The organism is Candidatus Accumulibacter similis, assembly GCA_013347225.1.
In the GTDB taxonomy this organism is placed as follows: Bacteria; Pseudomonadota; Gammaproteobacteria; order Burkholderiales; family Rhodocyclaceae; genus Accumulibacter; species Accumulibacter similis.
The window spans coordinates 4943338-5001008 of sequence record CP054595.1 but is presented as its reverse complement, the minus strand read 5'-3'; the positions used below and the strand labels follow the sequence as shown (position 1 = coordinate 5001008).

Annotated in this window: 50 protein-coding genes, 1 tRNA gene and 1 pseudogene (1 of these 52 running past the window's edge); 16 read left to right on the top strand and 36 right to left on the bottom strand. The window is 64.8% G+C overall.

Translation table 11 applies throughout. The features are described 5' to 3' along the window. Nucleotides 1-115, top strand: a pseudogene (locus HT579_22055) (HAMP domain-containing histidine kinase) (it extends 1943 nt beyond the left edge of the window). 36 nt (nt 116-151) lie between these two features. Here HT579_22055 and HT579_22050 read toward each other — a convergent pair. Both HT579_22050 and HT579_22045 read right to left on the bottom strand, forming a co-directional pair. Then, nucleotides 152-1348, bottom strand: coding sequence for an IS4 family transposase (locus HT579_22050; protein ID QKS31763.1), 1197 nt, complete (start codon nt 1346-1348; stop codon nt 152-154). 254 nt (nt 1349-1602) lie between these two features. Beyond that, nucleotides 1603-2463 carry a hypothetical protein gene (locus tag HT579_22045; protein QKS31370.1) on the bottom strand — a complete coding sequence of 287 codons (861 nt, stop codon included), beginning with the start codon at nt 2461-2463 and terminating at the stop codon, nt 1603-1605. Between the two features lie 855 nt (nt 2464-3318). Between HT579_22045 and HT579_22040 the strand changes: the two genes are divergently transcribed. Genes HT579_22040 through HT579_22030 form a run of 3 tightly spaced genes read left to right on the top strand, consistent with a single transcriptional unit; the run spans nt 3319 to nt 5515 of the window. Next, on the top strand, nt 3319-3756 hold the full coding sequence (locus tag HT579_22040) for a DUF2924 domain-containing protein (protein ID QKS31369.1): 438 nt from the start codon (nt 3319-3321) through the stop codon (nt 3754-3756). Next, nucleotides 3753-5099 (top strand): recombinase family protein, encoded by a 1347-nt coding sequence (locus HT579_22035; GenBank protein QKS31368.1) that lies wholly within the window; start codon nt 3753-3755, stop codon nt 5097-5099. The genes HT579_22040 and HT579_22035 overlap by 4 nt, the downstream gene beginning before the upstream one ends. Continuing rightward, nucleotides 5096-5515, top strand: coding sequence for a hypothetical protein (locus tag HT579_22030; GenBank protein QKS31367.1), 420 nt, complete (start codon nt 5096-5098; stop codon nt 5513-5515). Before HT579_22035 ends, HT579_22030 begins: the two co-directional genes overlap by 4 nt. 222 nt (nt 5516-5737) lie before the next feature. On the opposite strand, the gene HT579_22025 is transcribed toward HT579_22030, so the two are convergent. The 5 genes from HT579_22025 to HT579_22005 all read right to left on the bottom strand — a co-directional run bounded on the left by HT579_22025 (nt 5738) and on the right by HT579_22005 (nt 10914). Beyond that, nucleotides 5738-5908 (bottom strand): hypothetical protein, encoded by a 171-nt coding sequence (locus tag HT579_22025; GenBank protein QKS31366.1) that lies wholly within the window; start codon nt 5906-5908, stop codon nt 5738-5740. Between the two features lie 87 nt (nt 5909-5995). Then, the gene (locus HT579_22020; GenBank protein ID QKS31365.1) at nt 5996-7012 is read right to left on the bottom strand and encodes an adenylosuccinate synthetase; all 1017 of its coding nucleotides are present in this window, start codon (nt 7010-7012) and stop codon (nt 5996-5998) included. Continuing rightward, on the bottom strand, nt 7009-8127 hold the full coding sequence (locus tag HT579_22015; GenBank protein ID QKS31364.1) for a toll/interleukin-1 receptor domain-containing protein: 1119 nt from the start codon (nt 8125-8127) through the stop codon (nt 7009-7011). Before HT579_22015 ends, HT579_22020 begins: the two co-directional genes overlap by 4 nt. Before the next feature lie 284 nt (nt 8128-8411). After that, nucleotides 8412-8726: a hypothetical protein gene (locus HT579_22010; protein QKS31363.1), complete on the bottom strand. Its 315-nt coding sequence runs from the start codon at nt 8724-8726 to the stop codon at nt 8412-8414. Between the two features lie 103 nt (nt 8727-8829). Next, a complete protein-coding gene (locus tag HT579_22005; GenBank protein QKS31362.1) occupies nt 8830-10914 on the bottom strand; it encodes a recombinase family protein in 2085 nt (694 codons plus the stop codon). 601 nt (nt 10915-11515) lie between these two features. Here HT579_22005 and HT579_22000 point away from each other — a divergent pair. After that, nucleotides 11516-11659 carry a hypothetical protein gene (locus HT579_22000; GenBank protein QKS31361.1) on the top strand — a complete coding sequence of 48 codons (144 nt, stop codon included), beginning with the start codon at nt 11516-11518 and terminating at the stop codon, nt 11657-11659. A gap of 973 nt (nt 11660-12632) precedes the next feature. Here the strand turns inward: HT579_22000 and HT579_21995 are convergent. The 8 genes from HT579_21995 to HT579_21960 all read right to left on the bottom strand — a co-directional run bounded on the left by HT579_21995 (nt 12633) and on the right by HT579_21960 (nt 26102). Continuing rightward, a complete protein-coding gene (locus HT579_21995) occupies nt 12633-13853 on the bottom strand; it encodes a PLP-dependent transferase (GenBank protein QKS31360.1) in 1221 nt (406 codons plus the stop codon). A gap of 162 nt (nt 13854-14015) precedes the next feature. Further along, nucleotides 14016-15155 carry an SGNH/GDSL hydrolase family protein gene (locus HT579_21990; GenBank protein QKS31762.1) on the bottom strand — a complete coding sequence of 380 codons (1140 nt, stop codon included), beginning with the start codon at nt 15153-15155 and terminating at the stop codon, nt 14016-14018. A 185-nt stretch (nt 15156-15340) separates the two neighbouring features. After that, a complete protein-coding gene (pbpC, locus tag HT579_21985) occupies nt 15341-17641 on the bottom strand; it encodes a penicillin-binding protein 1C (GenBank protein ID QKS31359.1) in 2301 nt (766 codons plus the stop codon). After that, nucleotides 17638-22755, bottom strand: a complete 5118-nt coding sequence (locus HT579_21980; GenBank protein ID QKS31761.1) for an alpha-2-macroglobulin family protein — start codon at nt 22753-22755, stop codon at nt 17638-17640. The genes pbpC and HT579_21980 overlap by 4 nt, the downstream gene beginning before the upstream one ends. A gap of 167 nt (nt 22756-22922) precedes the next feature. Further along, complete coding sequence (locus HT579_21975; GenBank protein QKS31358.1) at nt 22923-23741, bottom strand: symmetrical bis(5'-nucleosyl)-tetraphosphatase; 819 nt, start codon at nt 23739-23741, stop codon at nt 22923-22925. 9 nt (nt 23742-23750) lie between these two features. Continuing rightward, the gene (gene galE / locus HT579_21970; GenBank protein QKS31357.1) at nt 23751-24755 is read right to left on the bottom strand and encodes a UDP-glucose 4-epimerase GalE; all 1005 of its coding nucleotides are present in this window, start codon (nt 24753-24755) and stop codon (nt 23751-23753) included. Between the two features lie 215 nt (nt 24756-24970). Next, nucleotides 24971-25276, bottom strand: a complete 306-nt coding sequence (locus tag HT579_21965) for an H-NS histone family protein (GenBank protein QKS31356.1) — start codon at nt 25274-25276, stop codon at nt 24971-24973. A 346-nt stretch (nt 25277-25622) separates the two neighbouring features. Continuing rightward, nucleotides 25623-26102 (bottom strand): flavin reductase family protein, encoded by a 480-nt coding sequence (locus HT579_21960; protein QKS31760.1) that lies wholly within the window; start codon nt 26100-26102, stop codon nt 25623-25625. 429 nt (nt 26103-26531) lie between these two features. On the opposite strand from HT579_21960, the gene mutY reads away from it, so the two are divergent. Further along, nucleotides 26532-27611, top strand: a complete 1080-nt coding sequence (gene mutY, locus HT579_21955) for an A/G-specific adenine glycosylase (GenBank protein ID QKS31759.1) — start codon at nt 26532-26534, stop codon at nt 27609-27611. Nucleotides 27612-27673: 62 nt separating this feature from the next. On the opposite strand, the gene HT579_21950 is transcribed toward mutY, so the two are convergent. From HT579_21950 to HT579_21920, 7 genes are all read right to left on the bottom strand, one after another. Continuing rightward, nucleotides 27674-31873 (bottom strand): PAS domain S-box protein, encoded by a 4200-nt coding sequence (locus HT579_21950; GenBank protein ID QKS31355.1) that lies wholly within the window; start codon nt 31871-31873, stop codon nt 27674-27676. A gap of 51 nt (nt 31874-31924) precedes the next feature. Beyond that, nucleotides 31925-33076, bottom strand: coding sequence for an MFS transporter (locus tag HT579_21945; GenBank protein QKS31758.1), 1152 nt, complete (start codon nt 33074-33076; stop codon nt 31925-31927). Between the two features lie 89 nt (nt 33077-33165). Then, the gene (locus tag HT579_21940; protein QKS31354.1) at nt 33166-33783 is read right to left on the bottom strand and encodes a UbiX family flavin prenyltransferase; all 618 of its coding nucleotides are present in this window, start codon (nt 33781-33783) and stop codon (nt 33166-33168) included. Continuing rightward, the gene (locus HT579_21935) at nt 33776-34324 is read right to left on the bottom strand and encodes a Gx transporter family protein (GenBank protein ID QKS31353.1); all 549 of its coding nucleotides are present in this window, start codon (nt 34322-34324) and stop codon (nt 33776-33778) included. Before HT579_21935 ends, HT579_21940 begins: the two co-directional genes overlap by 8 nt. 59 nt (nt 34325-34383) lie before the next feature. Continuing rightward, nucleotides 34384-34911 carry a DUF3124 domain-containing protein gene (locus tag HT579_21930; protein ID QKS31352.1) on the bottom strand — a complete coding sequence of 176 codons (528 nt, stop codon included), beginning with the start codon at nt 34909-34911 and terminating at the stop codon, nt 34384-34386. 129 nt (nt 34912-35040) lie between these two features. Beyond that, complete coding sequence (locus HT579_21925; protein ID QKS31351.1) at nt 35041-35724, bottom strand: fumarylacetoacetate hydrolase family protein; 684 nt, start codon at nt 35722-35724, stop codon at nt 35041-35043. Nucleotides 35725-35742: 18 nt separating this feature from the next. Beyond that, nucleotides 35743-36489, bottom strand: a complete 747-nt coding sequence (locus tag HT579_21920) for a Nif3-like dinuclear metal center hexameric protein (GenBank protein ID QKS31350.1) — start codon at nt 36487-36489, stop codon at nt 35743-35745. 23 nt (nt 36490-36512) lie between these two features. Here HT579_21920 and HT579_21915 point away from each other — a divergent pair, with 23 nt between their 5' ends. Beyond that, nucleotides 36513-37685, top strand: coding sequence for a trypsin-like peptidase domain-containing protein (locus HT579_21915; GenBank protein QKS31349.1), 1173 nt, complete (start codon nt 36513-36515; stop codon nt 37683-37685). A gap of 9 nt (nt 37686-37694) precedes the next feature. Next, nucleotides 37695-38504: a class II glutamine amidotransferase gene (locus HT579_21910; protein ID QKS31348.1), complete on the top strand. Its 810-nt coding sequence runs from the start codon at nt 37695-37697 to the stop codon at nt 38502-38504. A gap of 39 nt (nt 38505-38543) precedes the next feature. Here HT579_21910 and tatC read toward each other — a convergent pair whose 3' ends face one another. From tatC to hisB, 10 genes are all read right to left on the bottom strand, one after another. Then, a complete protein-coding gene (gene tatC / locus HT579_21905; protein ID QKS31347.1) occupies nt 38544-39410 on the bottom strand; it encodes a twin-arginine translocase subunit TatC in 867 nt (288 codons plus the stop codon). 7 nt (nt 39411-39417) lie between these two features. After that, nucleotides 39418-39834, bottom strand: coding sequence for a twin-arginine translocase subunit TatB (tatB, locus tag HT579_21900; protein QKS31346.1), 417 nt, complete (start codon nt 39832-39834; stop codon nt 39418-39420). Nucleotides 39835-39941: 107 nt separating this feature from the next. Further along, the gene (gene tatA / locus HT579_21895) at nt 39942-40187 is read right to left on the bottom strand and encodes a Sec-independent protein translocase subunit TatA (GenBank protein ID QKS31345.1); all 246 of its coding nucleotides are present in this window, start codon (nt 40185-40187) and stop codon (nt 39942-39944) included. An 85-nt stretch (nt 40188-40272) separates the two neighbouring features. Beyond that, nucleotides 40273-40623 carry a histidine triad nucleotide-binding protein gene (locus HT579_21890; GenBank protein QKS31344.1) on the bottom strand — a complete coding sequence of 117 codons (351 nt, stop codon included), beginning with the start codon at nt 40621-40623 and terminating at the stop codon, nt 40273-40275. Nucleotides 40624-40626: 3 nt separating this feature from the next. Then, complete coding sequence (locus tag HT579_21885; protein ID QKS31343.1) at nt 40627-40947, bottom strand: phosphoribosyl-ATP diphosphatase; 321 nt, start codon at nt 40945-40947, stop codon at nt 40627-40629. Then, on the bottom strand, nt 40944-41348 hold the full coding sequence (gene hisI, locus HT579_21880; GenBank protein QKS31342.1) for a phosphoribosyl-AMP cyclohydrolase: 405 nt from the start codon (nt 41346-41348) through the stop codon (nt 40944-40946). The genes HT579_21885 and hisI overlap by 4 nt, the downstream gene beginning before the upstream one ends. Further along, nucleotides 41345-42106 (bottom strand): imidazole glycerol phosphate synthase subunit HisF, encoded by a 762-nt coding sequence (gene hisF / locus HT579_21875; GenBank protein ID QKS31341.1) that lies wholly within the window; start codon nt 42104-42106, stop codon nt 41345-41347. Before hisF ends, hisI begins: the two co-directional genes overlap by 4 nt. Before the next feature lie 43 nt (nt 42107-42149). Then, the gene (hisA, locus tag HT579_21870; GenBank protein QKS31340.1) at nt 42150-42893 is read right to left on the bottom strand and encodes a 1-(5-phosphoribosyl)-5-[(5-phosphoribosylamino)methylideneamino]imidazole-4-carboxamide isomerase; all 744 of its coding nucleotides are present in this window, start codon (nt 42891-42893) and stop codon (nt 42150-42152) included. 48 nt (nt 42894-42941) lie between these two features. Beyond that, the gene (gene hisH / locus HT579_21865) at nt 42942-43601 is read right to left on the bottom strand and encodes an imidazole glycerol phosphate synthase subunit HisH (protein ID QKS31339.1); all 660 of its coding nucleotides are present in this window, start codon (nt 43599-43601) and stop codon (nt 42942-42944) included. Then, nucleotides 43601-44188 carry an imidazoleglycerol-phosphate dehydratase HisB gene (hisB, locus tag HT579_21860; GenBank protein QKS31338.1) on the bottom strand — a complete coding sequence of 196 codons (588 nt, stop codon included), beginning with the start codon at nt 44186-44188 and terminating at the stop codon, nt 43601-43603. Before hisB ends, hisH begins: the two co-directional genes overlap by 1 nt. A gap of 152 nt (nt 44189-44340) precedes the next feature. Here hisB and HT579_21855 point away from each other — a divergent pair, with 152 nt between their 5' ends. From HT579_21855 to tcdA, 6 genes are all read left to right on the top strand, one after another. Then, nucleotides 44341-45423, top strand: coding sequence for a histidinol-phosphate transaminase (locus HT579_21855; protein ID QKS31337.1), 1083 nt, complete (start codon nt 44341-44343; stop codon nt 45421-45423). 586 nt (nt 45424-46009) lie between these two features. Next, entirely contained in the window at nt 46010-46222 is a 213-nt protein-coding gene (locus tag HT579_21850) for a 30S ribosomal protein S21 (GenBank protein ID QKS31336.1), read from the top strand. Between the two features lie 459 nt (nt 46223-46681). Further along, on the top strand, nt 46682-48421 hold the full coding sequence (locus HT579_21845; GenBank protein ID QKS31335.1) for a DNA primase: 1740 nt from the start codon (nt 46682-46684) through the stop codon (nt 48419-48421). A 51-nt stretch (nt 48422-48472) separates the two neighbouring features. Further along, entirely contained in the window at nt 48473-50416 is a 1944-nt protein-coding gene (gene rpoD / locus HT579_21840) for an RNA polymerase sigma factor RpoD (protein QKS31334.1), read from the top strand. A 160-nt stretch (nt 50417-50576) separates the two neighbouring features. After that, the gene (locus tag HT579_21835; GenBank protein QKS31333.1) at nt 50577-51686 is read left to right on the top strand and encodes an Hpt domain-containing protein; all 1110 of its coding nucleotides are present in this window, start codon (nt 50577-50579) and stop codon (nt 51684-51686) included. Further along, complete coding sequence (tcdA, locus tag HT579_21830) at nt 51683-52480, top strand: tRNA cyclic N6-threonylcarbamoyladenosine(37) synthase TcdA (GenBank protein ID QKS31332.1); 798 nt, start codon at nt 51683-51685, stop codon at nt 52478-52480. Before HT579_21835 ends, tcdA begins: the two co-directional genes overlap by 4 nt. Before the next feature lie 31 nt (nt 52481-52511). Here the strand turns inward: tcdA and HT579_21825 are convergent, their stop codons facing one another. Beyond that, nucleotides 52512-54296 (bottom strand): diguanylate cyclase, encoded by a 1785-nt coding sequence (locus HT579_21825; GenBank protein QKS31757.1) that lies wholly within the window; start codon nt 54294-54296, stop codon nt 52512-52514. A gap of 272 nt (nt 54297-54568) precedes the next feature. Here HT579_21825 and HT579_21820 point away from each other — a divergent pair, with 272 nt between their 5' ends. Further along, complete coding sequence (locus tag HT579_21820; protein QKS31331.1) at nt 54569-55054, top strand: hemerythrin family protein; 486 nt, start codon at nt 54569-54571, stop codon at nt 55052-55054. Between the two features lie 297 nt (nt 55055-55351). Beyond that, nucleotides 55352-55425: transfer RNA gene (locus HT579_21815), tRNA-Thr, on the top strand. Between the two features lie 271 nt (nt 55426-55696). On the opposite strand, the gene HT579_21810 is transcribed toward HT579_21815, so the two are convergent. From HT579_21810 to HT579_21800, 3 genes are all read right to left on the bottom strand, one after another. Continuing rightward, nucleotides 55697-56944, bottom strand: a complete 1248-nt coding sequence (locus HT579_21810; GenBank protein QKS31330.1) for a phage major capsid protein — start codon at nt 56942-56944, stop codon at nt 55697-55699. After that, on the bottom strand, nt 56941-57171 hold the full coding sequence (locus tag HT579_21805; GenBank protein ID QKS31329.1) for a hypothetical protein: 231 nt from the start codon (nt 57169-57171) through the stop codon (nt 56941-56943). Before HT579_21805 ends, HT579_21810 begins: the two co-directional genes overlap by 4 nt. A 68-nt stretch (nt 57172-57239) precedes the next feature. Next, a complete protein-coding gene (locus HT579_21800; protein QKS31328.1) occupies nt 57240-57632 on the bottom strand; it encodes a hypothetical protein in 393 nt (130 codons plus the stop codon). Nucleotides 57633-57671 lie beyond the last annotated feature (39 nt).

Sequence of the window (57671 nt, the reverse complement as noted above, 5' to 3'; positions counted from 1 at the left end):
CAACCGCGGCCAGGGTCTTTTCGTTGCCAAGACGTACATGGCGAAGATGGGCGGCACGATCACCGCCAGCAACGTCGAGGATGGCGTGAGTCTCGTGCTGACGCTGCAGCGGGTGCGAAGTCAATCCTCGAAAGTTAGCCTATTGTCATTGTTACTTGTAAGCGTGGGAGAGGTGCGGTTTCGGCTGCGGTTTTCGAGGTTGGGAGCGATTGGGGACGAACTTCTGGAGGTTCAACGCGATCTCCTGGAGGATGGGCTTGAGGCGGCGAGTGGTGGCGGTTGCAGCCAGGAGCCAACGGCCGATCTGTCGTTTGATCTTGTCGAGTTCCAAGGTGCGGTTGATCTTGTAGGACGAACCGGGATCGAGGAGGGCATCGGTGGCGACATAGGCGGCCAGTGCATTGAGGTTGTCGAAGACCGCCTTGGCGCCGAAATCCTGGCGCGCCGCATGCCAAGACAAGCCGGAAGTATGCTCCAGTTGCAGCCGGTGCTTGATCCGTTTGAACGCCTCTTCGATTCGCCAACGGCCGTGGTACAGCTCGGCAAACGCGGCGGCCGGAAAGGTCACGGGATCGAGGAGCGATGTCATCACCACATGCACCCGTCCGTTCGGTGTCGCTACCCGCACCAAGCGAACCGTGGTCGGCGTGGCCGGGCATTCATAGTCCTTGGCATCACGGGCATTGGGCGCGCGCAAGACGACGACCTGCTCGCTTCGACCGGACTGCAGGAACTCGCGTACCACCTTGAATCCTCGCGACAAATCGCAGCGGATGCAGAAGGGGATGTGACGTGCCGTCAGCGCCGACACCAGCCAACGACAGGGAAAGCCGCGGTCCATCACGAGCACATCGTCGGAGCGCAGACAATCGATCGCCTCGAAGAACATCTGACGCTCATCGGACAAAGGCTCATGCAGGCGGAAGTTCAGAAACAGCTCGATGCCCGGCAGGTAGAGGCCGAAAGCCACGCCCGTGACGATCGACCGGACGTTGTCCTTCATCATCGTCAGGCGAACCGCGCTGCCATCCGCCGCGACCACCCGTAAACCTCTCCAGCGCGGGAGCGGCAAGTGTTCCTCCACCAGTTCCATGAGGTGCTGATTGACCTCGCCGAACACCAGCGCGTTGATCTTGTAACGTGCCTGGTAGAAGGCTTGAGCGGTGACCTCGCGAACCGAGTCGGCGCGATTGCGCAGGTTGGCGAAGAACTGATCGAGTTCCGACTGGACGGCGGCGTGAACGCTGGAGAGCAGAAAACTGAGGACCGTTGGCAGGGTGAGGGTTCGGCAGCGGGTGAAGTGTTTGGCGTCGAGGCGAGCCACTTGCAGTAACTCTTGTGAAAACAGATACTTGGAGAGTCTGCCAAGTATATTGGCATATTCAGGCCGTCATGCGATTCTCCTTTATAAACAATTGGTTACAGAGCTATTTTGCCGCAGGACTACGGCCGACACAAGGCTTCGCGCGAAATATGCGGATATGCTAACTTGTGAGGATTGACTGCGGACCCGCACGGTGGGGGGTGTGGGCGCCGGGGGAGACAAACCTCCGCCTACCCGATTGGGCGTCGATTCCGCGCGTTGGTAAAGTGTCAGCGCCATTATTGCTCCCAAAACGGTAATTCGAATGCCTTCAGGCGATGCTCACGTAGTATGTCGCTCGTCACCTGTCGAATCTCATCTGCTATTGCGCTGACTGTAATTGAGAGGACGGGGGCACTATCGACGCCAGTTGAATAGGCGTACTCCGTTCTGAATTTCAGTAGGCCGGCCAAAGCAAGACTGTCCAATGAATCACGTATGATTTCAAATGTTGATTGCCGTAGTTCGCAAGTGAACTCGGAATTCTCTGGCGGTAGGAATTCAAGTTCATTCCACAGGAAGTAGGTGTGGTCGCGGAGATCCAGCAACATGCCTGCAATGTCTGCGCCAGCGACAGCTACTTGAGGTGAGGAATCGTCCAATTCATTGGCGAAAGTGGCTTGTGTATTGGGGGTGCCCGCAAGCTCGGACATAACAAGCGCTATGTGCCTTGCAACGTCCCGAGTGAACGCCCACGGTCCCCGGTACGACCAAACAAGGCCTTCCTTGCTGATAGTGGTACGGAACCTCTTGAGCTCATCGGACGGAAGACTACTGTGAAAGTACAGCAGTACAGGTTTGTGTGCTTGCTGAAAGAGGTGAATCTCCTCAGCTGTACCGGACTCGGCAATGACGGTAGGTGTGCCGAGTCGTGCCCGAAAGACCGCGATCAGCGCGTCGCAGGAGCTCAAGATCTGCCGATTAATGATTTCCTGGGGCCGACTGCCCATTTCGGGGCGCGCATGCGTCTCCCACAAGACTGGCTCAAGATACATGTCTCGTGCTTGACCATACGCGACGTTCCAGTCAGAGACGACATCGCGAACGATCTGACGTTCCTTCCGGCAGTCCCCTGGGGAGGCCACGAACAGCTTATACAATGTGACAAGTTTCGGCATCGAGGGTAGGTGGATGGTGGATGTCTTCGACGCCCAATAGCGTTGATCTGCCGCGCCGAAAGCGTCCGGCCTAACTGCTGGCGGATCCGCGGCAGATAGACCTCGTTCGACTGGAATGCCTCGACGGCGCTACATATGGGGATTGTAAGCGTCCCGCGCCCCGGGTCAAGCCGCGGGCAAGGGTCAGACGAGATGGGGCAAGCGCTTCACGAGCATCTTCCTGGTACTTACGGGTGTGGCAGGAACGAACAGGGAGTACTAGTAGGGCGAACGCGGCACAGAAGGGTGACTTCGGCGCGGGTGACGCACCACCTCCTGGCGGCCGGCCAGAGCCGCCGTTGTGCGCACTGGAAAGCCTTTCCCCAACACTGAGTCGTTCTCAAGGCGGCCCTCGAACGAATGCGCGCTGCGAGGTCACTTGGCAGAATTGCCGCCGTCGGAACCAATCTTCCTGTGTGGCAATGCGTGCAGAGCGCCCACTCGGCGCAGCCGATGCGCTGCAGGACGTGCTCTGCCGTCGCCGTGATCACCGGACCGATTTTTTATCTGAATCTCCGCTCACTTACTCACACTTACTCCAAAACACGCAGCGCCGAAAACTTCGTGGTCATATCATCCTTGACGGTCTGGACCACCCGAATGGAGAACGAAGATGACCGTCGAACCCACTCTACCCGAATCGATGTCGCCACGCGAGCGCGCCGCCGAGATCGCTCACCTTCTTGCCGCCGCGGTCGCGCGGCTACACGCCAAGCAGCCCGTTCCGAGCGAAGTTTCGCTTGGCTTTTCGGCGCCCAAGCGCGTTCATAGGACTCCCTCATTGCCGGGAGTACCACGATGACATCGCCTTCTGTTGCCGCGCAGCTCGCGGCACTACCCCAGATGCCCCTCGATCGCCTGTGGGCGCTGTGGGATCAGCACTTTCCCCGCCGGCCGCTGCGCGTCACCCGGCGTTACCTGGAAAGCCGCCTCGCCTATCGCCTCCAGGAAGCCGCCTACGGCGGCCTGCCGAAAGCGATCAAGGAACAACTCGCCGACTGCGGCGAGCGCCTGTCGAAGATCAAGGTCGGCCGCGGCGCCGAGGTCCGCCTGATGCCGGGCACCACCCTGATCCGCGAATGGGACGAGCGCGAGTACCGCGTCACCGTCACCGCCGACGGCCAGTACGAATTGAACGGCCAACACTACAAGAGCCTGTCCGCCACGGCCAAGGCGATCACCGGCACCCACTGGTCGGGACCGGCGTTCTTCGGATTGAAGAGGGAGCGGCGATGAACACCGTGGCCCCGAAACGCTGCGCGGTCTATTGTCGCGTGTCGACCGACGAACGGCTGCACCAGTCGTTCAACTCCATCGATGCCCAGAAGGAAGCCGGTCTGGCCTCGGTCGCCAGCCAGCGGGCGGAAGGGTGGATCCCCGTCCCGGATGACTACATCGATCCCGGCTTCTCCGGCGGCAATCTGGAGCGGCCCGGATTGAAGCGCCTGCTCGCGGACATCCAGGCCGGCAAGATCGACATCGTCGTCGTCTACAAGATTGACCGCCTGACTCGGAGCCTGACCGACTTCTCCCGGCTGATCGAAGTCTTCGAGCGCCACCAGGTGTCGTTCGTCGCCGTCACCCAGCAGTTCAACACCACCACCTCGATGGGCCGGCTGATGCTGAACGTCCTGCTGTCCTTCGCGCAATTCGAACGTGAGGTCACCGGCGAGCGCATCCGTGACAAGATCGCCGCCAGCAAGGCGAAGGGGATGTGGATGGGCGGGCCGTTACCCCTGGGATACGACGTGCAGAACCGGCTGCTCGTCGTCCATGAAGTCGAGGCCAGACTGGTCAGGCGCATCTTCAAGGATTTCACGCGTTGTCGATCGACCACCGAGATGGTTCGGGAACTCAGCGCTGAGGGCCAGACCACCAAGTCGGGGCGGCCTCTGACCAAGCAGGCGCTCTACAAGCTGATGCACAACCGGATCTATCTGGGCGAGATCCTGCACAAGGGCACGTACTATCCCGGCCAGCACCAGGCCATCGTTGATCGGGATCTCTGGGACGCTGTCCACGCGATCCTCGCCGAGAACAATCGCCAGCGGGCGGTGGAGACGCGCCAGCGCCGACAGCCACCGTCATTGCTCCTCGGTCTGTTCTACACGCAGGACGGCGAGCGCTTCCAGCCTGCCTTCACGCGCAAGGCCAACGGAACGATGTATCGCTACTACGTGCCGATCCGCAAGGTGCGCTTCGGCGCGAGGTCGACGGGCGCCGGCAGGCTGCCGGCGGAACCGATCGAGCAGTTGGTGCTGTCCCACGTCCATGCGGCGCTGCGGACGCCGGAGGTGATCCAGGCGGTGTGCAACCGCATCGCCGCGGAAAAGCTCAAAGTGACCGAGCCGGAGGTGGTGCTGGCGCTTCGCCAGCTCGGCGCCGTCTGGGAGCAGCTCTTCCCGGTCGAGCGCCAGCGCATCGTCCAGTTGCTGATCGAACGCGTCACGCTGCTCGACAACGGCATTGAGATCGGCTGGCGGGAGGCAGGCTGGTCGCAGCTCGTCGGCGAACTCCGGCCCGACACGATCGGCGCCGAGTTGCGCGAACTCGCGGAATCGGAGGAGGCCCTGGCATGACGCGGATCACTCAGATTGGCGACGCCATCCAGCGCCGGGAACCGAAGCTCACCACGGTCATCCCGGTTCACATCAAGCGCCACGGTGGCCGGAAGGTGGTGATCCCGGCGCCGGAGACCCCGGAAGCGCAAGCGCCCGAGCACCACGAACCGATCCTCAATGCGCTGGCACGGGCTTACCACTGGCAGCGCCTGCTCGACGAAGGCCGGGTCAGCAGCGGGGTGGAGATCGCGCGGCAGGAGGGTCTGAATCAGTCTTCGGTCAACGAACTGCTTCGCCTGACGCTGCTCTCGCCACAGATCGTCCGGGCGCTTCTCGCGGGCCGGCAGCCGAAGACGCTGACGCTGCGGTGGCTGAAGAACCACGAGCTGCCGGCGGATTGGGAGGGGCAGCGGGAGCTTTCTTGGCGGGTTTGACGGGTAGGGTGGTGTCGCGATAGTCTCAGCCGGTTAGGCCAAGCCATGCCGCCCGCCCCAAGTGCTAGGGCGGGGTGGCGGACTACAGTTGTGGACGCGGTTCCATGCGGCCATCTATGATCACGACTCCGAGATTGAACTGGTCCCATGGTACGAAGTCAACGAGCCCGCCCGTTGATAGAGTCGGACGAGATTGCGCCGGGCATCCTGAATGGTGAAACGTCAGTTTGCTGGCAGAGTGTTGGCATCGCGCTCGCGGATATTGGCATCGACATGGCGTCGCAGCGCTTCTTCGTCACGAATACGCTGTGACAGGCACATGTTCCCCTTGTTCAGCATCGAGTTCATGTGTTCCCCTTCTTCCGCCGTGAGTGTCTCGCGATACTTGCTCACCGGCACCCCTTCTCCTGAGAGTCAATCAAAGCTTACTGAATACACGACCTGCTTCACGTACTTATTTCCATGATGCAAATCGACCGACTACTGACGCAGGTCGACGGTATCGAAAGTTCCGGGACCAGTGGAGATCAATCCAACCCGAAGTTCGAACGAATCCTCAATGAAATCGATGAAACGCCGAGCTCGGCCAGGAAGTTCATCTAGCTTCGTCACACCGCGAGCCCGCACGTCTAGATAGTCGACGAAGGTGAGACACGCGAACGTAGGTCGATTGAGTAAGATAAATCGCTCAGTAAGGAGCTTAGAGAAACGCGCAACGCGCCGTACGGTGCCGTCCAGAGTACCCCGTTCTACGATCGGGTTAGTGGCGCCAGCCAGCCGTGAGATTGACTTCCAGCTAGTTTCTCCCGCGCCAAGATCGCTCTCGCCATCAGTAGTGCGGATCGGGAACGTTCGAAAGACACCGTAAACATCGCGAACGCAATCCCGCGGCAGGGCTCCTTCGGACAGCAGTGCAGCCACACTGATGTCTCTGCTTGTGCTGCGAGGATACCAATCTTGATAAAAGCCGAGTCCGAAACCCTGTGTGCCTTCCAGCAGAAAATTCTCTCGACTCAAACGAGGAGCTAACCATCTTGCAACGTCGACGACAGTCCCGTGAGGCAAGGGCACGTCACGGACGCATGTTAAGTTTCGTAGAGCACGATCTGCGATGGCAAGGGAAGTGCCCTGCCCAGTCGTCGGAGTGCGAAGGATAGCATTCCTTCGGATGTGATCGGGGGTGATGATTCCCGCGAGACGGTCGATCGACAGTCTGTGCGCAATCCCCAGATCTCCAGCATCCCGGATTTCGTCCGTTAGGACGTCAGGCCGAAGATGCGAGCCCGGGCCAATGACAAGCTCCAGAGACCGATTCACCGACGCACTGGGGATGTGGCGAAACACGTAGCGCCGATTGTCCTGGATCACGGTGTGGGCGGCATTCGGCCCACCAGTACGGATTGCTCCGGTGTAGTCGCCGACTACACCGAGGTAGGCGCAGATCTTTCCCTTTCCTTCGCTACCGAACTGTGCACCAATGACGACGTCTACGCTCACTTCGCTAACGCCTGTTGTTTGACTCGTTCTTCGCGAATCAACTCGCGAATACAACCGTGATCGAGAGCGTTTGTTCGTCGGATCACGGTCAGCACCGCGTTGTCTTCATCTTGATGCACCAGTGTTGGAAACTCGGCCTTCACACAGTCTGCTATGATTTGCCTCCGCTCGCTCTCATCCAGATCAAGTTGACGTGCTAGCTGCCCTGCCTCGATCCCAAAACGCTTGTGCGCTTCGCTGTAGTACGATGCTACCTGACCTTCGAATGCTTCTGCAAACCCCCGATGACATACTTGCAGGCCATAGGGCCGACTCGCACCTGTTTCCACGGACGTGACAAGATAGGTTACCTTTCCGATCTGCTCGTTAATGTCGTCGGACACGAACAACTGCATCATCCGAGCCCGAAAGAGGGTAGGATCAGGCACGTTCAGGTATCTAATGTAGCAGTGCGGTGCGTTCGAGGCGGTTTCTAACAGGAACCGTAGCCAGGACTGGGGTGCCCCGGTCACGATTTGATAGCGTTCATACCGTCGATCCTGATCGTAGATGATGCGTCGCACGGACGCCAAGAATCGCTCCGTCTGCTCCGCTGTGTAGTATGTATTGTCCGATATGTCATAACCCATTGATACGCTGAACAGGGACCTGCTACGCTCGTGTATTCTAATAAAGTACTGCATCCTATCGACAGGCTCCTTCAAGTTCTTCACGATTGGTTCGGAACTGAATGGGTCAAGTGCTTCAAGGTGCGCCTTGACGCTTCTCAGCACAGCAGGCTTTTGCGCCGTGTATAGGTCACCTTTGAATTGCTCAGGAAGGGCCTCCGGTTTCACATTGGGGTCGGCCAGGTATACGACAACCGGCTTTCCAAGTCCCCAGAACGCGCCGAGTTCAGCGGCACACCAGTTCGACTTGAGAGACCCTTCTGTAGCGATAAATACGCATACAGAACAATCGCGTATCGCGGCGCGCAGTTTGTCCCGGAGGGACAAGCCCGCCGGCATGGTCTCGGGGTCCCAAACTGGGATGCCCCGTGCCTCAAGTGCAGCCCACAGGTCGTCGAACTTGTCGCGGTCTTCTTTCTGGAAACTATGACTAAGGAACACTTTCATCTGAGACCCTCTCAGGTGTTTGGACTAGACTCGGGGTCACAGAGAGCCGTCAGACCCCCGATTATTCTTGCCGACGACAACCGGTCGTCTGGCGTTTTCCACCATTGTAGAGGGGGAACCCTCTCGTTGCCTATCTGGATGGCCCCCGATGCCGTAGTTTCAATTCGCAGGGCTCCCCAACTGACTAACTCGACGTCGGCCGGCCTCTTGATCGCCGGCTTGCATGTCAAAGCACGGTCATCCTCCCGACCCCTCCGCTGCCATCCTCACAACTTAGCATTTTGTCATGTTCGCTTGTAAGCATGGGAGCGGTGTGGTTTAGGCTGGGGTTTTCGAGGTCGCGAGCGATTGGGGACGAACTTCTGAAGGTTCAAGGCGAGCTCTTCAAGGAGCGGCTTGAGGCGACGAGGGGTCGCGGTGGCGGCGAGCAACCAGCGGCCGATGTGCCGCTTGATCTTGTCGATCGCCAGGGTTCGGTTGATCTTGTAAGACGAATCCGGGTCGATGAGCGCCTCCGTGGCGACATAGGCGGCGAGCGCATTGAGGTTGTCAAAGACCGCCTTGGCCCCGAAATCCTGACGCGCGGCGTGCCAGGACAAGCCCGAGGTATGCTCCAGGCCAAGCCGGCTCTTGATCCTTTTGAATGCCTCCTCGATCTACCAACCATACAACCTCCGTAAGAGTGAGTAGCTGGGCGGAAGACTACGTCGGGTTGGCGGCGGAGTGGGACTTTGCTCGCCAGGACCGTAGCAGAGCCAGTTGCTCGGGGTCGGCTTGAACCAGCCAGATCGGATGTCCGTGGCCGACTGCTTGGCGGGCTGTCAGTTTGCCTTGCTTGAGCCAGGAGTACAACGTGACGGTCGGCATCGCCAACTCATTGGCCAACTCCTGCAAGGTCCTTTCCCCCGGGCCCCGGGAGACGCTGCTGGCCGGCGACGCAAGAACGGATCGTCTGCCTTGGCGCGCCAGCAAGCCGTTCACCATTGCTGCGGTAAAGGTGGCACGACGTTTGGCGGGTCGCCAGCTCTCCGCGTTCAGTTGCGCGGCAATGCCGTTGGCGGTATGGCCCTGCGCATCGAGGGCAACGGCGCGCGCAACCAACTGTGGGTAATAGCTCAGTTGCTCCAGTTTGGCGACCGGTCGGATCAGGTTGAACCGGGTGCCCGTTCCGCCCTGCCAGTGGATTTGCACCTCGACCCGCTCACTTTCGCCCTGGACGGTGACCACCACCCGTTCTAACAACTCGCGGACAATGGCCTGCCGATCCTCGGAAGCCGTGGTTGGTGCGTGCCAGATGATGGGGATATCGTTGGCCAAAGCGCGGATTTGTCCGCACTCCTGCGCCGATAAAGCGGTCGGTTGGCGAACCAGGAACTCTGCATACTCGGCTTGCAAGCTTTTTTCTTCGCACAACGCGCTTTCCCACTGTTTCTCGAGGGTTCGCGCGACCAGGCGGTTCTCCGGCTCGACCGCGTGGTATTGGCGAGCGGCTCGCTCCACTTGGTGGTGTGCTCGCTCCAAGCGCTGCGCCCAATGGTGATGCGTGCGCTGACGCTCGGCTTCAAGATCCTGCGCGACTTGCAGGCTGACGTCCAGCGCCGCAGGCTCCAGCGCCCTCAGCACCCACTGGCCGACCCCGTGGTCCAACGGCCGTCCGCTGAGGGACTGGCAACGCGGCTCGCCGTACTCCACCGCAGCACGGTTGCAGACATACCGCAATCCCTTGCCGTTTTGCGTGTACTGCGTGGCCATCCGTAGACCACAGCGTCCACATACCAACAGCCCTGACAGCAGAGACTCTCCTGCGCGGACCGGACCCAAGGCGTTCGGTCGGTTGGCGGCCAGTTGCTCGACGTTGCGGGTGAATTGCTCCCAGCCGATGTACGCCGCCAGACGGTCGCGCAACAGCACCTGGTAGTCCTCGGGTTTGGCCACCGTGCGTCCCGTGCCGGGACGCCCCGGTTGCTGTCGCCGCGGGTCGGTGGCGCGCCGACCATACACGTAAGCGCCCGCGTAGATCGGGTGGTGCAGCAGGTTGCTCAGCGTTGCCCGGTTGGGTCGGCGCCACTCCAATTCCCCTCGCTGCGGACCGTTCACGATGCGGTGCGGCAACCGAATCTGGTACTGCACGAGATACTGCAGCACGCCGTTCAGGGTTCCCAAGCGCTCGAACTGCTCGAAAATGAGCCCAATCACGCCTTGCGCCTGCTCGTCCGGATCCTTGCTGATCTCGCCGGACAATCTGCGCACATAGCCCATCGGCAAGGGCGTCGCCAGTTCCCCTCGCTCGGCCTTCGCGCGTCTGCCTGCCAGCATCCGCTGCTTGAGGACATGCAATTCCGCTTCCGACATGGTGCCCTTCAGCCCCAATAGCAGCCGATCATTGTAATTCCGCGGATCATACACCCCGTCCGGATCGCCGATTAAGCTGCCGAACACGGCACAGACTTCGAGCAATTGGTGCCAGTCCCGGCAGGACCGCGCTAACCGCGACATCTCGATGCCGAGGATGATTCCCACTTGCTCCAGGCTCACCGCTGCCACCAAACGCTGAAAACCGGGGCGGCCCTCGGCGCTCGCCGCCGATTTCCCCAGGTCCTCGTCAATCACCTTCACCTGCGCAGGCGACCATCCCAAGCTCAACGCCCGATCGACGAGACCATACTGCAGTCGCGTCGATTCCTGGTGGCGCGCGACTTGCTGCAGGGTGGATTGACGGACGTATACGACGGCCCAGCGTTCGCGGTGATGGCTCTGCACCTTGCCGCTGGCCAGCACGAAGGTCATCGCGGCTCTCCTCGGTCGGCATCGGCGTCTCGAGTTGGCGGCAGATCAAATGACCGAGCCGAGCGACCAAACGACGTCGATGTTCTGCCGGCAGCTGCAGCCACACCGACCGTTCGCTTTGCCCGGAGCGCATGAACTCACGGACCGCCTTGAATCCTTGCGACAAATCGCAACGAATACAAAAGGGGATCGCGCGTGCCGTCAGTGCGGACACCAGCCACCGACAGGGAAAGCCCCGGTCCAGCAGCAGTACATCGTCGGAGCGCAGGTTCTCGATCGCCTCGAAGAGCATCTGGCGCTCATTCGACAACGGCTCATGCAGGCGGAAGTCGAGAAAGACTTCAATCCCCGGCAGGTACAAGCCGAAAGCCACCCCCGGGAGAATCGACCGCACGCCCTTCTTCGTCAATGTCAGGCGAACCGCGCTGCCATCGGCGGCGACCAGTCGCAAGCCCTGCCAGCGCGGGATCGGCAAATGTTCCTCGACGAGGCGGATCAGTTCCTGATTCAGGTCACCAAACACCAGCGCGCTGATCCGGTAGCGTGCCTGATAGAACGCTTGCGCCGTCACCACGCGCACCGAGTTGGCGCGATTGCGCAGATGGGCAAAGAACTGATCGAGTTCGGACTGGACGGCGCCCTGAACGCCGGAGAGGAGGAAGCTCACGACCGTGGGCAGTGTCAGGATGCGCTGGCGGGTGAAGTGTTTGGAACTGATCCGCGCCGCTTCGAGAAAGGTGCGTGAAAACAGATGCTTGGATAGGCGGTTCAGTATATTAGCATATTCAGGCTGTCATAGGATAGTCCTTTATAAACAATCAGTTACAGCGCGATTATGCAAGAGACGTGCGTCCACCGCAAGGCGAACGCCCGCGCGGCTTTGGAACCCCTTGGGGTTATGCGAAAGTGCTAAGTTCTGAGGATGGCCCTCCGCTGCCCCTCACGCCCCCATTGCGCCAAAAAACTGATCGAGTTCGCTTTTTCGCTTGGGTGGCGATGCAATTTCGCAACTGCTGGTCAAAAAACCCAATAAAAACAACGGCACCATCCTTTGGCTACCCAAAGGTCAAACGGAGAAAAGAGAGGAATCAGGGCCGATTCGGGTGCCAAAACCGGCCAGTGGGGTGGTGAGGAGCCAAAGCATCCTGGAAAAAATGTCGCGAAAACATGCGGTTATGGCGACAAAAAGCCCCGACCGAGAACGGTCGGGGCTTCGTGTCTGGTGGGCCCGCAGGGACTTGAACCCTGGACCAAAGGATTATGCTTGCCACCACGGCTTTCGCCGCCTCTTGCGAGTTCGTGGTCTGGACTATACCTTCCCTTTACGGGCTGGCCGTCTAGTCTCTACACCTTCCCCGCGCTGCCGGGGCTTGGCTCGGTATCGGCTTGTCCCGGGGGAGTTAGCTTTCACCGAATTTGACCAGTTCTACCCGTCGCCAGAATGCTTCTGGCGACGGGCAACCCATCGCGAACGACCGCCCCTTGCAACAAGTGCCGGCCATTCTCGCCGAGTCCTCTGCTCTAACCAACTGAGCTACAGGCCCGGGTCGTATTCTACAGGCTTCCCGGGCAAGCGCGGCGACCGCGGTCGCGCTTGTGCATCCCGGGGCGAACTGACTGCCCGACGGATACTTGCTCTCGCAGCGGTTGCCGGCGGTGGCGACGGGGCGGCGGCGTCATCCACGCAACGACGCGAATCCTGTCCGGGTGTCGGGTCCTCACCGAGTGGGACGGCTGCCGGGCGCGATCTGTGCCTCGGCAAGACAGTTCAGGACGCGATCCGTGGTCTGGACGATGTCTGCGTCGAGACCGATGGAGAAACGGATCAGCCCGTCACTCAGACCAGCTGCCTGCCGTTCGGAAAGCGGGATCTCCGACGAGGTGCTGTGCCCGGGTGTGGTGAAGAGCGTCTTGAAGTAGCCGAGGCTGACTGCGAGGTAGCCGACCTTCTCCCGTTGCATCAGCGTCATCAGCCGATTCGCGGCCGCATGGTTGCCGGCGTCGAAGGTCATCATCCCGCCCCAGCCGTACCCCGGGTTGATCAGCCGTGCCAGCAATTCGTGCTGCGGGTGCGTGCCGAGCCCAGGGTAGTGCACCGTATAGCCACGGGCAGCCAGACTGGTCGCCAGGTGGAGCGCGTTGCTGCCATGCTGGCGCAGGCGGATGTGCAGGCTGTGCAGATTTTTCAGAATGCTCGCTGCGCGCGTGCTGTCGAGTACCGGACCGAGGAGCATGCTGGGTCCCGAGTTGATGTCGTTGAGCCGGCCGATGAACTCGCGCGTCGAGACGACGCAGCCCGCGACACAGTCGCTGGTGCCGTTGATGAACTTCGTCAGGCTGTGTACGACGATGTCCGCGCCATGACGCAATGGCGACAGGATCATCGGTGTGAAGGTGTTGTCGACCACCAGCCGGGCACCGGCAGCGTGCGCGATGGTAGCGAGCCGCGGCAGATCGCTCACCTCCAGAAGCGGGTTGCTGAGCGATTCACAATAGATGACCCGCGTGCGCGGCGTCATCGCCGCGCGCACTGCGTCTGGGTTGCAGAGATCGACGAAGCGGGTATGCACGCCGAAGCGTGGCAGCAGGTTCTTCAGCAAGGCGTAGGTGCCGCCGTAGATGCTGCGGCCGCAGACGATCTCGTCGCCGGTGCCACAAAGGGTCATCAGCGTCGTGCTGATCGCGCCCATCCCGGAAGCCATGACCTGTGCCGCTTCGCCGTCTTCCATCCGCTCCAGGGCACTCGCCAGGTACTTGTTGGTCGGGTTGAAATGGCGCGAGTAGAGGAAGCAGCCCTCGATCTCGTGCTCGAACAGTTCCTCCATCCGCTCCGGGCTGAGGAAGGTGTAGGTCGACGAGTCGGTGATCGACGGGTTCACGTCGCCGAACTCGCCGAAGACCAGATAGTCCTGCACTCGTGACGCTGGATCGAAACTCATGTCGAGCACCCCTCCAATCTCTCTACGGCGAAGAACATCTGGCGCCGCCAGCCAGCACACCGAGGCTGCGGCAGTCCACCGGTAGTCGGCCGTGGGCGCTTCCTGCGCCCACGGCCGAATCCGTGGCGGGAAACCGGCCGCGGCTACCCGCCGGCCGGCTGTTCACCAGCGCCGCAACGGTACTCGGGCAAGCGCCGGACGGCGATCCCGGCCGACGAGCAGTGCCAGCGCCAGCGCCACGAGGAGGAGAGAACCGGGCTCCGGAACGGCAGTTGCCACGGCGAGTTGTCCCAGCAGGTGATGAACCCTCGCCGACGGATGCATATCGTCGGCAAAGGCGGAGACGCTGCAGTTGATGTCGACCGAGCCCGGGAAGAAGAACACTCCCGGCGCGACCGGGCCAATGCACGGCTGCGTCACGTTGGTGATTCCATAGACACCGCCGCCATTGCCGACGGCATCATGGTGGATGGCGTTGCTGAGGCCGAAAAAGTCGAGCGTCCGGATGTCGAGGTCGATACCCACCTGTGCCAGGAAGAAGGCATCGAGTGCAGCCACGTCTGCCGCCAGGGCGGCGTTGAATTGCAGCGTCACGTCGGTCGACGCGGCCTCGTTGCCGAGCCTCGCTGCCTCGGGCGTCAGCCCGAGATCGGGCAAACTGGAGACGAGAAAGTGGCGTGCACCGGCCTGGGCGAGCAGGCCGATCGCGTTGCTGATGTTCTGCGCCGTAGCCTGTGCTGCTGCCTTGCGGGCGGCGTCGTCGCCCGGCGTCGCCCCCGGGTTGGCAGTGCGCGCGTCGCGCAGGTCGTTGGCGCCGGCGAGGACGACATACAGGGCGCCCGGATTGGCAGCGCGAGTCAGACCCGTTGCTGGATTGAACACACTGCCGTTCCAGGCGATCAATTGACCAGTGAGACCGGTGGTCGCCCCGGCGGATCCACCCAGGTCGGTGCGCGCATCACCGAAGGAGAAATTCTGCCCACCTGGGGCCCCGATCGGTATCACGCCGATGGCAGGACCGGCGAAGAGGAGGTTGCTCGGAGCGGCGCTGCCGGCGAAACCAAGCCCCTGTGCCAGGGTTTCCGTCCACACCGGACCGTTCGAAAAGCGCCCCGGAGCAGCCGGGAAACTCGGGAAGGGCGGCGGTGAGAACGCCGTGCTCAGCGAGAGGACGTTGCCGGTGTCGGAGAGGCTGTCGCCAAAGAACACCAGGTCGCTGTACATGCTCGCCTGCGCGCTGCCAAGCAGTGCGCCAAAGGCGAGCAGGGATGTGGCGAATCGTTGCCGTAGTTTGTGCAGCATCTTGTCTTCCTCCTCGGTGTGCGGCGCCGGCAGACGTGCAGCTCAGGCATGCACGTCATGGGTCCGGCCCGGAAAATCGTCCTGTCGTCGGACTGCACCGGAGCGAGCGCCCGGTCCATCGCCGTCGAGTCTAGGAAAGCCGACCTGCGCAGTCAACCCAAATAATCGCGCTCTCCGCAGCCGTGCTAGCGGACACTGATCTCGATCCGATCATGCTGCCCGGCGTGGTCCATGACCGTGACCTGGAACGAGCCCGGCTGCGCAAAGCTCCATGTCAATGGCTGCCCTGCCGGCACGCGGCCGATCTGGCGGCCGTTGAGCAGCCAGATCAGTTCATGCTCACCGCCGCGAGCCTCGAGCCGCAGCGTCGCTGGTGGTCCTTCGCCGGCGCTGCGTATGGTTTCGCCATCGCTCAGGCCGACGATTCTCAGGCCGTTGCCGCTGCCGCCGTCGCTCGCGCTGCAGGCGGTCGTCCATGGTGGTGGCAGCGCGCGCTTGCGCAGGCCGTGGTCCAGCCAGGGTTCGAGCGCCGCCGGCCAGCGCGCCATCTCGACTGCCTGCATGCTGCCGCTGGCGCAGCCCGGGCGCACCCGTTGCCCGGTCGCCGGGTCGCGGTAGTCGGTATGGCGGGCCGGCCCCGTTCGCAGTCTGTCTGGGAAGGTGGGCGGAGCGGTATCGTTGAGGATCCAGGCGGTTCGACGCTGATGACAGAGCGCCGTCGGGGTGCCCTCGCTGCGCGTACCCAGCGGCCAGCAGATGCCCGCGCTGTTGACCGATGGCGGTGGGATGCGGGCGGCCGGCGGCGAATCGTCGATCACGGCAAAGATATCGACCAGCAGCGGGGCAGCTATGTTGGCGCCAAAGAATCCGGGGTTCGGCGTTCCGTCAGGGCGGCCGACCCAGACGCCGGCGGTGTGGCGATCGCTGACGCCGACCGCCCAGGCATCGCGAAAACCGAAGCTGGTACCGGTCTTCCAGGCGATCCCACGGCGGCTGCCGATGCCGCCATCGACCATTCGTGCCACCGGCCCACCGGATTCGAGGATGTCGCGAATGATGAAGGCAGCCCCATCGCTGAGCATGCGCGTCTCGACCAGCGGCGATCCGGCAAGATAGCGCGGTCGGCCGCTGACGCCGGCGCGCGCCAGTGCGCTGTAGGCACCGACCAGGCCTTCCAGGTTGACCGCGGCGCCACCAAGGATCACGCTGAGGTTGGCGGTCGCTCCCGGCGGCAGTTCCAGCCTGAGTCCGCCGCGCCGCAACTGCGAGACGAAGCGCTGTGGTCCAAGTCGTTCGAGCACCTCGACGGCTGGCACGTTGAGCGATCGCTGCAGCGCCTCGCTGACGCCGACCGGGCCACTGAAGCTGGCCTGGAAGTTGCCCGGCTGGTAGCCGGCGAAGGACTGCGGCACGTCGGCCAGCAGGGATTCCGAGTGGATCAGCCCTTCATCCAGCGCCAGCCCGTAGAGGAAGGGTTTCAACGCCGAACCCGGCGAGCGCGCCGCCTGCACCATGTCGACGTGTGCGAAGCGCTCGCTGTCGCTGAAATCCGCCGAACCGGCATAGGCGCGAACCTCGAGCGTCTCGTTGTCGATCACCAGCGCCGCCATCGATACCCGTGGCGGCAGGATGCCCAGCCGGGTGGCGAGGATTTGCTCCACCATCTGCTGCATGGCGGCGTCGACCGTGCTCTCGATGCGCGCCGCGTGCGGCTGCAAGCGCCGCAGCCGCTCGGCCAGGAGCGGCGCCAGCAGGGGTTCGCGCACGGGCTGCGCGATCACCGGTTCCTGGCGCGCGTCAGCAATCGCGCTGGCACTCCAGCGGCCCGCCATGCGCGCCAGAACCTTGTCGCGGGCGAGCCGGGCGCGCTCGGGGTGGCGATCGGGCCGCAGCAGCGACGGCGCCTGCGGCAGCGCGGCGAGGAGCGCCGCCTCGGACTCGCTCAGCCGCTGCGCCGGTTTGCCGAGGTAGGCGCGGCTGGCCGCCTCGACTCCTTCGAGGACTCCGCCCATCGGCGCCAGGCGGAGATAGATTTCGAGGATCTCGCGCTTCGAGCAGCGCAATTCGATCTGCAGGGCACGTACCATCTGGCGCAGCTTGCCGGCCGGCGTCCGCGGTGTCGGTTCGAGCAGACGCGCCACCTGCATGGTCAGCGTCGAACCACCGGAGACGATGCGGCCGTTCTGGAGCCAGAGCACGCCGGCACGCAGGAGTGCCCATGGATTGACGCCCGGGTGCCACCAGAACGCCCGGTCTTCGAAGCCGATCAGCGCTTCGATGTAGCGCGGCGACACTTCATCGAAGCGGACCGGATGCCGCCAGATGTGCTCGCGGTCCGGGAACGCGCGCAGCGGCGTGCCGTCGCGCGCCAGGACGACCTGCGCCTGTGGGGCCTTGTGGCCTTGCAGTGGCGGCGGGAAGAGCTGGTCGGCAAGCAGCAGCAGGGTCAGCAGAGCCGCCAACCACCACCTGGGCCGGTGGCTCATTGTCTGCCGCTGCCGCCATCCGTTCCACTGTCGCTGGCGATCAGCAGCACCTCGTCGCCGCCGGCAAGACCATGGATCTGCGGCTGGTACATGTCTTCCGCATAGGTGGGCGGCACCACGAAACGACCCGGCGTGACGGCGCGGACGCGGTAGAAGAACTGCATCTTGCCGGCGAGCCGCGCGGCGACGACGAAGCGGTCATCGCGAAACTCGACATGCCTGATGTCGCCGTTCTGCATGGCCTGCCGCGGATCGATGCCATCGATGCTGATGGCCGACTGCTCACCCTGTACCAGGTTGGCATTCTCGATCTCGAGGCCGGCCGGAACGTGGTCGACGATCAGACCGTTGGCGTAGCGCCCGCTGCTGCTGACCTGCAGGCGGACGATCGCGCTCTCGCCGACGCGCAGGATCCGCTTGCCGAGCGGCTGGCCGTCGGCGGTGAACCAGTCGCGCTGCAGGTCGAAGGCATCGCGCCGTGCCGCCGGCAGTCGTGCCGGGTTGCCCGTCAGGTTGAGTTCGACGAACAGCCGCTCCTTGTGCGTGTTTCTGATGCTCACCCCGCCGGCAACCTCGGCTGCCGACAGCGACTGGAACTGCGTTCCGCGACCGCCGATCGCCTGCGCCTTGCCTGCCGAAAGCACTTCCGCAGACCATTCACCGGCGGTGGGGCCGGTGAACTCCCGACCGAGGAGAAAGAGCGCGAGTTGCTCCTGCGTGCTGAAATGGCGCCGCTGTTCGACGGCAGCGGCGACCTGGCGCAACAGGTCCTCGCGGCCATCGGCCTTGACCTGGTGGCGGTCGAGCAGGACGTGGATCAGCGCCCAGTCGCGCAGGTTGCTGCCGTAGTCGCCCCACCAGGCGCCAGCCGGTCCGCCACGCGGCTTGTGGATTCCGGCATCGATCGCGATCACGGCACGCGCTTCGTCACCCATCAGCCGCAAGGCGAGCCCGAGTTGCACCAGCGCCAGCCCCGAGTGGGCGGCTGCGCGCGATTCGTGCAGCTGCCGCAGCGTCGCCAGCGGTGCCCTGCCGTGGCGGGCGAGGACGTAGGCGCCGTAGGAGAGGACCGCGAAGCGTCCGGGGCCGGCGTAGCGATGGTCGTTCCAGATCGCGTTCTGATTGTAGGTGACGGCTCCCGTCGGCAGGCTCGCGACACCTTCCTGCAGCCCCTTGAGGAGAAAATCCAGCGCCCGCTTCTCGACTTCGGGCGGCACGTTGAAACCCTGTTCGCGGGCATCCAGCAGGAAGTTGGCGACATAGGCCGTCAGCCAGTACTGGTACTCGGCGACGTTGCCCCACAGGCTGAAGCCGCCGTTCGGCGCCTGCATGCCGGCGAGGCGGGCGATCGCCTTGTCGAGCAGCTCGGCGCGTTGGGTCGTGGTGTAGGCCTTGAGCGCGAATTGCCTCGCCGTCGCTTCGTCAACGAAGACGTGTGGGTAGGCGCTGCTCGTCGTCTGCTCGGCGCAGCCGTAGGGGTAGCTCAGCAGCCCACGCACGGCGCTGCGCACGTCGATCGGTGCCTTGTTGGAGATGGCCAGGGTGGCGTTCACGCTCGGCCGCAGCAGGCCGCCCAGCTCAGCCTCGCGCAGCTGGACGCTGTCACCGGGGGCGATCGTCAACCGCCTGACGACCGACTGGCGAGGCGTCGGCGGCTGCACGAGGAGCGGGAACGTGCGCTCGATCCGCCGCAACGGAGCGTCGACGCGCACCTTCACTTCGCTCGGACCGAGCGCGCTGCCGGCCTCGACCGGGATCTGCAGGATGCGCTTCTGCTGGTCCTTGAGCGAGAACCGCTGTTCGCCGTTCCTGATCAGCAGACCGTCGCGACTGCTCAGCGCGACCCCGATCTCCTGCTCCCTGCCGGCAAGGTTCTGGACTTCGAGAGCCAGCACGGCGCTGTCGCCGGTCGACAGAAAGCGCGGCGTCGCGAGCTCGACCACGAGTGGCGCAGCAACGGTGACCTCCGCCTCCTGCATGCCGAAGCGGTCGCCGGTGGCGACCACGGCCATCAGGCGCAGGCTGCCGTTGAAGTCGGGGACCGGCAGGGAGACCTCGGCTTCGCCCTTGTCGTCGAGCACGACCGGCCCGCTGAAGAGATCGACCAGCCGCAGCTTCTTCGGCAGGCTGCGCGTTGCCTTCGGTGCCGCGTCACCGCCGAACTTCAGCCTGCCTTTCCGCCCATCCATCTTTTCGATCAGTCGCCCATACACGTCGTGGGCGTCGGCTCCGTAGCGCAGCTTGGCGAAGAAGAAGGCAAAGGGGTCCGGGCTGACGTAGCGTGTGATGTTGAGGATGCCGACGTCTACCGCCGCCAGGGTCAGCAGCGCCTGCTGGCCGCCCGCCTCGGGCACCTTGACTCGGACCTTGAGGGGCTGTTCGGGCTCCATCTTCGTCGGTGCCTCGAGCGCCACCGCGAGCCGGCGGTTGCTGCGCTCGAGAGGCAGGTAGAGCAGCCCGAGGGCGCGCGCCGGCGTCACCTTGTCGCCGCTGCCGGGACGCAGGACCATCACCGAAACGTACAGGTCATGCCGCTGCCAGTCCTTGTCGATCGGGATGTCGATTGTCCGGCCGTCGGCGCCGACCGACAGGCGCCGCACCCACAGCGCCCGGTCGCCCTCGACGGTGACCAGCGCCTGCCCGGCATGCGGCGGAACGATCGTCAGCCGTGCCGTCTCGCCAAGCGAGTAGGCGGGCTTGTCCAACTTGAGCGCGACCCGGTCCGGGCGCACCCCCTGCGCTTCGTCGTCCTTCGCGGCCCAGCCGGCGTAGAAGCGGAAGCGCATCGTCTGACGGGTTGCGGGATCAAGGATCTCGACGCGGTAGCGGCCGTACTTGACCGGCAGGCTGAGCTTGCCACGGCCACCGGCCGGCACGGTCACCTGTGTCGTAGCGACCAGTTCGTCGGTTTCGGTGAAGCCCGAGTTCCAGCCACGCTGATCGTCGAAGCGCCAGTAGTAGTTGCGGTTCTCGCGGAACAGGCGTACCGGCAGCGCCGCTCCGGCCTTCAGGTTGCCATCGGCGTCCGCCCGGACGACCTCGAAATCGGCGGCCGATGACTCGCGCGCATAGGCCCCGACGAACAGCGGCCGCACTCCGACCAGCACCGTTGCGGGCCACCAGATACGTTCGACACTGCGCACCACCGGCCGGCCACCGCTTTCCAGCAGGCTCAGCGTCGTGCGCACGACGAACGGCGAGCGTCGTTTGCCAACCGCCTCCAGGTCGACGCCGAGTGCCGCCCGACCCTGTTCGTCGAGGCGCTGTTCCGGCAGTTCGCTGCGTGTCCTGACATTGTCTTCGTCGGCGTCCCCAAAGACGAAGCCGGGCAGCTTCTGTGGCAACGGGTTGCGACTGCGCTCGCTGGTGGCGACGCCGAGCAGGCGGTTGCCGGCCGCCGGGGTACCGTAGAGGTAGCGGCCGCTGACTTCGATCCGCCACTCCTGTTCGCCCGCCAGCCGCTCGCTGCCCGTCGACAGCTCGAGCCGCATTCTTTCCGGCAGGAACTCCTCAACGGCGAACGGCATGCTGGTCGCTGCGAGCCTCGCTGCCGGATCGGCACGCAACTCGAGAAGCCACGAACCGGTAGCGGCGTCGCCCGGCAATTCGATCGTTCGCCGGTAGTAACCCACAATACCGCTCTCCGGGTGCCAGGTCGCGGTCCACTGCGGCTTGCCATCTGGGCGGCGCAGGATCGCCTGGATGGGCTGCGCCGGCACCGGCCGACCATCTGCGTCGCGTGCAATCACCGAAATCTCGAAGCGCTCGCCGGGCCGGTAGAGGTTCCGACCAGCATAGGCGAACAGGCGAACCGGCGAGTACGGCATGCCGGCGACGTCGAATTCGGCGAGATCGAGGGCCGGCTCCTTGAGGGTGATCAGCGACATCTGCTCGCCCTTGCGCGCCAGCAGCACACGGGCAGCCGCCGGCTTCTCGGCGAAGGCGGCGCGGCCGTCGCGGTCGCTCTGCGCGCTGGCGAGCGTCCTGCCCTGACGGTCGATCCAGCTCACCTCGACACCAGCGAGCGCCTGCCCATCGCGCAACGAGCTGACATAGGCGTCGGCGCCGCGGTTGGGATACTGTCGCAGGTGCAGACCCAGATCGCTGATGTAGAAGTAGGTCGTCTGGTAGTCGTCGCGGAAGCGGTTCGGTTGCGACATCACCGCCACGTAAACGCCCGGCTCGCGCAGCGGGGCAATGCCTTCGACCGGGATGAAGGTGACGCTCCGCCGGTTCGCCTTCTGTTCGGTGAGAAAACGCCCGACGAAGCTGCTGCTCGTCATCCGGTGGATCTGATCCAGCTCCCAGTTGCCAACCGCGCCCCTGAGACGGCTGCCGGCGTAACGATGACCGTCGTCGCCGTCGCTCTGCTGGTCGTCGTGTGCCGCGTCGCCGTCCGCATCGGCAGCGCCGCGACCAGGACCAGCCGGTGGGGCGGCAATCACCTGCTCGAGGAACCTCGGCAGTTGATCCGCCTTGACCTTGAGGAACTGGATGTCCACCTCGGGCACATTCACCGTCGTCACCGGCAGGCCGCCACCCTGTCCCGCCGGCAGGACCATGCCACGGCTGGCGAAGTAGAACGCCGGGGCAACGGCCGCCGTCAGAATCGAGAAACGCACCTCGCTGTCGAGCTGGCTGCCATTGCGTGCCTTCAAACCGGGTTGCACGCGGACCACGTAGCGGGTCTGCGGCTTGATGTGCGGGAAGAAGAGCAGGCGAGGGTTGTCGCCGACCACCCAGGCGCCGGCAACCGGCTGGCCGCCGGGCAGCGAATCGCCATTGGCCAGGCGGCGGCTCTCGCCGGACGCGGCGACCGTGGCCGCGCCGACGCCGTCCTCGCCGTCCGCTTCGCCGTCCCGGGCTGCAGCTGCCTTCGCCTCGGCCGGCATCTCGAGCACCTGCAGGAAGCGCTCGTGATCTCCCTTGGCCTCGAGCGGCACGCTGAAGGACACTGCCAGTGCCGGCGATCCATCCAGCTCGCGGTGCGCGCCGTCGATCACGGCGAACGGCGTGTCGCCGGCATCGGCCTCGTCACTGCCGCCAGCCGTCAGGTGCCCGATTGCCATCAAGCCGCCCACCGCCACCACGATCCCCACGACCAGCGCCAGCATCTGCTGCCAGCGGCGCCGCGCGAGCTGCCTTGCTGTCTGCATGTGTCTCTCCCCGGCAATTCGTCGGCGATTCTAGCAGGCATGGATGCGCGATGGCGGCGCCGTGACGAGTCGGCAAGAGCACCCGGGTTGCCGGAATCAGATGTGGCTGCAGCAGCGGCTCTGGATCAGACCTGACCCTCGCTGGTCGAGCAATCGACCTGAAAGACGGCACGGTCCTCCAGGCGAACGGCACTCAGGTGACGGCCCCAGAAACAGCCGGAATCGAGCGCCAGCAGCTTGTCCTCGATGCGCAGACCGAGCGCCGACCAGTGGCCGATGACCAGGACGGCGTCGGCGCTGCGTCGCCCGGGGATGTCAAACCACGGCAGGTGACCCGCGGGTGCGTCCGCTGCTTCTCCCTTGGTCTTCAGGTCCATCGCCCCGCTCAGCGAGCAGAAGCGCATGCGGGTCATGGCGTTGACGATCACCCGCAGGCGGGGCCAGCCCTGCAGCTCATCGCTCCAGCAAAGCGGCTCGCTGCCCCACAGGTTGGCCAGGAATTCGTCACAGGATGGTCCCTGCAGCGCAGCCTCGACCTCTGCCGCCAGCGCCCGCGCGGCTGCCGTCGTCCATTGCGGCAGCAGCCCGGCGTGGACCAGGCAGAAGCCGTCCTCAAGGTGGCACAGCTCCTGCTGTCGCAACCAGTCGAGCAGTTCGTCGCGGTCCGGTGCGGCAAGAACCTCGCCGAGCGTGTCCCCCTTCCCGCGTCGGCCCAGCCCCGCTGCCACCATCAGCAGGTAGAGGTCATGGTTGCCGAGCACGGTGGTGGCAGCAGGACCGAGACCACGCACGAAACGCAGCGTTTCGAGGGAGTGCGGGCCACGATTGACGAGGTCGCCGACGAGCCACAAGCGGTCCCGGCTGCGATCGAAGCGACACTTGTCGAGCAGCAGCAGCAGCGAATCCAGGCAGCCCTGGATGTCACCGATGGCGTATGTCGCCATCTGCCTGTTTCAGCCGACAGCGCTGCATGTCTGCCAGCGCCAGGCATCGCTGCACATCTGCTCGATGCCGCGCCGCGCCTTCCAGCCGAGCAGGCTGGCGGCGAGGGCGGGATCGGCGTAGCACGACGCGACATCGCCGGGCCGGCGCGGGGCGAGGACATAGGGAACCGGTCGACCGCTCGCCGACTCGAAGGCACGCACCATGTCGAGTACCGAGTAACCACAGCCGGTACCGAGATTCACCGTCAGCAGCCCCTTATGCTCACACAGATAATCGAGTGCCGCGACGTGTCCGTCGACCAGGTCCATCACATGGATGTAATCCCTGACCCCGGTCCCGTCGGCCGTCGGGTAATCACTGCCGAACACGTTCAGGTAGGGTCGGACTCCTTGTGCGACCTGCGCCACATAAGGCATCAGGTTATTGGGAACGCCGTTGGGTGCCTCGCCGATCAGGCCGCTCTCGTGCGCCCCAACCGGGTTGAAGTAGCGCAGCCGAGCAACCCGCCAGTCTGCGTCGGCAGCGCACAGGTCCGCGAGGATGTCTTCGATCATCAGCTTGCTGGCACCATAGGGATTGGTCGCCGAACGCGGAAAACCCTCGCTGATCGGCACTGAAGCGGGATCGCCATAGACGGTAGCCGACGAGCTGAAGATCAGGGTTCTCACCCTGGCCTCGGTCATGGCGTGGCAAAGGGAAATCGCTCCACCAACGTTGCAGTCATAATAGCGCAGCGGTTGTGCGACGGATTCGCCAACGGCCTTGAGACCTGCAAAATGGAAGACGGCAGCAATCTGGCCATTGGCAAAAGCCCGTCGCAGGAGGTTCTGATCGCGCACATCACCCTGAAAGAAGGATGGCCTGCGACCGGCTATTGCCGCCACTCGGTCGAGAACCTCGACCCGGCTGTTCGACAGGTCGTCAATCACGCTGACCTCGTGGCCGGCGAGAATCAGTGCAACACAGGCATGCGAGCCGATATAGCCGCAGCCCCCCGTCACCAGGACGTTCATTTTTCCGGCTCCTTGTCGTCAAGGGGAAATCCGCTATTGCCATTGCCAGCGGACGGCAACCGCTTGCGACCGGTGTCCGGATAATCGCCTTCAGGGCAGCTGCCTGCCCTGAAGGCGCCAGCTGCCAGCGGCCCGGCGCAGAAGGCAGTTGGGACCCACGGTCGACGACCAGTGAAGGCGCCAACCAACGAGTCCGGCAACTGCTGTCGGGAGTCTTAGACGAGAAACTCGTTGCGGTGGCGGCCGTCGCTCTCGAGACTGGTGAGCCAGTTCGGGGCCTTGCCACGACCCGACCAGCTCTCGCCGTTGGGGCCACGGTACTTGACTGCCACTGCGACCTTTGCCTTGGCTGGTGCCGCAGCGCCAGCGATCTTGAAACCGAGGTCGGCGGCAGTCAGGCCATGCTCGGCAATCAGTTTTCTTGCCTGCGCAATGGCATCGGAAACCTCCGCTTGGCGCGCCTCTTCAATCTGTTTTTCCAGCAGTGCCCTTTGCGCAAGCAGTTCCTTGTAGCTAGCCATATACTCCTCCTTGAGAAAGTCGCATTTATACACGACTGGTGAATGATTGCAAACATTGTCTGACGGAATGGAGCGGGCAGGCGACGATAGTGGGCGGCACATGGTCGTATCGTGGAATTCGTCGCAAGCGGCGGCGAAACACCTGTCGGCGACGCGCATTCGTCCCCAGATGCCGCCGCCTGTGGTCGGCGGCCGGCATGGCGTCGTGTTTGCCGCCCATGGGCGCAGGCGGTCGCGCGGAAGCAATGATAATCGCCGGCTTTCGCCCGACTTCGCCGCGTCATTGCCGGCGCCATGGCCGCAGGTACTAGGCGGTTCAGCGTCGTGCCGACTGCAGCCGCGGTGCTCAGGAAGCGTTGCTCAGAACCCGGTAGCGTCCGCCGTGGAAAATCAGCGGTTCGGCCAGTTCGTTGCGCGAAAAACGGCTGACCCGGCCGATGAAGATGATGTGGTCACCGCCCGGATAATGGGCCTCGCTGCTGCACTCGAAGCACGCGGCGCACCCTTGGAGCAAGGGCACGCCGCCCATTCCGGCAATGGTGTGCAGGCCCGAAAAACGATCGGCATCCCGGCTCGCAAAGCGATCCGAAATCCATTCCTGGTCCGCCGCAAGGACGTTCACCGCATAATGCCGGGAGCGGCGAAAAGCCTCCAGGCGCGGCGAGTCGCAGGCAAGGCTCCAGAGAATCAGCGGTGGCCGCAGGGACACCGAGTTGAACGAGCTGATGGTCACCCCGAGTGGCTGCCCATCGGGCGCCAGCGTCGTGAGGACGGTGACTCCCGTGGCAAAGCCGCCGAGCGCATCGCGAAAGGCTCGGCAGGTCATCTCGCGCGACGTCAGGGACGGATCAGATGCCGACTCTGGACGCAGGAGCGCCGCGACGGGGTCGCCGAGTTCGACGCCTTCCGGGGTATCAAGCGGCGGACGCATTACGCGGTCGGGTGACGCAGCGGCGGCATGCTAGGATGGGAGACTTCGGCAAGGAGGTGGCTTTCAAGATGCGACACGGCAGCCGGGCTGGCCGGGGTCAGTCGTCATGCGCTTGTTGCCCGGCCCCTTTCCTCGACCGAGTGCGCCGCAGAAGCTGCGTTGACGAACGGAATGGACGTCCATTATGGCTTTGTCGTCGGCCGCTGTCGACACGGCGCTGATGCGTGGGTCTGCGGCGGAGCAATGCATGCTGACCAGGGCTGCCGGCTGGCGGCGTCCGCGCAGGCCGCGGGCCGCTGTGCCGTCTCGTCGATGCTGCCGCCGATGAACGCCGCGGTCGCCGTCAGCAGCGGGTTCGCCGCACGGGTGGTGGCTTGGCAAAAGGCCAATGGGCGCCACGATCTGCCCTGGCAGCAGACGCGCGACCCGTACCATGTCTGGCTGTCCGAGATCATGTTGCAGCAGACGCAGGTGCGCTCGGTGATTCCCTACTATCAGCGTTTCCGCGCTCGCTTTCCGACTCTCGAGGCGCTCGCCGCGGCACCGTTGACGAGTGTCCTGGAAGCGTGGGCGGGCCTGGGTTACTACGCCCGCGCGCGCAACCTGCACCGCTGCGCGCAGACGGTCGTGCGGCTGCATGGTGGCCAGTTCTCCAGCGACCCGCAGATCAACGCGCGCCTACCGGGAATCGGTCGCTCGACAGCGGCCGCGATCAGCGTCTTTGCCTTTGGTCGCCGTGCGGCCATCCTCGATGCCAATGTGCGGCGGGTTCTGGCGCGATGCTTTGCCCTCGACGACAGCACTTCCCCCGCCGCCGATCGGCGCCGGATGTGGGTCCTCGCCGAAGCACTGCTGCCGGCGACCGACATCGAAGCCTATACGCAAGGGATGATGGATCTCGGAGCAACGGTGTGCGTCCACCGCCAGCCCGCCTGCAACCGCTGTCCGCTGGTATCGGTGTGCAGCGCGAAGCAGCAGGGGCGGCAGGCTGAGCTGCCTGGCAGGGTGACGAAGAAGCCGCTGCCGGAGCGCCGGGAAAGCGTCATCATGCTCACCGACGGGCGCCAGGTGCTGCTCGAGCGCCGTCCGGCGAGCGGCATCTGGGGTGGCCTGCTGAGTCTGCCGGAACTCGCGGCAGGGTCGGCTGACGCGCTGGCACAGCGCCACGGCTGCCGCCTGCTGGCGACGACCGAGTTGCCCGCAATCAATCACCGCTTCACCCACTTCCGTTTGACCCTCGCCATCCTGCGCGCTGACGTGCAGATCATTGGCCGCGCGGCAGGCGAGGATCGCTGGCAATGGCTGCCGCTGGAGCGGATCGCCGAGGCGGCGCTGCCGACGCCGATCATGCGCCTGCTGCGGTCCCTGCGCCCACCTGAAGATCGCAGCGACGCCGTCTCCTAGTTCGTTGCCACATCGTGTCCTCGTCGGCTCGCGCGCCCCGGCAGCAGTCGCCGCCCACGCCGTCAGTCGTCAGCGTGGCCCAGCAACTGCCTGAATTCCTCCACCGGTACCGGGCGGCCGAACATGAAGCCCTGGTAGCCGTGGCAGCCATGGCGATCGAGAAACTCGCACTGCGCTGCAGTCTCCACCCCCTCCGCAATCACTTTCAGGCCGAGGCTGCGCCCCATCGTGACAATCGTTTGCGCGATCACGGCATCGCTCTGGTTGTCCGGCAACCGGTTGACGAAGGCGCGGTCGATCTTGAGTTGATCGAGTGGCAGTCGGGTCAGATAGGACAGCGAGGAGTAGCCGGTGCCGAAGTCGTCCATCGAAAAGGTCACCCCGAGCTCCTTGATGGCGTTCATTCTGGCTATCGTGTCGGCGACATTGTCGAGCACCAGGCTCTCGGTCAGCTCGAGCTTGAGCCGCGTCGGGTCGGCCCGGCTGCGTTGCAGCAGCCCGTGCAGCTGGTCAACGAAATCCGCCTGCCGGAACTGGCGTGCACTGACATTTACCGCAACCTGCAGTTCGCCGGCACGGCCGTCACCGCTCCAGGCGGCGAGCTGCGCGCAGGCGCTCGCCAGCACCCACTGGCCGATGGGGACGATCAGGCCGGTATCCTCGGCCAGCGGGATGAACTTCCCGGGTGGCACCAGACCATGCTGTGGATGCTGCCAGCGCAGCAGAACCTCGGCACCGAAGATCCGGCGCCGCGAATCGACCTGTGGCTGATAGTGGAGAACGAACTGATTCATCTGCAGCGCCAGGTGCAGATCCTCTTCGAGCTGCCGCCGGTCCCTGGCAGCCTGGTTCATGCTGGCGGTAAAGAACTGGACGTTGTTGCGTCCCGCGGACTTGGCGTGATACATCGCTGCGTCCGCATTGCGCATCAGCACCTCGACCGTGTCGCCATCACCAGGGAAGACGGCGATGCCGATGCTCGAGGTCGTGTGCATGCCCTGCCCGTCGATCTGGTACGGCTGCGACAATGCGTGCAGAATCTTCATCGCAACGCGTTCGGCAGCCAGGGCGTCGGCGCGCGACAGCACGACGACAAACTCGTCGCCACCCAGTCGGGCGACGATGTCACTGGCGCGGACACTCCCCGTCAGGCGCTGCGACACTTCTAGCAGCAGCGCATCGCCCACGTGATGGCCGAGCGTATCGTTGATGTTCTTGAAACGATCGAGGTCAAGGAACATGACTGCCAGCGGGCAATTCGCGCCTTCGCGCCGTGCTGCAGCCAGCGCCTGCTCGAGGCGGCCCTGCAGATTGGAGCGGTTGGGCAGCTGGGTCAGGGTATCGAAGTGCGCCAAGTGCCGGATCCGTTCCTCGGCAGCCTTGCGCTCGGAGATGTCGACGAAGCTGCCGATGTAATTCTCGACGCTGCCGTCAACGCCACGAATCGTCGAGATCGACAGCCACTTCGGATACACCGTGCCGTCCTTGCGCCGATCCCAGATTTCGCCCTGCCAGTGGCCGCTGCTGGTGATCGCCTGCCACATGCCGCGGTACTCGTCCGCCGACGCGCGTCCCGACGACAGGAGGCGCGGGTCGTTGCCGCGAACCTCGTCGGCGCCGTAGCCGGTGAGCCTGGAGAACGCGGCGTTGACCTCGACGATGCGGTTGTCACGGTCGCTGACCATGATCGCCTCGGCGCTGTTCTCGAACACCGCTGCCAGCAGGCGCAGGCGTTTCTCGGTCAGGCGTCGCTCGCTGATGTCGCGCCAGAGGGTGTGCAGGATCACCTCGCCGCGCAGCGTGATCGGTGTCAGGGTGACTTCGACCAGGACCGCGCTGCCTTCGCGGCGCTGGTGCGTCCACTCGAAACGGTGATAGCCGAACTGGCTCGCAGCGGCCATCATCGCTCGCGCCTTGTCATTCGATGGCTGGCCATCCGGCTGATAGGGCGGCGAAATGTCATCCGGACTGCAGCCGACAAGCTCCTCCTTGGACGGGTACCCGAGCAGCTCCAGCGTGGCCGTGTTGCAGTCGATGAAGGCACCCTCCTTGAGCAGTAGCAGCGGATCCTTGGCGTCTTCGAAGAGCCGCCGGAACGCCTCCTCGCTTTCGCGCAGCTGCTTCTCGGCCAGCAGGCGCTCGGTCACGTCCTCCTTGACCGCCAGGTAGTGCGTCACCTCGCCGTGATCGCCGAAAACCGGCGCGATCGAAGCGCTCTCCCAGAACAGCGTGCCGTTCTTGCGTTTGTTGTGCAGCAGTCCGGTCCACACCTTGCCTTCGCGCAGCGTCCGCCACAAGCTCGCATAAACCTCGCCCGAGACATCGCCGGACTTCAGGATGCGCGGGTTCTGGCCAATGGCTTCGAGCCGGGAATAGCCAGTCACACGGGTGAAGCTCGGATTGACGTACTCGATGTCGCCGTCACGATTGGTGATGACGATGGTGACTGGACTCTGTTCGACCGCCTGCAGGAGGTTGCGCGACTCCTCCTCCGCCTGCTGGCGTTCGGAGATATCCGCGAAGACCCAGATGCTGCCATCGTGTGGCCGCTTGGGATCGATCGCGCGGCCGGTCAGCGCACCCCAGAACAGGCTGCCGTCCTTGCGGCGGAGCGTCAGTTCGGTATTGAAGTCGCGCCCTTCGCCAGCCACCGCGTAGGCGCGCTCGCCGATCCTGACGAAGACATCGTGGCTGGGGTAAAAGCACTCGGACGATTCACCGATCAACTCACCCGCCCGATAGCCGAAAATCTCCTCGAGCCGCCGGTTGCACGAAACGACTCGCCGCTGCCGCAGGTGAACGATGCCGACGAGCGCATTGCTGAGGAGGGTTTCCATTTCAGCCAGCAGCTGCCGATTGCGCTGCTCCATCCGCTGACGTTCGCTGAGATCGGCCAGCAGATCGGCAACGATCGCCGTCCCGCCGTCGCCACCCTGGACCACGAAGAGCGTGTGCAGAGCCGGGATGCAACGACCATGCAGCGACAGCAATTCGAGTTCCCCGCTCCACTGGCCGTCACTGACGGTTGCGGGCAGGACAAGCTGCTGCAGCCGGTGTGCATTCTCCGCGCTGCAGAAACGGGTCAGCGAGTAGTCGCCGCAAGCCGCCGTGTCGGGAAGGTCCAGCATCCGGCGCAGTGCCGGGTTGGCGTAGCTCAGCTCACCGTCCGCGTGCAGCATGGCGATTCCCTGGCTGGCGTTTTCCGCCAGCCGCTCGAATACGGCGAGCCGCTCGCCCTTGGCGCGCTGCAGGCTCTCGCTGCGCATCAGGTCGGCGAGGACTGCCGCCTCGCGCGTCTCGCTCTGCCAAAGGCGCAGCAGCAGGGTGGCGAACAAGGCGAGCAGCAGCAGAGCCGACATGCCGACGACCAATGCCCGCTCTCGCCAGCCGGTCAGAAGCTCGTCACGGCTGGCGCCGATGATGAAATAGAAAGGGTAATGCTCGAGCTGCTGATAGCTGTAGATGCGCTCGATGCCATCGGTGTGGGACGCGAAGTGCAGCGTGCCGCTCCTTGCCCCGCGGCTCATCTGCTGACGGACGGGATGTTCAGGCGACAGCGTCCTGTTGACCTCGCCCGGAATGTGCGGCCAGCGGACCACCAGGCGCTGATCGTCGCTGCGCCGGAAGGATATCGATCCCTGCTGGCCGAGATCGACGGCGCGAAAGATCTCCTGATAGCGGGCGAGATCGAGCACGGCGCTGACCACTCCGAGAAAGACGCCCTGATCGTCGCGCAGGGCGCGCGCGACGATCAGGCTTGGTCGGCCGGTCGCTCGCGAATCGATCACCTCGGAAAAGAAAAGCCCCGCCTGCGGGTCGTCCCGGTGTGCGATGAAGTAGTCGCGGTCGCTCACCTCAATACGCGGTGTCCTCGCGCGGTCGGAACTGTAGAGGAGCCTTCCTTCGGCATCGAACACCCGCAGGCCGACGAGCTCGTCGAAATTCAGCAGGCGCAGGTCGAGTTCGTCCCCCACTTGCCGCGCATGCCGGTCGACGGCCTGCAGGCGCATGGCCGCGGCGGGCAGCAGTCGGAGCATTCCGTGAAGAACGGCATCGGTCCGGCGCAGGGTGGCGTCGAGGCGGGTTTCGAAGATCGCGGCGTAATTGCGGGTCTTCGTCTCGGCCTCGCGCATCTGCTCGTGATAGCTCGACCAGAGTTGACAGGCGAGCAACAGCAGCACCGCCAGCAGCAGGCAACCGAGCCAGACCAGCAGCATCCTGCGCTGGCGGCGATCAATGGCATGCGCTGTCCCTTGACTCATGGGCCAATACTGCAGGACTTCGTCAGCGAAGGCAAGAAAGCGGGGCGCCCGTCAGCGTCCGCTGGCTGCCCTCGCCTGCGTGTGTCTGCCGATGGCCCAGCGGCCAAAACCGACGCCGACCGCCAGGCTGACGAAGCCGGCTGCCCAGCCGGCCGGATCGGCGCGGCCACAGGCGTCGAGCGCGATGCCGAAGACCAGCGGACCAATGCAGGCGCCGGCAAAGCCGATCGCCGAGTAGAGAGCGAGAGCCGTACCACGGCGGTCGCTCGCCGTCTCGCTGATCAGGCCGGCGGTCAGCGCTGCCGAATCAAGGTTCATGGTCGCTGCGTAGAGCAGCAGCAGCGGCACCAGGACATGCCCCGGACGGTCGCTTGCGCCAGCCACGACGAGCGCCAGCGCGCAGGACAGAGGCATGACGGTCCGCAGCCAGCGGCTGCGCCCCCAGCGGTGCGCGCCCTCGTTGCCGAGGACACTCGCAGGAACGGCGAGAAAGGTCGCCAGCGCGGCCACCACCCCCGGCATCGCTGTCCAGGGATCGGCGAGTCGGCCATGGTTCCAGACGAGGCACGCGACGAGCCAGGCGCGAAAGCCGAAGAGCTCCCAGTTGTGACCGAAGTACGCGCCGCAAAACGCGAGGACGCGCCGGTCGCCGAGCACCAGGCGCCAGTGTGTGGCGCGATCGTGGGGCGACGGGCGGCTGGCGACCGGTGCCACACCGAGCGAGACCAGCAGAACCGCCACGGCGGCGGCAGCAGCGGCCAGAGCAAACAGCAGCGGCCAGGACAGATGGCGCTGCGTCAGTTCGATCCAGAGGTACGAGAGACCGGCGCCGACGCCGAAAGTGGCCGTATAGAAGGCTGTGCCACGCGACTGCCGCGCTGCCGGCAGCCGGTCGGTCAGCGCTTTCAGTCCGGGCATGTAGGTCCCTGCCAGGGCCAGACCGGCGAGCCACCACCAGCCCAGCGCGGCGACGAAGCTGTTGCCAAGGAGGGCGAAACCCGCCAGGGCGAGCCCGTTCAGCGCGGCGCTGGCGAGATAGATGCGGCGCGCGTCAACGCGGTCGGTGAGGCTCACGAGCAGCGGTACGGCGAGGATGTACCCGAGAAAGAAGATGCCACCCAGCCAGCCGGCAGCCGTCGCCGACAGGGACCAGTCCTGCGACAGCCGCGGCAGCAGCGACGGCACCAGCGCGAAGCCGGCCATCGAAAAGACCTCGGCGCCGCAGAATACCAGCACCAGCAGCGTCGACGCGCCGGCGCTGGGCGGCAGATCCGCTTCGCCCGCCGCAGGGCTCACCGGTCCGGCGCCGGATCGCCCCAGCGGGGTTGCAGCGAGTGCCGGACGCGCAGTTGATCGAGGATGCGGGCGACGACGAAGTCGACCAGGTCGGCGACCTCCTGTGGCTTCTGGTAGAAGCCGGGGCAGGGTGGCAGGATGATGGCACCGGCGCGTGCCAGCCGCAGCATGTTTTCGAGGTGAATGGTCGACAGAGGCGTCTCACGTGGCACCAGGATCAGCTTGCGGCCTTCCTTGAGGACGACGTCGGCGGCACGCTCGATCAGTTTGCTCGCCAGTCCCTGGGCAATCGCCGCCAGTGTACCCATCGAACAAGGGCAGACGACCATCGCGTCGGGTGGGTTCGACCCGCTGGCGAGCGGCGCGAACCACTCCTCGCGGCCAAAGACCTCGAGTTGTCCCGGCAGGCCGCGATGGCGTTCCTGCAGCAGAGTGCGTGCCTCGCTGGCGCGGGCCGGCAGGTCGATGCCCATTTCCTGGCGGGCGACGATCTGCGCCACCTGCGAGTAGACCAGTTGCACGCGGCAGCCCGCCGTCAGCAGGCATTCGAGCAGGCGCAGCCCGTAGGGCATGCCCGAGGCACCGGTGAGCGCGAGACAGATGGTTTCAGGCACTGGTCACTCCGTTCTGCGGCATTGCTGGCTCGCTCACAAGGCGGGCGGCGATGACGCCGTTGATGATGCCGAAAACCAGCGCAGCGCAAGCAAAGAGCGGCACCAGGTAGAACAGCCCATCATGCGGGATCAGCCACAGGCGCGCCAGCAACAACTGGCCACCGATGTGGGCGAAGCTCGCGACGATGCTCCAGCTGACCGGGCCAAAGCTGCGGCGCGGCAGGCGGCAAGCCAGCGCCAGGACGATCAGGCTGCACGCAGATCCGCTGACGCTCATGAAGAAGCCCGGCGACAGGAAGTGCCCGAGCAACAGGCTGCCGGCAACAACGCGCAGGCCGGTGACCCAGGCGGCGGCGGCCCAGCCGTGACGCGCCAGGACGATCAGCGTGACGATGTTGGCGAGGCCCGGTTTGACACCCGGCAGCGGCAACGGGATCGCCGCGTCGACGAGTGACAGGCCGATCGCGACCGCGGCGAGCTGCGCGATTCGCTGGTCCTCGGGCGTTGCCGTCAGCCTGATCGGTTGCGCGCGGCCGGACATGGTCAGGGCCCGTGCGGGTCAGATCGCGCCCGGGCAGGCTGCGCCGCGGAGAACGGGGCTCATGGCTCGGAAATTGCCCGACCACGGGAAATGAAAGCGACCGAATAGCCCGCCTGGAAACGTGAATGCAGGGCCTCGATCGTCGGCTGCGATACGGGTACGGTGGCGTCCCACTTGATCGCGTAGTTGGCACCCGAGCCGCCCAGATTTTCGCGCTGTTCGACGAACAGCTCGAGGGTGCCGAACGGCGGAATGACCCGCGGAGCGGGCAGCGAGTTGCGCAGAAGGACGCCTTCGGTGCTGTAGTAATTGGCCGAGATGACGCGGATCGAATTGAGCGGATCGGTGTTGCGCACACTCACCAGAACCGACAGCAGGGTAACGTCGGTCTTGCCGGTGGCGGCGACGTTGCCGTGCCTGACCTCGGAGTAGATCGGCACATAGACTGTCTGTCCCCTCGTTGGCGCTTCGATTCCTTCGGCAAGGACCGACGCGTTGCCTGCAACGACGACCAGCGCCGTGGCCAGCGTGCAGCTGAAGCGGGAGGAACCGCGACGCAGGGCGGGCAGGATGCGAGGGAAGCTCATGAGCGTTCTCCGTGATGTGGGATCGGAATCATCGCGGCGGTCTGGCCGATCCGTCCAGCGGGTCGCCGACGTTGCCCCGAGCGAGCGTGCCGGTGCCGACAGGCGGCGACCTGCGGCTCGTTCGTCATCTCAGACCAGCCTCACCGTCAGCTCGCCGACGCCGGCCACCGTCGCCTCGAGCAGGTCGCCGCGGGTCACCGTCGATACCCCGGCCGGGGTGCCGGTGAAAATCAGGTCACCCGCCTGCAGGTGGACATAGGTCGACAGATTGGTGATGATCTCGGCCACTTTCCATGACATCTGCCCGAGGTCCCCGTCCTGTCGCAGCTGACCGTTGACCCTGAGCCGGATCGCTCCATGCAGCGGGTGGCCGCTGGTAGCCAGTGGAGTGATGGCGCCGATCGGCGCACTGTGGTCGAAGCCCTTGGCCATGTCCCAGGGATGACCTTTTTCCTTCGCCCGCTGTTGCAGATCGCGCCGTGTCAGGTCGAGCCCGACGGCATAGCCAAAGACGCAGTCCAGTGCCTGTGACACCGGAATCCGCTCACCACCGGCCGCGAGAGCAACCACCAGTTCCACTTCGTGCTGCAGGTCACCGGTCAGGGGCGGGTAGGGCACGTCTCCGCCGCCGGCAACCAGCGCATCGGCCGGCTTGCTGAAGAAGAAAGGTGGTTCGCGGCTGTCGGCGCCCATCTCGATGGCGTGATCGGCGTAGTTTCGCCCGACGCAATAGACACGCCGTACCGGGAACAGGGCATCGCTGCCGGTCACCGGCAGGGTGACGCGCGGCGGGGGTGGGAAAACAAAGCTCATGGTTGTTCCTCATCGGATTCAGACAGGATTGTCGAGGTCTACGAAGCGACAGTCGAGAGCGAAATGTTCGCCGAGGTGTGCGGCCAGCGCCATGACACCATACCGCTCGCTGGCATGGTGGCCGGCGGCGAGATAGGTTACCCCCGACTCGCGTGCAAGATGCGTGCTGGGCTCCGACGCTTCGCCAGTCAGATAGAGATCGGCGCCAAGTGCGATCGCGGCTTCGAACATCCCCGGCGCCGCGCCCGAGCACCAGGCAACGCGACTCACCAGACGCTCGCCGTCACCGAGCAGCAGGGGAGGACGCTGCAGCGCGAGCGCGACGCGCTCGCCAAGCTGCCGGGCAGGCAGGGGCACCGGCAGGTGGCCGAGCCAGCCGAGTTCCTGCTCGCCGAAACGGCCGTCGGCGATCCAGTCGAGGCGTTTCGCGAGTTGCGCGTTGTTGCCCAGTTCCTGATGGCTGTCGAGCGGCAAGTGGAAGGCGTAGAGGTTGATGTCATGGAGCAGAAGCGTCCGCAGGCGGGTCTTGCGGATTCCCGTCACGCAGCCGTCCTCGCCCCGCCAGAACCAGCCATGATGGACCAGAATGGCATCGGCGGCATGCTCGACCGCGGCGTCGAGCAGCGCCTGCGTGGCGCTGACACCGGCGACCAGGCGCCTGATCTCGTGGCGTCCTTCCACTTGCAGGCCGTTTGGGCAATAATCCCGGAAGCGCCCCGGCTCCAGCAGATCCTCCAGGTAACGGGTCAATTCTTCGCGTTTCATCCAAAGGCTCCGGTTTTTCGCCCATGCGCAGGCTCTGGCTGATTTTTGCACAAACGGTGACGGTTGGTCTTGCCGTTCTCTTCGTCGTCAGTACGCTGAAGCCGGAGTGGATCGGCCGGGGATCGCCGGTCGCGGCCAGCGTCGTCGCTCTGCGCGAATCGGCGGCACCTGCCGTGCCAGCACGGCCCGCCTCGTTTCGCGAGGCAGCCGACAAGGCGTTGCCGTCGGTGGTTCACATCTTCACTTCGCAGAAGGTCAGGGCCCGCCGCAATCCACTGCTCGATGACCCGGTCTTCCGGCATTTCTTCGGCGAGGGCGCCGACGGCGAAAGCCCGAAGACCGCCGGCCTCGGTTCGGGAGTCATCGTCAGTTCGAGCGGCTATGTTCTCACGAATTTCCATGTCGTGGAGGGCGCCGATCAGATCGAGATCGCTCTCAGCGACGGGCGCAGCCTTGACGCCCGCCTGGTTGGCAGCGATCCGGAGTCCGACCTGGCGGTCCTGCAGATCAGCGCGCGAAATGGCCACGAGCTGGCCCTGCCGGCAATCACCCTAGGCAGAATGGACGACATTGCCGTCGGTGACGTCACGCTTGCGATCGGCAATCCTTTTGGTGTCGGCCAGACGGTGACGATGGGAATCATCTCGGCGCTCGGGCGATCGCATCTCGGCATCAATACCTTCGAGAACTTCATTCAGACCGATGCCGCGATCAACCCCGGCAATTCGGGCGGCGCGCTGGTCGACAGCCAGGGCAACCTGATCGGCATCAACACCGCCATCTACTCGCGCTCCGGCGGCTCGCTCGGCATCGGTTTCGCGATTCCGATCTCGCTCGCGCGCAATGTCATGGAACAGATCATTGCCACCGGCAGCGTGACGCGCGGCTGGATCGGTGTCGAGGCGCAGGAGATCACCGTCGACCTCGCCGAGTCGTTCGGCTTGCCGGACACCAGTGGCGCGCTGATTGCCGGCGTGCTGCGCGGCAGCCCGGCCGACGCGGGCGGCATCAAGCCCGGCGACATCCTGCTCGCGGTCGATGGCCGTCTGGTGAAGGACCCACAGGGAATGCTCGACCTCATCGCCAGTCAGAAGCCAGGCGAGACGGTGGTCTTCAGATTGCGCCGCCAGAGCAGCTTCGTCGACACCAGCATCCGCATCGGCAAACGCACGCCGCAGCGCCCTGCACGCGAGTAGGAGCAAGCGATGTGCCAGCTGCTGGCCATGAACTGCAACGTGCCGACGGACATCTGCTTCTCGTTTGCCGGCTTCCAGGCCCGTGGTGGTGCCACCGACGTGCACGCCGACGGCTGGGGAATCGCCTTCTTCGAGGGTCGCGGCACGCGCGTGTTTCTCGACCCGCAGCCTTCCAGTGTCTCTCCGGTCGCCGAACTCGTGCGCAGCTATCCAATCCACTCGAAGAACGTCATCGCGCACATTCGCAAGGCAACACAGGGAATCGTCGCGCTCGAGAATACCCATCCGTTCATGCGTGAACTCTGGGGGCGGTACTGGATCTTCGCCCACAACGGCAACCTGCCCGACTTTGCTCCCGTTCTGGACGGCAGCTTCACCCCCGTCGGCCAGACCGACAGTGAGCGCGCCTTTTGCTGGTTGCTGCAGCAGCTGCGGCTGCGCTTCGGCAGACGGGCGCCCTCCCTGCCTGACCTGTTTGACGAACTGCACCACCTCACGCTCGATCTCGGCGCTCGCGGTGCCTGCAATTACCTCCTGTCGAATGGCGACTGCCTTTTCGCACACTGTTCGACGCAACTCAGCTTCATCGTTCGCCAGGCACCGTTTGCCGTCGCCCACCTGCGCGACCAGGACTTGAGCATCGACTTCAGCGCCGTCACGACTCCCGACGATCGGGTCGCGGTGATCGCCACGGTACCGCTCACCGACAACGAAACCTGGACGACGATGCCGAACGGGAGCCTGTGGCTGTTCGCCGAAGGCGCGCCGGTCGGCCATCGCCAGACGATCGCCGGGCCCGCGCGGGAACCGCCGGTCTGAGGAGCGGGGCGCCCAGAACCTGCTGGCAGCCGTCCTGGATCAGCCCTCCGGCTTGCGGTCCGGCGGCTCCTCGCGGTCGATGCTGCCGGCAACCGTATCCATTTCGCCATTGGATGCTGGCTGCCACACCACGCTCTCGTTGCTTGCCGCCGTGGCTGCTGGGTTGTCCGCCCGCGGCGCCGGCGCGGCAGGCCGGCGGTGGACAAAACGCGCGAGCAGCAGGCCGAGTTCGAAGAGAAGGCACAGCGGGATGGCCATCATCAACTGCGAGATGACGTCCGGCGGCGTGAAGATCGCCCCGACAACGAAAGCACCGACGATGACGTATGGACGCCATTCGCGCAGCTTGTCGACCTCGACGATGCCAGCCTGCACCAGAACGAGCACGGCTACCGGTACCTCGAAAGTCACTCCGAAGGCAATGAAGGTCGTGAGGACGAAAGAGAGGTACTTCTCGATATCGGTCATCCAGGCCACACCCTCGGGCTGCACCGAGGCCATGAAGCCGAACACCGCCGGAAACACGAGAAAGTAGGCGAAGGCCATGCCGACGAAGAAGAGGACGACGCTGGCACCGACCAGCGGCAACGCCAGGCGCTTCTCGTGCGCATAAAGGCCGGGCGCGACGAAGGCCCAGATCTGATAGAGGACGTACGGCAACGCGATCAGGAACGCGACCATCAAGGCCACCTTCATCGGCACGAGAAAGACGCCGATGACGTCGGTGGCAATCATCTGGCCTCCTTGCGGCAGCTTGGCCAGCAAGGGATGCGCAAGCAGGGCGTAGATGTCCTGCGCCCAAGGCGCGAGACAGAGGAAGACGATGCCGATCGCCAGCAGGGCCCGAATCAGGCGGTCACGCAGTTCGACGAGGTGCGAGAGGAATGAATCTTCAGGCAGGTTCATCGACGGATCAGGCGCTCGTCCCTGGCCCGCTGCGACTGGCCGACGTTCCGGGGAGATCGCCCGGGAGTGGTGGAGCGACCGGCGAGTGCGCCACCGAAGGCGCCGGGGCACTCGCCGGCGGTGCCTTGATCTCCCTGTTGACGGCTTCTGCCGTCGCGGTGAGCGCCTGTTTCGCTGCCTGCATCTCGCTGCTGAGGCCGTCCTCGACGCTCCGCGCCGACTCCTGAATCTCGCTCTGCAGGCGGCGCAGTTCCTCGAGCTGCATTTCGCGGCTGATGTCCGACTTGACGGCGCTGACGTAGCGCTGCAGCCGGCCGAGCAGGTGCCCGGCGGTGCGCGCGACCCGCGGCAACCGCTCGGGACCGATCACCACCAGCGCGACGACGGCGATCAGCATCAACTCGGAAAAGCCGATATCAAACATGTGCGTTCATCCGTCTGGGCGCTGGCGACACGAAGGGGCGGGGGCAGGGGCAAGGCGGGCGGGCGACCGGCGCCCCATCGCTGCCGCCCGCCGCAGTCCGCTCCGCTCTAGCTGCGGGTCTTCTCCCTTATCTCGCCCTCGATCGTCTGCCCGGTGGCAACCTGTGGCGGCGGCGCAGCCGGGGCGGCCGGCTCGGCGGGCTTGTCCTCGCCTGCCGCGTCCTTGATCCCGTCCTTGAATCCCTTCACTGCGCCACCGAGGTCGGCGCCAAGATTGCGCAGCTTCTTGGTGCCGAAGATCAGGAGAACGATGATCAGGACGACCAACCAGTGCCAGATGCTGAAAGAACCCATGTCAGGCCTCCAATGGGGTGAAGATTGATCCACGGCGAGCAGCGCCACCCTGTGCCTGCGAGCCGTCGGCCGGTCGAACGCGTCGTCAGATGCGTTTGAGCATCGGCCCTACTGGCTCTGGACCGCCGACGATGTGGGCATGCAGATGTTGCACTTCCTGATGCCCGATGCGGCCCGTATTGATGATCACGCGAAAGCCGTCCGGGCTGCCCTGCTCGGTCGCCAGCCGGTCGGCAACCGCGAGCATGCGTCCGAGAACCCGGGTGTCGGCGTCGCTGACCGTTGCCAGCGAAGTGATGTGGCGCTTCGGGATCACCAGCAGGTGCACCGGCCTTGCCGGGTTGATGTCGTGGAAGGCGAGGATCTCGTCGTCCTCGAAGACCTTGCGTGCCGGAATCCGCCCAGCGACGATGCGGCAGAAAAGACAGTCCTCCATCGCTCAGCCTTTCCGCGACTTCTTCTCGTCGATTCCCGAGATGCCTTCGCGGCGCCGCATTTCCTGCAGCACGTCCTCGATTGACAGGCCGTGGAAGGCGAGCAGCACCATGATGTGGTACAGGACGTCGGCCGATTCCCACACTACGTGCAGTCGGTTGCCCTCCTTGCCAGCCATGATCAGCTCGGCACATTCCTCGCCGATCTTCTTCAGGATCGAGTCCGGACCCTTGGACATCAACTGTGCGGTATACGAGGTTTCCGGGTCTGCCCGGCGACGTTCGAGCAGCGTTTCCGAGATCCGGTGCAGCATATCCATGTTCATTTGCCGTATATGTCCCCGGGGGCCTTGAGCACGGGGTCGACCGCGACCCAGGCATTCCCCTGAAGTTGATGGAAAAAGCAGCTCTCGCGGCCGGTATGGCAGGCAATGCCACCCCGCTGCTCGATCGACAGAAGCAGGACGTCACCATCACAGTCAGCGCGAATCGCTCGCACCCGCTGCACGTGGCCGGACTCTTCGCCCTTGCGCCACAGGCGCTGACGCGAACGCGACCAGTATACCGCGCTCCCGCTGTCAACCGTTGCCTGCAGCGACTCCCGGTTCATGAAGGCGAACATCAGCACACGGCCACTGACGGCATCCTGCGCGATCGCCGGAATCATCCCCTGCGCATCCCATTTCAGTGCGTCGAGCCACTGGTCGTCCGGGTTCAGGTCGCTCACAGCCGCACCTCGATGCCGTGCGCGCGCAGGTAGTCCTTTGCTTGCCGCACCGTGTACTCGCCGAAGTGGAAAATGCTCGCGGCCAGCACGGCGTCGGCGTGCCCTTGCGAGACCCCCGCGGCCAGATGCTCGAGACTGCCGACACCGCCGCTGGCGATCACGGGAATGTCGACGGCGTCAGCGACCGCGCGCGTCAGCGGCAGATCGAAGCCGTTGCGCGTGCCGTCACGGTCCATGCTGGTGAGCAGGATCTCGCCGGCACCAAGTTCCTGCACCCGCCGCGCCCATTGCACGGCGTCGATGCCGGTGTTGCGGCGGCCTCCATGCGTGAAGACCTGCCAGACTCCTGGCGCGGACTGTTTGGCATCGATCGCGACGACGATGCACTGGTTGCCCACCTTGGCCGACGCTTCGGCAATCAGATCCGGATTCTCGACCGCCGCCGTGTTGATGCTGACCTTGTCCGCACCGGCATTCAGCAGGCGACGGACATCGGCCACCGAACGTACGCCACCGCCGACCGTCAGTGGAATGAAGACCTGTGCCGCACAGTCCTCGACGACATGCAGGATGATGTCGCGCTGATCGGAGGAAGCCGTGATGTCGAGGAAGGTCACCTCGTCGGCGCCCTGCTCGTCGTAGCGGCGGGCGATCTCCACCGGGTCGCCGGCGTCGCGCAGATCAACGAAGTTGGTGCCCTTGACGACGCGGCCGGCCGTGACGTCAAGGCAGGGAATGATGCGTTTGGCCAGTCCCAAGGTCAGCTACCGGCCGCAGCAGACCGGGCGACGGCAGCGCTGCTCATGTCTTCGTACCGTGATCGGCGGTCGCCTGTGCCGAGGCAAAATCGAGCGAACCATCGTAGATCGCGCGGCCGGCGATCGTCGCGCTGATCCCTTCCTCCTCGACGGCGCAGAGTCGCCGGATGTCGTCGAGGCTCGACAGGCCGCCGCTGGCGATCACGGGAATCAGCAGGGCCTGCGCCAGTTTCACCGTCGCTTCGATGTTGATCCCCGACAGCATCCCGTCGCGCCCGATGTCGGTGTAGATGATCGCCTCGACGCCGTAGTCCTCATACTTGCGCGCGAGGTCGATGACATCGTGCCCGGTCATCTTGGACCAGCCGTCGACAGCCACCTTGCCGTCCCGGGCGTCCAGGCCGACGATGATGTGGCCGGGAAAGGCGCCGCAGGCATCGTGCAGGAATCCCGGGTTCTTGACTGCGGCGGTACCGATGATGACGTAGCTGACGCCGTCGTCAAGGCAGCGCTCGATGGTGTCGAGGTCACGGATACCGCCGCCAAGTTGCACCGGGATGTCGTCGCCGACTTCCTGGACGATCTCCTTGATTGCCCGTTCATTCTTCGGCTTGCCGGCGAAAGCGCCATCGAGATCGACGACGTGCAGACGACGGGCGCCCTGCGACAGCCAGTGGCGCGCCTGCGTGCGGGGCGAGTTGGGGAAAATGGTCACTTGGTCCATCAGACCCTGTTTGAGCCGGACGCATTGTCCATCCTTGAGGTCGATCGCGGGAATGATCAGCATGGCGAAAACAAGAAAGGGAGTTTATACAAATGAGACACGGACGCTCGATCAGGGTTTCCAGGCAAAAAAGTTCGCCAGCATGACGAGCCCGGCCGGCGAACTCTTTTCCGGATGGCATTGTAGAGCGAAGATGTTATCCCGTGCGACCACGCTGGTAAAGTGGATGCCATAATCGGTCGTGGCGGCGACACAGCATGCATCTTCGGGTTCGACGAAATAGCTGTGCACGAAATAGAAACGGGCGCCGTCGGCGATTCCCCGCCACAGGGGGTGGCCGCCTCTCTGCCAGACCTCGTTCCATCCCATGTGCGGCACCTTGAGCCGCATTCCGGCAGGGTCGACCATTGCGGCCGCCGGAAAGCGCCTGACACGTCCCGGCAGGACACCGAGCCCCGGGACCTCGCCCTCCTCGCTGTGCTCGAAGAGCATCTGCTGGCCGATGCAGATGCCGAGAAAGGGCTTGTTGCGGGCGGCATCAAGAATTGCCGCCCGCAGGCCACGCTCGTCAATCTCGCGCATGCAGTCCGGCATCGCACCCTGGCCGGGAAAGACGACGCGTTCGGCGGCCAGCACCACTTCCGGATCGGCCGAAACGAGCACCTTACGGCCATTGGCGACGTGTACCAGAGCCTGCCACACCGATCGCAGATTGCCCATGCCGTAATCGACGACGACGGTGGTACCGGACTGTCGGGCGCCGTTCGCCATCACAGCGTGCCTTTGGTCGACGGAACGCTGCCAGCGGCTCGCGGATCTTCTTCCACCGCCATCCGCAGCGCACGACCAAAAGCCTTGAACACCGTTTCCGCCTGATGGTGCGCGTTGTCGCCGCGCAGGTTGTCGATGTGCAGGGTCAGCGCGGCATGATTCGCCAGCCCCTGGAAGAACTCATGGATCAGGTCGACGTCGAAGCCACCGATCATCGCCCGCGCAAACGCGACATGGAAGCAGAGGCCTGGTCTACCCGAGAGATCGACGACGGCTCGTGACAGGGCTTCGTCGAGCGGTACGTAGGCATGGCCGTAGCGACGCAGGCCGCGCTTGTCTCCCAGCGCGCGTGCCAGAGCCTGGCCCAGTGTGATGCCAATGTCCTCAACGGTGTGGTGCGCATCGATGTGCAGGTCGCCACTCGCAACGATGTCGAGGTCGATCAGGCCGTGCCGCGAGATCTGCTCGAGCATGTGGTCGAGGAAGGGCACGCCGGTGGCGAAATTCCCATGCCCGCTGCCATCGAGATCGAGCCGGACATCGACCCGGGTTTCGAGCGTGTGCCTGGAGACTTCTGCTTGCCGCATCGGGATACCATTGCCTGAGGCATGTCGGGTGTGAACAGGGGCGCCCGGCGTCAAGCTCAGGGGCACCAGCGATCATCGGCAACCGCCCGCTGATCGACAGGGGGCATGATACCATTTCACGCTTCCCGTGAACCTACACCGAGCAGCCTTTCATGAGCCGCTACTGGAGCCCCGTCGTTCATCGCCTGACGCCATACGTTCCGGGCGAGCAACCGAAGCTGCCGCAACTCGTCAAGCTGAACACCAACGAAAATCCCTATCCACCGTCACCGCGCGTTGTTGCAGCGATCGCCGGGGAGCTGGCTGCAGACGGTGGCCTGCTCCGGCTCTATCCGGACCCGAACGCCGACCAGCTGCGCGCGGCAATCGCCACCCGCTACGGCGAGTTTGGAATCGGTACGGAGCAGGTCTTCGTCGGCAACGGCTCCGACGAAGTGCTGGCTCTGGCCTTCATGGCCCTGCTCAAGCACGAGCTGCCGATCCTCTTCCCCGACATCACCTACAGTTTCTACCCGGTGTATTGCGCGCTGTACGAAATCGCCTGCGTGACGGTGCCGCTCAGCGAGGACTTTCAGATCCGCGTCGACGACTACGACGTGGCGAACGGTGGCATCATCTTCCCGAACCCGAATGCACCGACTGGCTGCCTGCTGCCCTTGGCGGCGATCGAGCAACTGCTGCTCAGGCAGCAGCAATCGGTGGTCGTCGTCGATGAAGCCTACGTGGACTTCGGTGGCGCCTCGGCGATTGCCCTGGTCAATCGCCACGCCAACCTGCTGGTGGTGCACACCCTGTCCAAGTCGCGTTCGCTCGCCGGGCTGCGAGTCGGCTACGCCATCGGCCAGCGCGATCTGATCGAGGCACTCGAGCGCGTCAAGAACAGCTTCAACTCCTATCCGCTCGATCGCCTGGCGATTGTCGGTGCTGTCGCTGCCATGGCCGACGAGGAGCACTTCGAGAGCACCCGGCAGGCGGTCATCCGCAGTCGCGAAAAGTTGCGCAGCGCCCTGTTGGCGCTTGGCTTCAGTGTCCTGCCGTCAGCCGCCAACTTCATCTTCGTGCGTCACCCGCAGCACGACGCCGGGGAACTCGCGGCGCGGCTGCGGCAACGTGGCATCATCGTTCGCCACTTCCTGCTGCCGCGGATCGAACAGTACCTGCGCATCACGATCGGTAGCGACACGCAGTGCGCCTCGCTGATTCAGGCGTTGCAGGAACTGCTCGCGAAGCGGTGAGCATGAGGCGGAACGGCGGGGACGACGGGGTAGGCAGACCGTGACGCCGGTGACGCCAGCGGCCGTGCGCAACAACCGTGGCTGCAGCTGGCCGGGCTGCCGCTCCGCCAGGCGCGTGCCCGGGCTTCCCGGCGCGGGGGAAGGTGCGGTTGGCGACCGCCGTACTCGCCGGGGCCGAATGTGGGACGCTGCGCTTGCCAGATGTGAGGCTTGCTATGGTGGCGGTTGACGCCGGCAGATTCGCAGTTGGCGAATGAACCTGGCCATGTTTCCGGCGGATGCGGGGGTTCGTTCAGCGGCAACCGGCACAATGATCCAGCGTCGGCTGCTTACCGCGTGCGGGGGCCGGGATCCGGAGCATCGCTCACGAGAGCGCCGACCTGTTCCATGACGTGCGCGCTTGCTTCTCGTTGGCCCAAGCGCCAGCTCATCGTCCTCCGGACCCGCCCCGGGCACCGCTGCCGGACCCGCCGAAACGCCTTGGCCGGCTGCGGGGCCGAGTCTCTGCTTGGAAGTTGGAGACGAGTATGCTTATAATGGTCGACTAGTTTGAGGTCTAGGATTTTTTTGAACTTGGGAAGAGTCGATGCCAGCCATTCGCGTCAAGGAAAATGAGCCGTTCGAAGTTGCGATCCGTCGTTTCAAGCGTACCGTTGAGAAAACCGGTCTCCTGACCGAACTGAGGGCTCGCGAGTTCTACGAAAAGCCCACGGCGGAGCGCAAGCGGAAGCTTGCGGCGGCGGTCAAACGTCACCACAAGCGGATGCGCAGCCAGACCCTGCCGCCCAAGCTTTACTGACCCGAGTTTTCCTGCACCGAACGCCGCCCTTCTTGCGACGGGCGGCTGTTTTCGTTGCTGGCGCGATCGATGCGCGGGCCCGTTTCGACGTGCTGCCCACGCTCGCCACCAGGCCTGAAGGATTCGCTGGAGGCGCGGCAGTATGGATGTCCTTGGGATTGCCGGCGCGCGTTGCCTGTCGGTGGGCCATGCCGCGCGGTGAGTTGCCCCGGAAATGCGCGCACGCTTGCTTGACAGCCAACCGCGGTCGGCTTCGTCTCGTCGTGCTGGCACCCTGCGCGCGCGATCAGGGGGGCGCAATGCCTATGCGGCCGCTGGACATGCGGGCTGGGCGGTCGTGCACGGGGGGCCGCGGCTCGCAGACGCGTCGCCGGCAACGCGCCGCATTGCCGGCGATGGCCGGAACGGGCGGGCACTTCTCCGGGTTTGCGGTGGCTGACGAAGCATGGGGAAGGCCAGTTGATTCCTGAGTCGTTCATTCAGGAACTGCTCTATCGGGTCGACCTCGTTGACCTGATCGACGAGCATGTGCCGCTCAAGAAGGCAGGTGCCAACTACGTCGCATGCTGCCCCTTCCACAACGAGAAGTCCCCCTCGTTTACAGTCAGCCCGAGCAAGCAGTTCTACCATTGCTTCGGTTGCGGCGCTCACGGCAACGCCATCGGCTTCCTGATCGAGTACGCCGGCCTCGGCTTTGTCGATGCGGTGCGCGAGCTTGCCGGTCGCGCTGCCATGGAAGTTCCCGAAGGGCGTGCAGCGGCCAGCGGGGGCGGCCCGCATTTGCAGGTGCTGAGCGAGCTCATGACGCGTGCCGCGAAGTTCTACTACGAGCAGCTCAAGGGCTCCGAGCGTGCAATCAGGTATCTCAAGGAGCGCGGTGTCAGCGGTGAGATCGCGCGTCGATTCGGCATTGGCTATGCGGCGGAAGGGGGCCAGAATCTCGCCAGGGTCTTCCAGGACCATGCCAACCCCGAGTTGCAGATGGCCGGCCTCGTGATCAAGGATGAGCGCGGGCGTCTGTACGACCGCTTCCGCGATCGCGTGATGTTTCCGATCTGCAACCAGAAGGGCGAGGTGATTGCGTTCGGCGGTCGGGTACTGGGTCAGGGAGAGCCCAAATACCTGAATTCGCCAGAAACGCCGCTGTTCGAAAAGGGCCGTGAGGTCTTTGGGCTGCCGCAGGCGCGCGTTGCGATCCGCCAGGCGGGGACGGTGATCGTCGTCGAAGGCTACCTCGACGTCGTGGCGCTTGCGCAGCACGGCGTCGAGAACTCGGTCGCGACCCTCGGTACGGCAACCACGGTGACGCAAGTGCAGAAGCTGCTGCGCCAGGCCGATCGTATCGTTTTCTGCTTCGACGGCGATGCCGCCGGGCGAAAGGCCGCCTGGCGCGCACTCGAGGGCAGCCTGGAGGTGCTTGCCGAACCGAAGAGCATCGCCTTTGTCTTCCTGCCGGAAGGAGAGGATCCAGACAGCCTGGTCCGACAGCGAGGCGCCGACGCGTTTCGTGCCCTGACGACCCAGGCCACCCCGCTGTCGGAGTTCTTCCTGCGTGAACTCGCTGGGCGCTGCGATCTTGCCAGCGCGGAAGGTCGGGTCCAGTTGATCGCCGAGGCGAAGCCGCTCCTCGCTCGCCTGCAATCCAGCATGCTGCGCTTGCAACTGGTCAAGCGCCTGGCGGAACTGAGCGGGTTTTCGCAGGCGGAGGTTGAGCATCTGTGTGACCTGCGGCCGGCGGTGCAGGCGGCTCCCGGACGCGTACGGCGGCAGGCGCCATCGCTGCTGCGGCCACTGCTGCGCCTGCTGCTGCAGAAGCCCAAACTGGCGTCAGGGCTGCCGGTCGAGCTCCTGCCGGACAGCTCGGCCGAGGCCAATGCCGTGCGCATGCTGTGCGAAAGCATCAGGTCGACTCCGGGTGGCGATCTGCCGTACTCGGCATTGCTCGAGCGGCTGCAGGGCAGCGAATGCGAGGAAGTTCTTCGCGCCGCTGCCGCTGAACTAATGCACCAGCCCTTTGCCGAAGACGAGGTTGACGCCGAGTTCGCCGGAGCCGTCAGCAAACTCCGCGAAGGTGATCACCGGCGCACGTTCCAGCTGCTGCAGGAGAAGGTGCACAGGCTCGGGGTTGGCGGGTTGTCGGCCGAGGAAAAGCAACGATACCTGGAAGCCATCGGCGTCCGCGGCAACGCTGACGGCTAGTGTGTGATAAACTGTAGAGTTTTTCCAGTCTACGCTATTCGGGAATTGGTCATGGTTAGGGAAAAGGCGGTAACGACGAAGGCGGCTAAGGCCAAGGCGACGGCAGATCTCCTGGCGCAGGCGGGAACGCAGCCGGCGCCGGTGGACGACGAGACCAGGAGGACGCGTCTCAAGACGCTGATCAAGCTCGGCAAGGAGCGCGGCTTTCTGACCTACGCGGAGATCAACGACCATCTTCCGGATGACGTGGTTGATGCCGAGCAGATCGAGAGCATCATCAGCACGTTCAACGACATGGGCATCCAGGTCTATGACGAGGCGCCCGATGCCGAGACGCTGCTGATGTCCGATGCCACCCCTGCGGCAGCTGCCGACGACGCCGATGTCGAGGAGCAGGCCGAACAGGCGCTGTCAACCGTCGACTCCGAGTTTGGCCGGACGACGGACCCGGTGCGCATGTACATGCGCGAAATGGGATCGGTCGAGCTGCTGACGCGCGAGGGCGAGATCGAGATTGCCAAGCGCATCGAGGATGGCCTCAAGCACATGATCCAGGCCATTTCCGCCTGCCCCACGACGATCGCGGAGATCATCGGTTGTGCCGACAGGATCGCGCGTGACGAAATGCGCATCGATGAGCTGATCGACGGCCTGATCGACCCAGAGGCGGATGGCTCGCTGGAGGAACTGGCGGAGGCGGTCGCCGTAGACGAGGAGGATGACGAGGACAGCGCAGAGGCGATCGAGGGCGCAGCCGCCGCCGCCTCGCTGCTCAAGCTCAAGACCGATGGCCTGGAACGGCTGGAGTTGATCCGCGGGCACTACCTCAAGGCGCAGCTGATCCTTCCCCGGCGTGGATCGCAGGACAGGGCTTACCTCAGGTTGCAGCAGCAGATCTCGGAAGAGATGATGGGGATCCGCTTCACCTCGAAGACCATCGAGCGGCTGTGCGATTCGGTGCGCGCCATGGTGGAGGAAGCGCGCGCCTGCGAGCGCAAGATCCAGCGCATCTGCGTCGACACCGTGCGCATGCCGCGCCTTCACTTCATCAAGGTCTTCCCCGGCAACGAACTGAACATCGACTGGGTCGACGCCGAGATCGCGGCCGCCAACAAGACCTACGCCGCGGTCCTCGCGCGCAATGCTCCCAACATCAAGGAGGAGCAGCGGAAACTGCTCGCACTGCAGGAGCGCATCGGAATTCCTCTGCGGGAGCTGAAGGACATCAACAAGCAGATGTCCACCGGCGAGGCCAAGGCGCGGCGTGCCAAGCGCGAAATGACCGAGGCCAACCTGCGGCTGGTGATCTCGATTGCCAAGAAGTACACCAATCGCGGACTGCAGTTCCTCGACCTCATCCAGGAAGGCAACATCGGCCTGATGAAGGCGGTGGACAAGTTCGAGTACCGGCGTGGGTACAAGTTCTCGACCTATGCCACTTGGTGGATTCGGCAGGCGATCACGCGCTCGATCGCTGACCAGGCGCGGACCATCCGCATCCCGGTGCACATGATCGAGACGATCAACAAGATGAACCGCATTTCGCGGCAGATCCTGCAGGAAACGGGACTTGAGGCCGATCCGGCCACCCTGGCGAAGAAGATGGAGATGCCGGAGGAGAAGATCCGCAAGATCCTGAAGATCAGCAAGGAACCCATCTCGATGGAGACGCCGATCGGCGACGACGACGACTCGCATCTGGGCGATTTCATCGAAGACCAGGCAACCCTTGCTCCGACGGAGGCCGCCCTGTATTCCAGCCTTCGCTTCATCACCAAGGATGTGCTCGATACCTTGACGCCGCGTGAAGCCAAGGTGCTGCGCATGCGCTTCGGTATCGAAATGAACACCGACCACACGCTCGAGGAAGTGGGCAAGCAGTTCGACGTGACTCGCGAGCGCATTCGTCAGATCGAGGCCAAGGCACTCAGGAAGCTGCGTCACCCGTCCCGTTCCGACAAGCTGCGCAGCTTTCTCGACAATGGCAACAGCTAGCGTCGCTGGCGAGCGAGCGATGTCCACCTTGAGGCGAGAACCCCTGCGGATGATCCGCTAGCCGACACCACGGTCTGAATCTCCGGGAGCACGGCAGGCCAGTCGGCGCCGGAGGCTTTCGGTTACACTCTGCGCCAACACGTGGCGAGGGGCTTCTTGCATGGACCGACAGCAAACAGCAGACTGGGGCCGGATCGATCCTGGTGGCCTGCAGGATTTCATCGACGCGCTGCGCGATTGCGTGCACGCAATTGAACGTGACGTCGCCCGCCTGCGGGTTGCCAGTGCCGACCGCGAAGCGCTCGGCAGCCTGTTCCGCTCGCTGCACAATGTCAAGGGGGACGCTGCGATCTGCGGGATCCACCTGGCGGTTGCCATGGTCCACCCGATCGAGACCCTGCTGGCGCGGGTGCGCCGCAACGAGGTCGCGTTTACCAGCCAGCTGGCGGAACTGCTGTTGCTGCTGGTCGATCGACTGGAACTCGCGATGAGCCGCCTCGCCGCAGGGCGGGGGGTTGCCGATCTGCAGGTAGAGCGGATGGTGGAGGGGATCGAGGATCTGGCGCTGCTCGCGCCGAGCGAACTCGACGAGGGGATGGCGGCGGTCATCGAAATGCTCACCGGCTGTCGTCCGCTCGCCAGCAGCAGCCTCACCGTCGCCGGTGAGCCGATCGTTCCGGGCCCGGACGCGCCGCAGCGGGCGCGCGACGATCTGGCCTTCTTTCGGTCGCTGGCCTGCCAGCTCGACGACCGCTCGCCGCGCTTCGCTGGGAGGACCGAGCGCCTCGCGCGACTGGCCCTGGAAACAAATCAGGAGGTGGGTGAAGCCATCGACCCCAGCCAACTCGAAGCGGCCGTCTACATGCACGACATCGGGATGATGTTCCTCGCCGAAGATGTGTGGCTCAAGTCCGACAGGATGACGGCGCAAGACAGAAAGGCGCTGCATCTCCATCCAGGCTACGCGGCTGGTCTCCTGTCCAGGATGGCGGGCTGGTCGGAGGCCGCCGAAATGGTTGTCCAGCACCACGAGATGCCGGATGGCAAGGGCTATCCGCGGGGGCTGCCAGCCGCCGGCATCTGTCCCGGCGCGAGGTTGCTCGGCATCGTCGACGCCTTCGAATCGGTGATGCTGAAGCACGCTGAGCGTGGCAGGAAGCGCGCGCTGTTGCTGGCAATCGCCGAAATCAACGCCTGCGACCGGCAGTTTGCGGCCGAGTGGATCGCCCCATTCAATCAGGTGGTGCGCCGTCTCCTCGAGGTCCGGTGAGCCAGCAGAGCTGCGACCCGGCCCGCCGCTTCGGCGGTGTTGCCCGAGTTTACGGCGAGGACGCGCTGCTGTCCTTCCGCGACGCCCATGTCGCCGTCGTCGGTATTGGCGGTGTCGGATCCTGGGCAGTCGAAGCGCTTGCCCGCTCTGGTGTTGGCCGGATCACCCTGATCGATCTCGACATGATCGCCGAATCGAACGTCAACCGGCAGGTGCATGCCCTCGACGGTGAATTCGGCAAGGCCAAGGTGAGCGCGATGGCCGAACGCATCCGCGCCATCAATCCGCAATGCACGGTGCATGAGATCGAGGACTTCGTCACCCCGGAGAACCTTGAAGCGACGCTTGGTGGCGGCGTCGAGCACGTCATCGACGCCACCGATCAGGTGCGCACCAAGGCGGCGATGATCGCTTGGACGAAGCGCCGCGGGTTGCCGTTGGTCACCGCTGGTGGCGCCGGCGGCCAGATCGACGCCAGTCGCATCCAGGTGGTCGACCTCGCCTGCACGATCCAGGATCCGCTGCTCGCCCGCGTGCGGTCGCTGCTGCGCCGCGACTACGGATTTCCGCGCGAAGCGAAGAAGAAGTTCGGAGTTCCCGCGGTGTTTTCCAGCGAGCCCCTGCGCCAGCCGACGCGGGCCGGTGCCTGCGCCCCGCCGCAGACACTGAGCGGCCTCGGTTGTGCGGGCTTCGGCTCGGCCGTCTGTGTCACCGCTTCGTTCGGCTTCCTCGCCGCCGGCGAGGTTCTCAGGCAACTGGCAAACAGGCCGGTCGTCGCGGCGAGCCAAGGCTGACGCCAGCGCGCGTCTGCTTCCTCGCCAGCCTTCAGCCGACCAGGACGCGATTCTTCCCCGCCTGCTTGGCCGCGTACATCGCCTCGTCTGCCCGCTTGGTTGCCGATGCCTGGGTGTCGCCGGGCCGGACCTCGGTGACGCCCGCGCTGAAGGTGATCAACTGGCGATTGTTGTTGTGCAGGAAGATGCGCCGGGTCAACTCGCGTTGCAGGCGGACGATGGCCGTCTGCGCATCTTCGACCGGCGTCTCGGGCAGCACGATGATGAACTCTTCCCCACCGAAGCGGGCCACCGTGTCCTGCGGCCGCATCGTTTCGCGAATCACGGTCGCCAGGTGGATCAGCGCCGCATCGCCGGCATCGTGGCCGAGTGAATCGTTGAGCCTCTTGAAGTTGTCGATGTCCAGCAGCGCGACGCAAAGCGTCGACTGACGCCGTCGCGCCCGCCCCACTTCCTTCTCGAAGGCCTCCTCGAGCCCGCGCCGGTTCAGCGCACCGGTAAGCTGGTCATGGCGCACCAGAGTGCTTGCCCGCTCCAGTTCCTGCTGCAGCTCGGCGATCCGCCGCTCGGTTTCGCCAACCCGCTCGCGGGCGGCGCGCAGGTCATCGCGCGAGCGTTGCGCGTTGAGCTGGATGATCTTCGTTTCGCGGATCACTTCCGCGAGCACCTCCTCGAGCTGTGTGATGTCGTCGGCCTGGTTGATCTTCGCCGCGCATGCCTCGATCTTGTCGTGGTAGTCCGATGTCGAATCGGCGAACTCGGCCAGGTGGTCGACAAAGCCCGCCAGCATCTGCTTCAGGTTCTCCCGCGCCTCAGTGAGGCTGTGCTTGAGCTGGCTTTGCTTGAAGATCACTTCCTTCAGCCGGCTCTCTGCATCCTCGATCGAACGGACGTTCAGCGGACCGGCGACGATGTCGCGGACGATGTCGATCTGTCCGCGCAGCCAGTGGTCCTCGACGACGAGTTCGCCGACGTTCTCGATCAGCAGCTGCAGCAGCTTCAGCAGACCGGCACGCAGTTCCGCCCGATCCTCGGCCAGCAGCTCGAGACGAAACGCGAAGCGCTTGATCCCGGCGAGCAGGTCGTCGAGGGCGCTGCGCGAGGTGGCGGTGCGTACCTTGTGGACCAGGGCGCGGGCATCGGCGGCGAGATCCGGTTCGCTGGCGAGCTGTGAGCCAATGAGCGCTTCCAGGAGGTGGGCGAAGAGGTCGCGCAGCTGTGCCGACGGGTCGCTGCCGTCGTCCCTCGCTGTTGCCGCGCCTTCGCCCGCGGCCTGGAGCCCGATCGAGCCGGCTTCGACCGCTTCGGACGCCAGCAGCGGGATATCCCCGCCCGCCGGGCCGGCGGCAGACCACGACTTCACCAGGCCCTGCAGCCGTCCGAACAGCACTTCGCCGCCGCTCGAACCGCCCGCCAGAACGCGTTCCAGCGCTTCGCGCTTGCGGGCGACGGTGAGTCCGGCCTGCTTGTTCTCCCACTCGCGCAGAAAGTCGCCAAACAGTTCGTTCCAGGGCAGTTCCTGCTCCTTGCCGAGCTGTCGCACCAGGTCGGACAGGCCGACGCCAAGTTGCTGCCAGTTGCTCGCCGCGAACGCCTGCTCCAGCCGCCGCGCCAGCCGCTGCTGCGCCAGCGTCTCCTGCGGCAGTGACGCCAGCAGCGCCTTGAACTCGCGCTGGGGCAACGCTTCGGCCGGCTGTGATCCAGCAATCTCGTGGTACAGCGCGCGGTAGTTGTCGGGCGACGGCTGCAGCCGGCGAACCGCCAGCAAACGCAGCGCCTCGCGGGCAATCTCCGAAGGGTTGGACGGGTTGGCCATGATCTCGCACCGAAACGTGGTCACGGCATTCTAGCAGCGGCGGCGGGATACCGGGAAGCACCGGGATTTGCCTGCGACGGCCGGGGTGCGGCATTGGCAAGCAGCTTCCTGCCACAGCGAGCGGTTGTGGGCGGTCGGCATCGGCATGCCGATCGCCCGTTCGCTCGTCCAGGGCGATCGTCGCGGAACGAATGATTGATCGATGTCAAAACCTCTCGCTCTCGTCCGCGTACGCTTGTGCGTCCATGACAACCACGTCCTGAGGTCAGCGCATGAGTGCGAGAGATTTGATCCAGTGGTCCGACGAGTTCAGTGTCAACATCCAGGAAGTTGACGAGCAGCACAAGGTGCTCGTCAGCCTTCTCAACGACCTGCACCGGGCGATCCGCGAGCATCACGGCAAGGCGACCTCGCGGGAGATCCTTGGCCGTCTGGCCGAATACACCCGCACCCACTTCCTGCTCGAAGAAAGCCTGATGCGGCTGACGCATTACCCGGGTCTCGAGATCCACAAGCAGCAACACCAGGACCTGATGCATCAGGTCGAGGCGTTGCAGAACAAGCTGGACACGGAAAATGCCGCGATCAGTTTCGAGCTGCTTCACTTCCTGCGCAACTGGCTGATCCAGCACATCAACGACAGCGACAAGCGTTTCGGTGCGCACTTCGAGAAGGTGGGGCTGGCCGCGTACGCGCACTGGAGCAAAGACGTTGAACGAACGATGAAGAAAAAGAAATGGTGGTGGAAGTTCTGGTAGGCCCGGATACGAGCGTGAGGCCGCTCGCCGGCGGGCTGTCGTGCCGGGCCCGCCCGGCCTTGCGTGCCTGAGGCCAGTGGCGCGAGCGGGCGCAGACGGAGCCGACGCTCGCCCGGCCAAGCTTCGATGCTGCCGGTCAGTGCGGCTGCGGCACGATTGCCATGCCGTGTCGTCCCCTCCACAGCTCCTGGCGGTGGCGCAGGCAAATGGCCCAGGGTGGCCGAACGGTGCAGAAGGCATCGTCAGATGGTGTGACCGCGCTCTGCTCCGGTATAATCCGCCGCGCAGTCCTGTTGGGCCCCCGTAGCATGAAGGTCGTGCAGTTGATTTGTAATCATCAGGTCTTGGTTCGATTCCGAGTGGGGGCACCAATAAAATTAAGATGTTGGAGTAGCTTGTAGGCTGTGGATTTTGCTTTCTAGCCGTCATGTAGCCACCATGTAGCCAAGTCGGCACGGGGGAAGCAGAAGGTAAGGTTGGCGGCTTCCACCCGCTCGCGCGGGGTCGCCAGCCGCCGGCCGGCGCGGCCTTTCCGAGGCTTGGCGCCGACACTGCGTGCGCACCCATGGGTCGGAATGCTTCCTGCCGCCGGGCTATGGGGCGCTCTCTCGCCCGGCGGGGCGACCACGTGGAAGTCAGAGTTCAGGCGGTCAGCGCGTCGTCCATCTTGGCAAAGCACCCGGGCGACAGGCAGCCGGCGCCGACGTAGATCGACGCAACAATGCGCACCTTGCCGACATCGGCGAGGGTGATTCTGTCGACGACGAGGTCTATCGCGGCGGGGCCGTAGAACACGGCAGCCAGGGCGCTCCAGTCGGAGCCATAGAGCACGCTGCTGCAAACGCCGTTGGCCGAGCCTTTCGTCAGGTTCGACGGCACGTTGTTCGACACGGCGGCCGGATAGCCAAGCAGGCGCATGTCGGCCGGCAGGATGAAGTCCAGGCCGGATCCGCGCGCAGTCTTGCGCAGCCATTTTCTCGTCGCACCGTTGAGCAACCAGCCGGCGGCAGCCTCAGGGGCGTTGGCCGCAGTCGGCGCGGCCTCCAGGTCGACCAAGTGCGACCAGGCGAGTTGAGCGCCGTCCGTGCCGCCGACGACCGTACCGATGCCAGTCGTGTTGCGCAAACCCCGCGGCTCGGCACCGCTGCCCGATCCATTGAGCATGCCATCATCGAGCCGAGCCATCAGGGCGGCGGTCAGATGCCGAACGATCAGCCGGTCGAGGGCCGGCTGCGCAGCGAACAAGGCCTGTCGCGACATCACGAAGACGACACTCGATCTTTTCGGGGGGAACTCAACCTGGGTTGTCGTCTCGGCAACGTCCGTCGCCGCCTGCACCTCAGTCAGCCAGCTTGCCGTCGTGGTCGAACTGAAGTAAGGCAGGCTCAGGGTCGCGTCTTGATTCGGGAGGACGCTGGCGCCGAGGCTCAGGCAGCCACTCAGCGCGCGCAGCGGGTCGCGGGTCCAGCGGCCGTCGCGGTCGCGATCAGCGCCAACGGTGTTGCCAGCTTGGTTCGCCGTGCCGACGTTGAAATCACGGGTCGCCAGCGACAGCGGGACCCAGCTTCCATTCGGCGCCCGGCCGCTTCGCGTCGTGATCGAGTCCGAAACTGCCTGCTCGAGTCCGGCATCCCGCCAGGAGCGCACGTACTGCGCGCGGCAGGCACGCGTGATCGAGTAGCCGCTGAGGTCGCGCGCATCACCGCCGAAGGTCGCGTTCGCCAGGTCGATCAGCGGCTTTTCCCGCTGCCGATCGAGGATGCGGCGCAGGAGTTCGTCGCGGTGCCAGCCGCGGGCGATCGCCTCGACGCCAAGGTCATGCGCGTGCAGCGTTTCAGCGAGTGCGCGCAGCTCGGTGGCGCGGGCGTCGCGGTCGTTCAGGATCTTCATTGCCGGACCTCCAGCGGGATTGCAGGCGAGGTCGCCATCAGGGCGGCGCCAGGGCGGACGTCACGGCGCGCGGTGCCGGTCTTCGGCTGCTCGCTCAGGGCGTCGAGCAAGTCGCGCTCGCTCCGGCCGGCCGCGAACATCGTCAGGGCGATGCGCTTGCCGCGGATGCCGGCCATCTCGCCGCCGAGGGCCAACATCCGATCGAGGTTTGGGGCGGGGGGGTTCATGTGCGGTGGTTCTCCGAGGTTCGTGAATGGGAGTCCGCACTGTGCGCCCATCGCCGGACGTGCTGTTATCAGTCTGCAAATTCCGCAACGCCAGCCCGCATCGCCTCCCACAGCGAGCGCCAGGCGGTCGGGCAACGCGGGTCGGCGCGCTGTCGCAGCCGGGCGACGAGCACGTCCAGATCGCCGGCGGGTTGCTCCTGGCCGCGCAGCAGCGCACTCAGGCGCTTGGCGGTCGTCGTGCTTCGGGCACCGATGCAGTCTGCCGCCTGGCGAATCTCGCGGCGCAGCGCCAGCTTGCGAACCTCGCCGGCAGATCGCTGCTCGACCAGCCGGCAGACGCGCAGTTCGAGCAAACGGCGCGCCTCGCGCTCTGCCGCCAGCTCGATGGCGAACTGCTGCAGCCGGTCCTCCATCGCCGCCAGACGCGCGACAACGGCGCTTTCAGCAGGCTGAGGCATCATCTATGAAGCCGCGTTGCACAATGACGCGGGCAACGACAA

Bases quoted from the DNA above. Each gene is read 5' to 3' on its own strand.
- HT579_21950 (QKS31355.1), bottom strand. From the start codon at position 31,873: ATGAGTCAAGGGACAGCGCATGCCATTGATCGCCGCCAGCGCAGGATG.
- HT579_21915 (QKS31349.1), top strand. From the start codon at position 36,513: ATGCGCAGGCTCTGGCTGATTTTTGCACAAACGGTGACGGTTGGTCTT.
- tatB (QKS31346.1), bottom strand. From the start codon at position 39,834: ATGTTTGATATCGGCTTTTCCGAGTTGATGCTGATCGCCGTCGTCGCG.
- HT579_21930 (QKS31352.1), bottom strand. From the start codon at position 34,911: ATGAGCTTCCCTCGCATCCTGCCCGCCCTGCGTCGCGGTTCCTCCCGC.
- HT579_21920 (QKS31350.1), bottom strand. From the start codon at position 36,489: ATGAAACGCGAAGAATTGACCCGTTACCTGGAGGATCTGCTGGAGCCG.
- HT579_21960 (QKS31760.1), bottom strand. From the start codon at position 26,102: ATGACCTGCCGAGCCTTTCGCGATGCGCTCGGCGGCTTTGCCACGGGA.
- HT579_21850 (QKS31336.1), top strand. From the start codon at position 46,010: ATGCCAGCCATTCGCGTCAAGGAAAATGAGCCGTTCGAAGTTGCGATC.
- HT579_21890 (QKS31344.1), bottom strand. From the start codon at position 40,623: ATGGAGGACTGTCTTTTCTGCCGCATCGTCGCTGGGCGGATTCCGGCA.
- HT579_21965 (QKS31356.1), bottom strand. From the start codon at position 25,276: ATGGCTAGCTACAAGGAACTGCTTGCGCAAAGGGCACTGCTGGAAAAA.
- HT579_21945 (QKS31758.1), bottom strand. From the start codon at position 33,076: ATGGCCGGCTTCGCGCTGGTGCCGTCGCTGCTGCCGCGGCTGTCGCAG.
- HT579_21885 (QKS31343.1), bottom strand. From the start codon at position 40,947: ATGAACATGGATATGCTGCACCGGATCTCGGAAACGCTGCTCGAACGT.
- pbpC (QKS31359.1), bottom strand. From the start codon at position 17,641: ATGAGCCACCGGCCCAGGTGGTGGTTGGCGGCTCTGCTGACCCTGCTG.
- hisA (QKS31340.1), bottom strand. From the start codon at position 42,893: ATGCTGATCATTCCCGCGATCGACCTCAAGGATGGACAATGCGTCCGG.
- tatA (QKS31345.1), bottom strand. From the start codon at position 40,187: ATGGGTTCTTTCAGCATCTGGCACTGGTTGGTCGTCCTGATCATCGTT.
- HT579_21820 (QKS31331.1), top strand. From the start codon at position 54,569: ATGAGTGCGAGAGATTTGATCCAGTGGTCCGACGAGTTCAGTGTCAAC.
- HT579_22000 (QKS31361.1), top strand. From the start codon at position 11,516: ATGGGCAAAGAACTGATCGAGTTCGGACTGGACGGCGCCCTGAACGCC.
- HT579_21810 (QKS31330.1), bottom strand. From the start codon at position 56,944: ATGAAGATCCTGAACGACCGCGACGCCCGCGCCACCGAGCTGCGCGCA.
- HT579_21925 (QKS31351.1), bottom strand. From the start codon at position 35,724: ATGAGCTTTGTTTTCCCACCCCCGCCGCGCGTCACCCTGCCGGTGACC.
- HT579_21835 (QKS31333.1), top strand. From the start codon at position 50,577: ATGGACCGACAGCAAACAGCAGACTGGGGCCGGATCGATCCTGGTGGC.
- HT579_22005 (QKS31362.1), bottom strand. From the start codon at position 10,914: ATGACCTTCGTGCTGGCCAGCGGCAAGGTGCAGAGCCATCACCGCGAA.
- HT579_21980 (QKS31761.1), bottom strand. From the start codon at position 22,755: ATGCTGGCGCTGGTCGTGGGGATCGTGGTGGCGGTGGGCGGCTTGATG.
- galE (QKS31357.1), bottom strand. From the start codon at position 24,755: ATGAACGTCCTGGTGACGGGGGGCTGCGGCTATATCGGCTCGCATGCC.
- HT579_21855 (QKS31337.1), top strand. From the start codon at position 44,341: ATGAGCCGCTACTGGAGCCCCGTCGTTCATCGCCTGACGCCATACGTT.
- rpoD (QKS31334.1), top strand. From the start codon at position 48,473: ATGGTTAGGGAAAAGGCGGTAACGACGAAGGCGGCTAAGGCCAAGGCG.
- HT579_21825 (QKS31757.1), bottom strand. From the start codon at position 54,296: ATGGCCAACCCGTCCAACCCTTCGGAGATTGCCCGCGAGGCGCTGCGT.
- tatC (QKS31347.1), bottom strand. From the start codon at position 39,410: ATGAACCTGCCTGAAGATTCATTCCTCTCGCACCTCGTCGAACTGCGT.
- HT579_21935 (QKS31353.1), bottom strand. From the start codon at position 34,324: ATGTCCGGCCGCGCGCAACCGATCAGGCTGACGGCAACGCCCGAGGAC.
- mutY (QKS31759.1), top strand. From the start codon at position 26,532: ATGAACGCCGCGGTCGCCGTCAGCAGCGGGTTCGCCGCACGGGTGGTG.
- hisH (QKS31339.1), bottom strand. From the start codon at position 43,601: ATGGCGAACGGCGCCCGACAGTCCGGTACCACCGTCGTCGTCGATTAC.
- HT579_21800 (QKS31328.1), bottom strand. From the start codon at position 57,632: ATGATGCCTCAGCCTGCTGAAAGCGCCGTTGTCGCGCGTCTGGCGGCG.
- HT579_21805 (QKS31329.1), bottom strand. From the start codon at position 57,171: ATGAACCCCCCCGCCCCAAACCTCGATCGGATGTTGGCCCTCGGCGGC.
- HT579_22040 (QKS31369.1), top strand. From the start codon at position 3,319: ATGACATCGCCTTCTGTTGCCGCGCAGCTCGCGGCACTACCCCAGATG.
- HT579_22035 (QKS31368.1), top strand. From the start codon at position 3,753: ATGAACACCGTGGCCCCGAAACGCTGCGCGGTCTATTGTCGCGTGTCG.
- hisB (QKS31338.1), bottom strand. From the start codon at position 44,188: ATGCGGCAAGCAGAAGTCTCCAGGCACACGCTCGAAACCCGGGTCGAT.
- HT579_22030 (QKS31367.1), top strand. From the start codon at position 5,096: ATGACGCGGATCACTCAGATTGGCGACGCCATCCAGCGCCGGGAACCG.
- HT579_21990 (QKS31762.1), bottom strand. From the start codon at position 15,155: ATGCTGCACAAACTACGGCAACGATTCGCCACATCCCTGCTCGCCTTT.
- HT579_22015 (QKS31364.1), bottom strand. From the start codon at position 8,127: ATGAAAGTGTTCCTTAGTCATAGTTTCCAGAAAGAAGACCGCGACAAG.
- HT579_21910 (QKS31348.1), top strand. From the start codon at position 37,695: ATGTGCCAGCTGCTGGCCATGAACTGCAACGTGCCGACGGACATCTGC.
- HT579_21975 (QKS31358.1), bottom strand. From the start codon at position 23,741: ATGGCGACATACGCCATCGGTGACATCCAGGGCTGCCTGGATTCGCTG.
- HT579_21995 (QKS31360.1), bottom strand. From the start codon at position 13,853: ATGAGTTTCGATCCAGCGTCACGAGTGCAGGACTATCTGGTCTTCGGC.